The organism is Marinobacterium sp. NO-S09, from assembly GCF_059179545.1.
Genome location: NZ_CP168954.1, coordinates 1670326 through 1726937 on the forward strand (window position 1 = coordinate 1670326; position 56612 = coordinate 1726937).

Annotated in this window: 53 protein-coding genes and 1 other RNA gene (2 of these 54 only partly in view); 28 read left to right on the plus strand and 26 right to left on the minus strand. The window is 55.5% G+C overall.

Annotated elements, in window-relative coordinates; all coding sequences use genetic code 11:
• The 4 genes in view from O3C79_RS07850 to O3C79_RS07865 are tightly spaced (at most 29 nt apart) and all read left to right on the plus strand, a layout consistent with a single transcriptional unit that may run on beyond the window.
• Positions 1-390, plus strand: partial view of an efflux RND transporter periplasmic adaptor subunit gene (locus O3C79_RS07850; RefSeq protein WP_494385480.1) — the end only. The gene continues 942 nt to the left of window position 1, outside the view; 390 of the gene's 1332 nt are visible here — the last part of the coding sequence; its start codon lies beyond the left edge, outside the window; it ends in the stop codon at positions 388-390.
• Between the two features lie 29 nt (positions 391-419).
• Positions 420-2495, plus strand: a complete 2076-nt coding sequence (locus O3C79_RS07855) for a site-2 protease family protein (protein ID WP_494385481.1) — start codon at positions 420-422, stop codon at positions 2493-2495.
• A 2-nt stretch (positions 2496-2497) separates the two neighbouring features.
• On the plus strand, positions 2498-4435 hold the full coding sequence (locus tag O3C79_RS07860; protein WP_494385482.1) for a sensor histidine kinase: 1938 nt from the start codon (positions 2498-2500) through the stop codon (positions 4433-4435).
• Positions 4432-5148 (plus strand): response regulator transcription factor, encoded by a 717-nt coding sequence (locus O3C79_RS07865; protein WP_494385483.1) that lies wholly within the window; start codon positions 4432-4434, stop codon positions 5146-5148. Before O3C79_RS07860 ends, O3C79_RS07865 begins: the two co-directional genes overlap by 4 nt.
• 87 nt (positions 5149-5235) lie before the next feature.
• Here the strand turns inward: O3C79_RS07865 and O3C79_RS07870 are convergent, their stop codons facing one another.
• The 9 genes from O3C79_RS07870 to O3C79_RS07910 all read right to left on the minus strand — a co-directional run bounded on the left by O3C79_RS07870 (position 5236) and on the right by O3C79_RS07910 (position 13284).
• Positions 5236-6741, minus strand: coding sequence for a sensor domain-containing protein (locus O3C79_RS07870; protein WP_494385484.1), 1506 nt, complete (start codon positions 6739-6741; stop codon positions 5236-5238).
• Positions 6725-7348: a hypothetical protein gene (locus O3C79_RS07875; RefSeq protein ID WP_494385485.1), complete on the minus strand. Its 624-nt coding sequence runs from the start codon at positions 7346-7348 to the stop codon at positions 6725-6727. The genes O3C79_RS07870 and O3C79_RS07875 overlap by 17 nt, the downstream gene beginning before the upstream one ends.
• Entirely contained in the window at positions 7349-7720 is a 372-nt protein-coding gene (locus tag O3C79_RS07880) for a response regulator (protein ID WP_494385486.1), read from the minus strand. It abuts the gene before it with no gap.
• A 72-nt stretch (positions 7721-7792) separates the two neighbouring features.
• Positions 7793-8833, minus strand: a complete 1041-nt coding sequence (locus tag O3C79_RS07885; RefSeq protein WP_494385487.1) for a lipid A deacylase LpxR family protein — start codon at positions 8831-8833, stop codon at positions 7793-7795.
• Positions 8834-9172: a YdbL family probable chaperone protein gene (locus tag O3C79_RS07890; RefSeq protein WP_010323343.1), complete on the minus strand. Its 339-nt coding sequence runs from the start codon at positions 9170-9172 to the stop codon at positions 8834-8836.
• Between the two features lie 10 nt (positions 9173-9182).
• Positions 9183-9377: a YnbE family lipoprotein gene (locus tag O3C79_RS07895; protein ID WP_010323344.1), complete on the minus strand. Its 195-nt coding sequence runs from the start codon at positions 9375-9377 to the stop codon at positions 9183-9185.
• Positions 9378-9460: 83 nt separating this feature from the next.
• The gene (locus O3C79_RS07900; protein WP_494385488.1) at positions 9461-11527 is read right to left on the minus strand and encodes an intermembrane phospholipid transport YdbH family protein; all 2067 of its coding nucleotides are present in this window, start codon (positions 11525-11527) and stop codon (positions 9461-9463) included.
• 20 nt (positions 11528-11547) lie between these two features.
• Complete coding sequence (locus O3C79_RS07905) at positions 11548-12189, minus strand: O-methyltransferase (RefSeq protein WP_494385489.1); 642 nt, start codon at positions 12187-12189, stop codon at positions 11548-11550.
• Between the two features lie 39 nt (positions 12190-12228).
• Positions 12229-13284, minus strand: a complete 1056-nt coding sequence (locus O3C79_RS07910) for an ion channel (protein ID WP_494385490.1) — start codon at positions 13282-13284, stop codon at positions 12229-12231.
• 122 nt (positions 13285-13406) lie between these two features.
• On the opposite strand from O3C79_RS07910, the gene O3C79_RS07915 reads away from it, so the two are divergent.
• The 5 genes from O3C79_RS07915 to O3C79_RS07935 all read left to right on the plus strand — a co-directional run bounded on the left by O3C79_RS07915 (position 13407) and on the right by O3C79_RS07935 (position 18474).
• Complete coding sequence (locus O3C79_RS07915) at positions 13407-13760, plus strand: hypothetical protein (RefSeq protein ID WP_010323348.1); 354 nt, start codon at positions 13407-13409, stop codon at positions 13758-13760.
• Between the two features lie 187 nt (positions 13761-13947).
• Positions 13948-15750 carry a methyl-accepting chemotaxis protein gene (locus O3C79_RS07920; RefSeq protein ID WP_494385491.1) on the plus strand — a complete coding sequence of 601 codons (1803 nt, stop codon included), beginning with the start codon at positions 13948-13950 and terminating at the stop codon, positions 15748-15750.
• A 64-nt stretch (positions 15751-15814) separates the two neighbouring features.
• On the plus strand, positions 15815-16528 hold the full coding sequence (locus O3C79_RS07925; RefSeq protein WP_494385492.1) for a phosphatase PAP2 family protein: 714 nt from the start codon (positions 15815-15817) through the stop codon (positions 16526-16528).
• Positions 16529-16558: 30 nt separating this feature from the next.
• On the plus strand, positions 16559-17248 hold the full coding sequence (locus O3C79_RS07930; protein ID WP_494385493.1) for a response regulator transcription factor: 690 nt from the start codon (positions 16559-16561) through the stop codon (positions 17246-17248).
• On the plus strand, positions 17245-18474 hold the full coding sequence (locus O3C79_RS07935; RefSeq protein WP_494385494.1) for a histidine kinase dimerization/phospho-acceptor domain-containing protein: 1230 nt from the start codon (positions 17245-17247) through the stop codon (positions 18472-18474). The genes O3C79_RS07930 and O3C79_RS07935 overlap by 4 nt, the downstream gene beginning before the upstream one ends.
• Here the strand turns inward: O3C79_RS07935 and O3C79_RS07940 are convergent.
• The gene (locus O3C79_RS07940) at positions 18462-20171 is read right to left on the minus strand and encodes a phosphoethanolamine transferase (protein WP_494385495.1); all 1710 of its coding nucleotides are present in this window, start codon (positions 20169-20171) and stop codon (positions 18462-18464) included. The two genes, O3C79_RS07935 and O3C79_RS07940, sit on opposite strands and share 13 nt — an antisense overlap.
• A 456-nt stretch (positions 20172-20627) precedes the next feature.
• Between O3C79_RS07940 and ftsA the strand changes: the two genes are divergently transcribed.
• Both ftsA and ftsZ read left to right on the plus strand, forming a co-directional pair.
• The gene (gene ftsA / locus O3C79_RS07945; RefSeq protein WP_010323354.1) at positions 20628-21887 is read left to right on the plus strand and encodes a cell division protein FtsA; all 1260 of its coding nucleotides are present in this window, start codon (positions 20628-20630) and stop codon (positions 21885-21887) included.
• Between the two features lie 48 nt (positions 21888-21935).
• Positions 21936-23177, plus strand: coding sequence for a cell division protein FtsZ (ftsZ, locus tag O3C79_RS07950; RefSeq protein ID WP_494385496.1), 1242 nt, complete (start codon positions 21936-21938; stop codon positions 23175-23177).
• A gap of 70 nt (positions 23178-23247) precedes the next feature.
• On the opposite strand, the gene O3C79_RS07955 is transcribed toward ftsZ, so the two are convergent.
• The 3 genes from O3C79_RS07955 to folE2 all read right to left on the minus strand — a co-directional run bounded on the left by O3C79_RS07955 (position 23248) and on the right by folE2 (position 26630).
• A complete protein-coding gene (locus O3C79_RS07955; RefSeq protein WP_494385497.1) occupies positions 23248-24777 on the minus strand; it encodes a GNAT family N-acetyltransferase in 1530 nt (509 codons plus the stop codon).
• Positions 24778-24865: 88 nt separating this feature from the next.
• Positions 24866-25624: a TlyA family RNA methyltransferase gene (locus O3C79_RS07960; RefSeq protein ID WP_494385498.1), complete on the minus strand. Its 759-nt coding sequence runs from the start codon at positions 25622-25624 to the stop codon at positions 24866-24868.
• A 61-nt stretch (positions 25625-25685) separates the two neighbouring features.
• Positions 25686-26630 (minus strand): GTP cyclohydrolase FolE2, encoded by a 945-nt coding sequence (gene folE2, locus O3C79_RS07965; protein WP_494385499.1) that lies wholly within the window; start codon positions 26628-26630, stop codon positions 25686-25688.
• Between the two features lie 139 nt (positions 26631-26769).
• Here folE2 and O3C79_RS07970 point away from each other — a divergent pair, with 139 nt between their 5' ends.
• The 3 genes from O3C79_RS07970 (at position 26770) to O3C79_RS07980 (ending at position 29522) form a co-directional block, all read left to right on the plus strand.
• Positions 26770-27357 (plus strand): response regulator, encoded by a 588-nt coding sequence (locus O3C79_RS07970; protein ID WP_494385500.1) that lies wholly within the window; start codon positions 26770-26772, stop codon positions 27355-27357.
• 438 nt (positions 27358-27795) lie between these two features.
• Complete coding sequence (locus tag O3C79_RS07975) at positions 27796-29082, plus strand: D-amino acid dehydrogenase (protein ID WP_494385501.1); 1287 nt, start codon at positions 27796-27798, stop codon at positions 29080-29082.
• Positions 29083-29132: 50 nt separating this feature from the next.
• Positions 29133-29522 carry a RidA family protein gene (locus tag O3C79_RS07980; protein WP_494385502.1) on the plus strand — a complete coding sequence of 130 codons (390 nt, stop codon included), beginning with the start codon at positions 29133-29135 and terminating at the stop codon, positions 29520-29522.
• On the opposite strand, the gene O3C79_RS07985 is transcribed toward O3C79_RS07980, so the two are convergent.
• Both O3C79_RS07985 and O3C79_RS07990 read right to left on the minus strand, forming a co-directional pair.
• Positions 29519-30319: a response regulator gene (locus tag O3C79_RS07985; RefSeq protein WP_494385503.1), complete on the minus strand. Its 801-nt coding sequence runs from the start codon at positions 30317-30319 to the stop codon at positions 29519-29521. The genes O3C79_RS07980 and O3C79_RS07985 overlap by 4 nt on opposite strands.
• A 101-nt stretch (positions 30320-30420) precedes the next feature.
• Positions 30421-30963, minus strand: a complete 543-nt coding sequence (locus tag O3C79_RS07990) for a DUF2058 domain-containing protein (RefSeq protein ID WP_494385504.1) — start codon at positions 30961-30963, stop codon at positions 30421-30423.
• Positions 30964-31065: 102 nt separating this feature from the next.
• On the opposite strand from O3C79_RS07990, the gene O3C79_RS07995 reads away from it, so the two are divergent.
• The 3 genes from O3C79_RS07995 (at position 31066) to O3C79_RS08005 (ending at position 33035) form a co-directional block, all read left to right on the plus strand.
• Positions 31066-31677 carry a LysE family translocator gene (locus O3C79_RS07995; protein WP_494385505.1) on the plus strand — a complete coding sequence of 204 codons (612 nt, stop codon included), beginning with the start codon at positions 31066-31068 and terminating at the stop codon, positions 31675-31677.
• An 84-nt stretch (positions 31678-31761) separates the two neighbouring features.
• Positions 31762-31858: signal recognition particle sRNA small type (gene ffs / locus O3C79_RS08000), an RNA gene on the plus strand.
• A gap of 283 nt (positions 31859-32141) precedes the next feature.
• The gene (locus O3C79_RS08005) at positions 32142-33035 is read left to right on the plus strand and encodes a leishmanolysin-related zinc metalloendopeptidase (protein WP_494385506.1); all 894 of its coding nucleotides are present in this window, start codon (positions 32142-32144) and stop codon (positions 33033-33035) included.
• Positions 33036-33088: 53 nt separating this feature from the next.
• Here O3C79_RS08005 and O3C79_RS08010 read toward each other — a convergent pair whose 3' ends face one another.
• Positions 33089-34042: a GlxA family transcriptional regulator gene (locus O3C79_RS08010; RefSeq protein WP_494385507.1), complete on the minus strand. Its 954-nt coding sequence runs from the start codon at positions 34040-34042 to the stop codon at positions 33089-33091.
• A gap of 128 nt (positions 34043-34170) precedes the next feature.
• On the opposite strand from O3C79_RS08010, the gene O3C79_RS08015 reads away from it, so the two are divergent.
• Positions 34171-34773: a cysteine hydrolase family protein gene (locus O3C79_RS08015; protein WP_494385508.1), complete on the plus strand. Its 603-nt coding sequence runs from the start codon at positions 34171-34173 to the stop codon at positions 34771-34773.
• A gap of 90 nt (positions 34774-34863) precedes the next feature.
• On the opposite strand, the gene O3C79_RS08020 is transcribed toward O3C79_RS08015, so the two are convergent.
• Positions 34864-35766 (minus strand): LysR substrate-binding domain-containing protein, encoded by a 903-nt coding sequence (locus O3C79_RS08020; RefSeq protein ID WP_494385509.1) that lies wholly within the window; start codon positions 35764-35766, stop codon positions 34864-34866.
• Positions 35735-36028, minus strand: coding sequence for a hypothetical protein (locus tag O3C79_RS08025; protein ID WP_494385510.1), 294 nt, complete (start codon positions 36026-36028; stop codon positions 35735-35737). The genes O3C79_RS08020 and O3C79_RS08025 overlap by 32 nt, the downstream gene beginning before the upstream one ends.
• A 28-nt stretch (positions 36029-36056) precedes the next feature.
• Here O3C79_RS08025 and O3C79_RS08030 point away from each other — a divergent pair, with 28 nt between their 5' ends.
• A complete protein-coding gene (locus O3C79_RS08030) occupies positions 36057-37733 on the plus strand; it encodes a BCCT family transporter (RefSeq protein ID WP_494385511.1) in 1677 nt (558 codons plus the stop codon).
• Between the two features lie 31 nt (positions 37734-37764).
• Here the strand turns inward: O3C79_RS08030 and O3C79_RS08035 are convergent, their stop codons facing one another.
• Positions 37765-38790 (minus strand): TIGR01620 family protein, encoded by a 1026-nt coding sequence (locus O3C79_RS08035; RefSeq protein WP_494385512.1) that lies wholly within the window; start codon positions 38788-38790, stop codon positions 37765-37767.
• A complete protein-coding gene (locus tag O3C79_RS08040) occupies positions 38787-40229 on the minus strand; it encodes a YcjX family GTP-binding protein (protein WP_494385513.1) in 1443 nt (480 codons plus the stop codon). The genes O3C79_RS08035 and O3C79_RS08040 overlap by 4 nt, the downstream gene beginning before the upstream one ends.
• 255 nt (positions 40230-40484) lie before the next feature.
• On the opposite strand from O3C79_RS08040, the gene O3C79_RS08045 reads away from it, so the two are divergent.
• Positions 40485-41285: a M48 family metallopeptidase gene (locus O3C79_RS08045; RefSeq protein WP_494385514.1), complete on the plus strand. Its 801-nt coding sequence runs from the start codon at positions 40485-40487 to the stop codon at positions 41283-41285.
• Positions 41286-41364: 79 nt separating this feature from the next.
• Here the strand turns inward: O3C79_RS08045 and O3C79_RS08050 are convergent, their stop codons facing one another.
• Positions 41365-42714 carry an alanine/glycine:cation symporter family protein gene (locus O3C79_RS08050; protein ID WP_494385515.1) on the minus strand — a complete coding sequence of 450 codons (1350 nt, stop codon included), beginning with the start codon at positions 42712-42714 and terminating at the stop codon, positions 41365-41367.
• Positions 42715-43175: 461 nt separating this feature from the next.
• On the minus strand, positions 43176-43667 hold the full coding sequence (locus tag O3C79_RS08055) for an Lrp/AsnC ligand binding domain-containing protein (RefSeq protein WP_494385516.1): 492 nt from the start codon (positions 43665-43667) through the stop codon (positions 43176-43178).
• Positions 43668-43863: 196 nt separating this feature from the next.
• Between O3C79_RS08055 and dnaX the strand changes: the two genes are divergently transcribed.
• The 6 genes from dnaX to O3C79_RS08085 are packed head-to-tail and all read left to right on the plus strand — an operon-like array spanning position 43864 to position 48657.
• The gene (dnaX, locus tag O3C79_RS08060; RefSeq protein WP_494385517.1) at positions 43864-45774 is read left to right on the plus strand and encodes a DNA polymerase III subunit gamma/tau; all 1911 of its coding nucleotides are present in this window, start codon (positions 43864-43866) and stop codon (positions 45772-45774) included.
• Positions 45775-45798: 24 nt separating this feature from the next.
• Entirely contained in the window at positions 45799-46125 is a 327-nt protein-coding gene (locus tag O3C79_RS08065; RefSeq protein ID WP_010323374.1) for a YbaB/EbfC family nucleoid-associated protein, read from the plus strand.
• A gap of 2 nt (positions 46126-46127) precedes the next feature.
• Entirely contained in the window at positions 46128-46742 is a 615-nt protein-coding gene (recR, locus tag O3C79_RS08070) for a recombination mediator RecR (protein ID WP_494385518.1), read from the plus strand.
• Positions 46735-47916, plus strand: a complete 1182-nt coding sequence (gene rnd / locus O3C79_RS08075) for a ribonuclease D (RefSeq protein WP_494385519.1) — start codon at positions 46735-46737, stop codon at positions 47914-47916. Before recR ends, rnd begins: the two co-directional genes overlap by 8 nt.
• Positions 47917-47920: 4 nt before the next feature.
• Complete coding sequence (locus tag O3C79_RS08080) at positions 47921-48211, plus strand: YcgL domain-containing protein (RefSeq protein ID WP_494385520.1); 291 nt, start codon at positions 47921-47923, stop codon at positions 48209-48211.
• Between the two features lie 2 nt (positions 48212-48213).
• A complete protein-coding gene (locus tag O3C79_RS08085) occupies positions 48214-48657 on the plus strand; it encodes a YcgN family cysteine cluster protein (RefSeq protein WP_494385521.1) in 444 nt (147 codons plus the stop codon).
• Positions 48658-48694: 37 nt separating this feature from the next.
• On the opposite strand, the gene O3C79_RS08090 is transcribed toward O3C79_RS08085, so the two are convergent.
• Complete coding sequence (locus O3C79_RS08090; protein WP_494385522.1) at positions 48695-49645, minus strand: LysR family transcriptional regulator; 951 nt, start codon at positions 49643-49645, stop codon at positions 48695-48697.
• Positions 49646-49787: 142 nt separating this feature from the next.
• Between O3C79_RS08090 and O3C79_RS08095 the strand changes: the two genes are divergently transcribed.
• Positions 49788-51203, plus strand: coding sequence for an acetyl-CoA carboxylase biotin carboxylase subunit (locus O3C79_RS08095; protein ID WP_494385523.1), 1416 nt, complete (start codon positions 49788-49790; stop codon positions 51201-51203).
• 24 nt (positions 51204-51227) lie between these two features.
• Positions 51228-53024, plus strand: a complete 1797-nt coding sequence (gene oadA, locus O3C79_RS08100; protein WP_494385524.1) for a sodium-extruding oxaloacetate decarboxylase subunit alpha — start codon at positions 51228-51230, stop codon at positions 53022-53024.
• A 793-nt stretch (positions 53025-53817) separates the two neighbouring features.
• On the opposite strand, the gene rpsA is transcribed toward oadA, so the two are convergent.
• The 3 genes from rpsA to O3C79_RS08115 all read right to left on the minus strand — a co-directional run.
• A complete protein-coding gene (rpsA, locus tag O3C79_RS08105) occupies positions 53818-55500 on the minus strand; it encodes a 30S ribosomal protein S1 (RefSeq protein ID WP_010323382.1) in 1683 nt (560 codons plus the stop codon).
• Positions 55501-55689: 189 nt separating this feature from the next.
• On the minus strand, positions 55690-56484 hold the full coding sequence (locus O3C79_RS08110; RefSeq protein WP_076462732.1) for a hypothetical protein: 795 nt from the start codon (positions 56482-56484) through the stop codon (positions 55690-55692).
• A 3-nt stretch (positions 56485-56487) separates the two neighbouring features.
• On the minus strand, positions 56488-56612 hold the final stretch of the coding sequence (locus O3C79_RS08115) for a carboxy terminal-processing peptidase (RefSeq protein ID WP_494385525.1). Its footprint extends 1963 nt past the window's final position; the window shows 125 of its 2088 coding nt (coding positions 1964-2088); its start codon lies beyond the right edge, outside the window — the gene reads right to left on this strand; its stop codon occupies positions 56488-56490.

Sequence of the window (56612 nt, forward strand, 5' to 3'; positions counted from 1 at the left end):
GATAATCCGGATGACTGGAAGGGTCAACCGGTACGGGTCGGTGAGAGGATTATGCTGGTTGCAAATCCCGAGAAGGTCGAGCTGGAAGTGATGCTGCCGGTAAAGGACTCCATAGCACTAGCTCCGGGGGCTGAGGTCAAGGTATTTCTGGATAATGACCCACTGAATGCCTGGTCAGCCATTCTGAGCCATGCCGGTTATACACCTAAGCCAACCGCAGATCAGCAGTTTGCATATCGTTTGATAGCTCAGTTGGATAAGCAGGCAAATCTCCAAGTTCCGCGTATTGGTCTACGCGGTACCGCTAAAGTCTATGGAGATAAGGTGAGCCTGTTCTTTTATCTATTTCGCCGTCCGATTACCGCCTTTAGGCAGTGGTTGGGATGGTAGAGGTTCGGTTGCCTGCCTTGCGGCAAGACTTGAAACTGTTGCCCGGCTCTCATGACGAGGATGGCGCCCCCCGCTGGTTATTGCATGACAGGGTACGCAATCGCTATTTTACTCTGTCGGAAGATGCTTTGGTGTTGATCCGCAATTGGCAACCTGGGCGCACAATGGAAGAAATGCAGGCCGTGCTATCGGATCGAGGCCTGGACTACGTTGCTGACGAGATCAATGCGTTCAATGATTTTCTGATTGCTAACAACCTGGTCTTGGCACGGACGCCTGGTGCCTGTGATCATTTCCTGCAACAGCGAGAATCACAGCGCAAGGGAATGTGGAGCTGGTTGCTACACAATTATCTATTCATTCGTATCCCCTTGTTGCGTCCTGATCCTTGGCTTAAGCGTATTGGGCCCAAGCTTGATTGGCTGTTCAGCCGAACCACACACTGGCTGATCCTGCTGCTGGGGTTGTTGGGAGTAGGACTGGTTCTGCGTCAGTGGGATGCTTTTAGTGCCACTTTTATATATTTCTTTAGCCTCGAAGGGATGCTCCTCTATGGCTTGACATTGGTGCTGGTTAAAAGCGCTCATGAGCTTGGGCACGCTTTTGCTGCCTGGCGGTTGGGGTGTCGTGTTGCTTCAATGGGGGTGGCCTTTTTGGTGATGTTTCCGGTGCTATACACGGATACAACCGATGCTTGGAAGCTAAGGTCAAGGCGCAGCCGTTTACGCATTGTGACTGCGGGTGTCAGGGCTGAACTTTACTTGGCGCTCTTGGCGACCTTTCTTTGGGGTGTGCTTCCCGATGGGTCTCTGCGCAGTGCGGCATTTTTCGTTGCCACCACCAGCTGGGTAACCTCTGTGCTGGTGAACATCAGTCCCTTTCTGCGATTTGATGGCTATTATGCTTTCTCTGATATTTTGGGTGTGGAAAACCTGCAGCAGCGTGCTTTTGCGTTGGGACGCTGGCGGCTGCGGCGTTGGCTCTGGGGGCTGGACGACCCTCTACCTGAACCCATGCCTCGGCAGCGCGCACGTCTACTGACCTTGTACGCTTGGGGTACCTGGTTGTACCGATTTTTCCTGTTTTTGGGGATTGCCTTGCTGGTCTATCACCTGTTTTTCAAGGTGTTGGGTATTATTCTATTCGTAGTGGAAATACTCTGGTTTATTGTGATGCCGATTTTTAAAGAATTACAGGTGTGGCGTGAACGCCGAGCCGATTTCAACTGGACGCCTGTACGTATCACCGGCTGGTTGATTCCAGTGATTGTGCTGTTGTGGGCGTTACTACCCTTATCGACCCAGGTACACGTTCCAGGTGTGGTACGTAGTGAATTGAATCAAAGCTTATTCGCCACAGAGGCGGCTCAGGTTCAGGTGGTCCATGTGCAAGCAGGTAGCAAGATAACATCAGGCCAGCTTCTGCTGGAACTTGCCTCTCCGGATCTTGAGCAGCAGTTACGCCAGACCCGTGATCAGCTTGAGTTAGTTGAGTTGAAGTTGGCACGCCAAAGCACATCTGTGCAAGACAAGGCAGAGCAAGCGGTTAATCGTGAGCGCCTGAGACAGTTACACGAACAGTTGCAAGGGCTTGAATCCAGAGCCAAGCGCCTGAAGATCAAAGCGCCGTTCAGCGGTGTAATTAGTTCACGGGAGTCGTTGGCAACCGGTCAATGGGTAGGTCGTGATCAAGCACTGCTGACGGTCGTCGACCCAGAGAAAGTAATTGTAGAGGGGTTGGTGCATGAGCGTGATCTTAATCTGTTGGCGCAGAATCAATCAGGCGTATTTATCGCGTCCAGTGGCGAACATGCGGCTTTTCCGGTTCATTTGCAACAGGTTGATCTGACGGCGACACCAGAGCTTCTCTATCCTGAACTTGGATCTGATGCGGGTGGTTCTATTGCTGTAAGGCTTCAAGGTGAACGACTTATCCCTGAAGCGGCCTACTACCGTGTGCAGTTTCAGGCAGATGCAAGTATGCCGTATACGCTCAAGCAGGCACGTTCACCTGGCATGTTGGTCATTGATGGCAAGTCACGCAGTGCCTTGGGATATCAGTTGAAACGTCTGTTAGCACTGTTTATCCGCGAATCGGGCTTTTGAGCATGATGCGAATGATGAGGCTATATATCCTTCGTACACTGACAGTATTGGTTATGCTCTTCAGTGTCACTGAAGTTTCGGCAGCTCCCGTGCCTTTGGCTCAATCGATACTTGCGCTGGATGCAGGGCAGCTTAGCTTGCTTGAAGACCCGCAGCATGAACTGAGCTGGCAGCAAGCACTGTCCTTTCAACGGTCCGGGCATTTTGAACCAATCCCCAATGGCGTGGGGGAGGGCTATACATCATCAGCATTTTGGGTATATGCGGAACTAGAACGGTTGCATGATTCTCCATCGTTCTGGGGATTTCTGAGTAGCCCTGTATATCTTGATAGCGTTGAGTACTATCTTATCCAGGGAGGCCAGTTAATACACTATCTAGCGGCGGGAGACCTGAACGAAGATCCCGAGCATGACATGCACCATCGTTTGCCGATAGTCGGGTCTTACGTCCCTGAAGGGCCGGTTGAACTTCTGGTGCGGTTGGAGACTTCCAGTACTTCGGTTCTACTAATACAAATGGTGCCAGAAAATCGTATTCAGGCGGTAATACAGGGGCGGATACTAAACGAAGGCATCCTCATCGGTATTCTGCTGATGGTATTGCTGATCAATTTGATTAACGGCATCTGGTTGAGGCGTATGCTGTTTGTCTACTTCGTAGTGTATGAGGCCTCAATGCTTGCCACGATCTTGTTGAGCAATGGCTTTATACGTGACTGGACGACAAGTATTAGTGCGGCCGAGCAAAACCTGATAATGCAGTTTAGTGTATTGTGGGCAGGCATAATGGCGTTTATGTTCTTCAGCCGATTATTGAATTTCACTTTTCGAGCGAAGCGCTGGGTCAATAGTCTCTTCAGCATCGGTATATTGATCGCTGTTGTAGGTATGCTATTCACTTACTACGGAAAATACGCATTTGTGATGCAGTTCGTGAATGCTTTTGTAACTTTGTTTCCTGTGGCCGTATCTATTCCGTTGTTGCTTGAATGGCGCTGCATGAACGTCGAGCAACGTTTTCGGGCGGGTGGCTTTTTCATTTTTGGTGTATTTGTAATTGTAAATTGTGCGTATACCGTAGGTTTTTTACCGGTCACGCTTGGAACAACCTATATAGCGCCTATCATGATTCTGTCTTTCCAGCTGTCTCTACATTTTGTCATCATGTTTTCCATTCGCAAGTCAGAATCTTTGCTAAGGAGTGCGCAAAGCCGAGAGCAGCTGGCACGGCAGGATGCCGAGCATGAACGTTCTATACGCCGTTCACATGAGATGTTCATGGATATGTTTGCCCACGAGGTTAGAACGCCACTAGCAGTGATTGATACAACAACTCAGGCACTACAGCGGCTGGAAAGCAAACGAACTGACAGCGATCAGCATCAGCCGCGTTATCAACGGGTGCGTGACTCGGTAACACGAATCAACAGTCTGTTACATATGAGTTTGTTGCGTGATGATAGCTTTATCCCATCCGGGGTTTCTACTAATCAGCAGTACCGGCTTCCTCATGTTATTGGTTCTTTGCTGTTGAACTTTTCGGCCAGAGAGCAATCGCGCATTAATATCGAGATTCCATTCGACAAGGACTACACCGGTAATATTCCGGCCGACGTCTTAAGCATGATTTTGCGTAATTTGATCGATAATGCCCTTAAGTACAGTCCTGCGGAGTATCCGGTTAATGTTAGAGTATTGCTGCAGGGGAATGATCTTGAACTAAGTGTTCGAGATTCGGGAGCAGGGCTGAGCGACCGTGTGCGTTCGCGTATGTTTGAAAGACACTTTAGGGCTAATGAATTTAGTTCCGTGCCTGGGCTGGGGTTAGGGTTGTTTGTAGTTAAGGAGGTTGTGGATCGATTTAAAGGTTATATTGACGTCGATACTGGAAAAGATGGTACAGAAATACGTATTAGGCTGGTTGGAATGGACGCATGACAAAAAATCAACGTATTGCACTGGTGGAAGATAATACTGACTTAAGAGAAGAGCTTTGCTTTTTACTTGATGATGAGGGGGTTTCTATCTTTGGGTTCGGCGAGTCAAAGCCCTTTCTCGCAGCACATAACCTGCATCCTTTTGATGTTGTGATTTTGGATATAGGTCTGCCGGATCGTGACGGTTTCAGTGTGGCTCAGGAGCTAACGAAGCGACGCGACTCTGTAGGAATTATTATGCTTACGTCGCGGGCAAATCTTGATGACCGGATTCAGGGACTGAACCTCGGCGCGGATGCTTATCTAAGCAAACCATTTGAGTTTGCTGAACTCTGGGCTCACCTGCGAGCCTTACTCCGTCGCCTGGAGGGCTATGCACCAGAGGCAAAAAGCTCTTCTGCCACAACTGAAGAGTGGCAGGTAGATATAAAACGTTATCAACTTAGAGCACCTTGTAATCAAGTACACATTGAGCTGACACCTACGGAATGTTCGATATTGCAGCGACTAGCCCAAGATCATCCGGAATCCGCGTCGCGTGCTGATCTGGTACAGAGCCTTGGTGAAGACCATCGGTTATATGATGAGCGCCGCCTTGAACAGATTATGAGTCGGCTTCGAAAAAAAATTCGTGAGCACACGGGCTATAGCCCGATTAAAGCAGTACGTGGCCGTGGATATCGCTTTGGAGAGCTGGTGATCGCATGCGACTGAAAAACCAATGGATATCAAATAATTGCCAATATGTGTCAAATCATTAGCTACAAGAAATTGCTTATCTATACATCTATATCATTTGAATTAATTTGAGCGACTTTTTTCGCATTTACTTGAGTTTGGATCCAAGTCTGATGCACTCTGCCAGCAGTTCTTGCCAGCCGCTTTGGCCTTGTACATGGCATCATCAGCTTGTGTCAGCAGAGCGTCGGTACTCATGCCATCTTCAGGGTAAATGGCGACGCCGATGGACGCGGATACTTTCAGCTGCATCTGGCCACGCTGAACGGGCGTACTCATGGCCGTGAGAATTTTCTGAGCCACCGACTCAATCGCTTGCACGGATTGAACGGTCTCCAGCATCACCACAAACTCATCGCCACCAATACGAGCGCAGGTGTCGGTGCCCCGGAGCTGGTCGGTCATGCGGCCTGACAGAATCGAGAGCAGGTCGTCTCCGGCATCATGGCCATGCTGGTCGTTGATCTCCTTGAACCCGTCCAGATCAATGAACATAAGTGCGAACTTATTGCCTTCGCGGCATGCACGGCGCAGGTTACGACCGAGTAGTTCGTTCAGCAGGCTGCGGTTAGGCAGGCCGGTCAGCGGGTCGTGCATGGCGAGGAAGCGGATGCGCTCGATACGCTTGTGACGCTCCAGAGTAATGGCGGCCAGGTTCGACATGCGCTGCAACAGCAGCTTGTCGGTTTCGTTGGGCTGCGCCGGCTGCTGTGGGTAGCAGGCCACTACCCCCAGCGGTTCTTCATAAGCTGCGATAATCGGCTGTGCCCAGCAGGCACTGATGTTGGTGCGTTTGACCTCTTCGATCAAGGGGCGCCAGGCTTCGTCTTCCATCAGGTTGGGGCTGACCACCAGAGCGCGATGCTGTATCGACTGAATACAGGTGGTGCCGCCTGGGCCTATGGAAAGGCCTCTTTGACGGTGAAGGAACTGTGTTGGCAGGCTGGGAGCAGAGCGCACGGACAGCGATTTGCCATCCTCGTTCAGCAACAGGATGGCGCTGTTGGAGTTGGGAATCAGGCGCTCGATGGTGTAACAGATTTCTGCCAGCACTTCTTCCATGTTATCGCCGGTGGCGATGGACTCCAGCACTTTACGCTCCAGGCGCAATACGCGCTCGCTGGCGCGCAGGTGCTGCTCACGCTTCACCGCGTTGGTGATGTCCTGGACCTGAATCAAGGTCAGTTCGCTTTGGGTCAGTGGGCGCAGCAGGATGGACTGATGCAAGGCACCCAGCTCGCCTTTGGCAGTGCGCTGCTTGAGCGGCAACAGGCGTTTATGCAGCTGGTAGGAGAGCAGCCGGCCCATACGGTTGAGGCAGGCATCTTCAATAGCGCTTTGCAGTGCTGGCGTCAGCATACCGGGGAATAGCTGTGACAGGGTGTGGCCCAGCAGATCTTTCTCCGGCAGCCCAATGTGCTGGGCGATCCATCGGTTACAGAAAACAATACGGCACTGACGGTCCAGCAGCAGCACGCCGCCATCCAGACTGTGCAGCAGTTCGGTACAGTCGATATTGTCCAGAATGTCATCAAGACTGGTGGCAATGGCGTCAGAGGAGTTCAGCAAGGTATTCCCTCAATGCAAGCAGGAAACTGTCGGCCGATTGCAGGTCGATCACGAAGGCGAGGTAGCCGCGCAAGGCGCTGTGCCTGAGACTGAAATCGATTTGTACCAGCATCACAAGGGTGTTGCTGGCATCGTTGCACGGCAGGTTCAAATTGGTGGGTAGCTCGCTGACACTGCTGTTGAAGGCGCGCGGGATATCCGTTTTGACCTGCTGTTTGAGCTGGTTGGCCAGCGTGGCCAGACAGTGGTTGAGCAGAATGTTGCCCAACTCGGCCAGGGTTTCCTGTTCCAGCTCGGTGATCTCATCGGCGCTGAGTTCTTCGCCAATCATGGCGTTGACCAGTTCAAGGCTTCGCGCTTCGGGGAATAGCAGCGCTGCACGACCGTTGATGAAACCTTCGAAGTCTTGCATAACACCGGCCAGAAAGGGCGGCAGGTCCTTGCGGAAGGCATCCTGGGCTTCGGGAACCGAGATAAACTCCAGCCGGGGTACCGACAGTAGAACCTCGTCGCTGACGAGCTGTGAAAGAGCGTGGGCGGCGCGGCCAACCCCCAGGTTCATCAACTCGACAATCAGGTCATGCTCATCCGGGCTGAAGAGATCCATTCAGGTATCCTGTCGAATAAAAGCCTCAAGTTGTTCCACCGAGGCAGGTTTGGGTAGAAACTCCATACCCAGGTCGCGGGCACGCTGTGCCAGGGCATCCTGAATATTGGCAGTTACCAGGGCCATACGAATATCAGGGTAGTGCTCGATAATCACGGCCGCCAGCTCCAGGCCATCACGCCCCGGCATGTTGAAGTCGATCAGAGCAACATCGGCGTGTTCGGTACTCAAGACCGTCTCGGCCTCATCCGCAGAGCCTGCTTCCAGCAGGTTCAGTGACATTTCCAGGGACTGGAGCATGTGTTTCATGGTGAGGCGAGCGATACGGCTATCATCCACCAATAGAATATTAAGCGGCGTGCTGTCGGTCATGGTCACTTTTTTTGTAAGGGTTTATGGGCGCTCAATATAGCAAAGACCCGTAAGCTACGTAAGCGGCGGGCGCTAAAATGTGTAGCTCAGGGCCAACGAACCAAAGTTATGACTACCGGATTGCTTTTCGAACTGGCGGGTACGGTAGACACGTGCATAAGAGAGTTTCCAGCGCTCATAAGTTGCTGCAATGCCGAAGGCAGCATCTGCGACCCATGGCTCGCGCTCTACGCTGTGGCTATCGCGCCAGGTGTTGCCATCCAGGAAAATGTCATGCGCCATGTAGCGTGCATCCATGGAGGCGAAGGCGTGAATGCCCCATTGCTGGATTTTCAGACGTGGGTCACCTTGCCGTGGAACGCTGTTATCCCCGCCGGGGCGGAGGGCCGAGGTGCCGAAGTCATGGGGCAGGTGATAGCCCAGACGATATTCGAAGCCACCGTTGAGGTAGGTCGCGACATTACCCAGACTGCCACCGGCGTGAAGAATCACTTCCTGCTCCCAGTCCGGGGTGATGGCATGGCGAATCCAGCGGTATTTGTGTTCGTAGATCAGCTGAATGCCCGGCTCATTTTCCAGCTGGTTATCCCAGCCTTTGAATTTCTTGAAGTCGCGCAGGTCGTGGATAAAGTCCTGTGCCTCCTGCGCCAGTGAGGCGGGGCCAACCACGCCAAGATTGGCTTCAAAAGAATTCATGCGGTTGCGTGTTTGCGTGTGGAAGCCAAACCCCGCGTAGAGCCAGCCGGCATAAGGGCGATCATCCGGGTCCAGCGTGGTGCGGTCCCGGTCCCTGGGAGTATAGATTTGCTGGCCCAGGGTAAAAATCATGCGTCGGCTGACATCCTCGCCCAGCTTGACCGGTTCCGGGTCCAGAGGACTCAGCCAGCGGTTGGCGCCTCGCATCCAGTCCGGCAGGTTGGGGTCATCAATGAAGTTGTCGATCGCCGGCGAGACCCAGGAGAGACGCACACCGTTGGTGTACTGCTGGTCGGTCTCTCCAAACAGATCATTTTCGAAGTAGAGGTTAGTGGTCCAGTGATCCTCTGCCTGGGCTTGAGCCAGCCCAGGTACGAGCATCAGCGCACTGATGCCCAGCAATTTCCGTGTCGGCATTTATTTACGCTGCCATTGTCCGTTTTGATCCTGAATATATTCCCCGGCCGGGGCGCGTTCCTGCAAGCGTTGCCCGGTGCGCAGCTCCATTATATCGATGGCAACGCCAGCCTTGCTGGCCTTGTCCTGATACAGCGCCTGGCGTTTGCGGTTGATCTCGTCGACCATGCGTTTCAATTCAGCATTGGGCGAGCCGGTGACGATGCCGAGGTAGCCGGTCGCGCGCTCGCCTACCAGGCCTTGCTGCTTGGCATCATCAAGAGACAGGGCGTGTGCCGGCAGGCTGAAGACCAGAGCCAGAAATGCGCTGGCCAGAATGCGCGGGGTGCGAAGTTTCATGATAGCCACCTCAGAAAAGTTCACTGTTTTCGTCGAGCATGTCATCGATTTCACGGTCAACCTTGACCAGAATCTCATGCTTGATTTTGACGTTCAGGTTGATGGTGATCGGCTCTGCCGGTGCCGCAACCTGTACGGTGGGGGTACAACCGGCAAGTACCAGGAGCAGCGCCGGTAGTGTCAGTGGCAACAGGGAACGTGGCATGGGGTACCTTCCAGTGTCAGTGTTGGTTGCAAATGCTTATTAAGTCCATTGGACACAAGAATACCTGAATAATTCACGAACGGTTACCGCTGAAAGCGCCGGTCGATAGTGTCAGTCACCTGGTTACTCAATTGCAGTGTGCGCCAGAGGTCCAGCAGGTTCTCTTCAATGTTCAGGTTCAAGTCGATCGGACGACCCTGTTGCCAGTCAGGGTTATAGCCCTTGAGGCGTGCACGAAAGAACGCGTCGCCGTCAGGGTGGTAATCCAGTCCCAGGTCCAGCAGCTCAAATCTGAGGTCAGTCAGTGCATTCAAGGCCATTTTAACGCCCGGGTTCTGCTGCCCCATCAGGGCTATTTCCGGTGTGGGTTGATACCGGATCACGCCGCCTTCGGCTGAACTCAGCAGCTGGCCGTTGTTGATCTCAACACGGTCGCCTTCAATCCGAATAGGCAACTCGCCACCCAGCATGCCGCTGCCATACAACCCTTCCTGAGGATACAACGCGAGAATGTCCTGCAGGTCCAGTGCCGCTACCGCCACGCGCGTATCAATATTCGGGTGCAGAGGGTTAAATGTCAGGGCCGGCAAGGCAATGATGCCATCCAGTACCGACAGGCTGAACGGTGACAGTGACAGATGGATCTCTTCCGGCAGCTGTCCATTCAATTTGAAATCGACGCGCGGGCCGTAGATACGGATGCCGGAGTCGGTCTGTTGCACATCCAGTGATCCCTGCCCGGTGAGGTTAAGGCTCTGATTGAGCTCCAGATCAGTTGTGAGGCTGACTCCCTGTACCCGGGTGGTTTCATCCCAGCTGAGGCTCAGGTCAGACAGGCGCGGGCTGGCTTTAAGGTGCCAGTCCTGATAGTTGATGGCCAGCCAGCCACTCATCTCGGTACTGCCACTCTGAATCTGCAATGGCTTGAGGTTGGCAGGCAGTAAGGGGGCGTAGAGCGACATTGCCTGCTGCAGGGAAAATGCAGGCAGGTTGAAATTGATGCGGCCGTGCGGTTTGGACAGGTCCACATTGGCCTTCAGATTCAAGGGAACAGGCAGTTGAGCCGATGCAATCACACCGTCGAAGCTCGAATTCAGGTTGCTCAAGTTCAGATCAAGAGAGCCGTTCAGTTGTAGCTCTGGGCTCAGAGGGTAATCCAGCGGCTGCTGAATCTGTAAGCGGGTGTCATTGAACCGGCCTTTCAGCTGCAGCTGGCTCAGTGTTCCCTGAGTGTCCAAGTGCAGCGTTGCGGCTATGAAACTCTCGTGCTGAGCGTGGTTCAACTGGCCCTTGAGGCGGTAATCCAGCTCGACGGCCTGAAGCAGAGTGTCGGGTTGCAGTGGCAGCTGGGCCGGCAGTCGTATACGTGTATCCAGGTCCAGTTTCCCGCTGAGTGGCTGGATGTCGGCAGGCAGGGTTAGGCCTGTCAGCGGTGCCAAGGCTTTGGCCGCGTTGAGGTTGAGCGTTTGTCGAACCTCGAGTTGCCAGTAATCGGAGCTGGGCAGGATTCGGTATTGGCCCTGGGTAACGGTCTTCTGATTGTGGGTCAGGCCCAGCGTCAGGTTAAAGTCAGGGGCCAGGGTCGCATCAAGATAGCCCAAGGATTGCTGCCGATGCTGAAGGGCAAGTCTGGTTTGCAACAGCTCCGGCTCCAGGTCGATGTTGCCGCGGGCGGACCAGTGTTGCTGTTCATCAAGGCGGACGTCCAGCTGCAGCTGGGCGATTACCAGGCGGTTAGAAGGTGCAAAACGGAACAGTTGGTCCAGTTGCAAGCTGCTTAGATCAAAATGGCTGCCTGTTGCTCCGGTTGCCTGGCGGTTGGCGGTGGCGGTGCCTTCGAGCGCAAGGTGGACCTTGTCCACCCGAAGCTCTTTCAGCTGTCCGCGTAAAAGCGCCAGAGGGTCAAAGCTGAGCTGGATATTCTGTGCCTCCAGGCTCAGGGTCTGGCCATCCTGCTGGCGCGAAACGGCAATGTGATCGATGTCGAACGCCTGCCAGGACGGGTGGCCGAAGGTCAGTGCCGGAGCGGAAAACCCCTGTTCCAGCAGCCATTCGCGCAACAGGTATTGGCCGGTCCAGGGCAGGCTGAGCCAGGCCAGCAGAGGCAGCAGGGTGGTGATCAGGAGGAGTCCAAATAACCATTTGCGCATCCTGCGGCCTCCGGTGCGGGTCAGGGGAGTTTGCGAACCACGTTGAGCCCGTCACGGACGGTGAAAAACACATTTTCCACGTCCGGGTCCTGAGCGATACGGCGGTTGGTTTCCACCAGAATATCGTCAATCTCGGACTCGGGCTGAAGGATTTTGCCGGACCAGAGCACATTGTCGAGGATGATCAGGCCGCCGGGGCGGGTCATCTCTTTCACGCGCTCGTAGTAGTTCAGATAGTTGCGCTTGTCGGCATCGATGAAGGTGAAGTCCAGCTCCAGGTCCAGCGATTCAATGGTATCCAGGGCGCGGCCGAAGATGACCTCGATCTTGTGGCCGTGCTCGCTGCGATCGAAAAAGCCCTTGGCAAAGTCGATGGCGCGGGGGTTGGTCTCACAGCAGATCAGGCGACCGTCATCCGGCATGCCTTCTGCGATCGAGAGGGCCGAGTACCCCGTGAACATGCCGATCTCCAGCGCTACCTTGGGCTGGGTCAGAGCGGCCAGCATTTTCAACGAACGCCCGACCAGTCGGCCGGACAGTTTCTGCGGCCAGCCCATGTTGAGGTTGGTCTGGTCAATCAGCTCCTGCAGCAGCTCGGGCTCGGCGCTGGTATGGATAAAGGCGTAGTCTTCAATCACTTCGTCTACGAGAAAATCGGGCATGGTGTTGTCTCGGTACAGCCAAAAGGCACATTTTAACACTTAACCGGCTTTATGCTGACGCAGTTGTGACCAATCGAGGTTGCGGATACGCGTTTCGGCCATATAGAAGATGCGACCGCCCGGTTCCAGAAGGCTGTCCAGTCTGGGGTTGAGCTGTATCTTCTCTTCTCCCGGTGGCTGAATACCCAGCAGTGTAGCCTGATAGACGGACTTGAGTGAGCTGTAGAGGTCGGCGACTGCAACGCTTTCCTGGTTGTCGGGGTAAGTGACCGAGTACTGGGTCATGCCCTCGGTGGCGTTCAGCAACTGTTGGTGCAGGTGGGTCGAGCCCGGGTCCATGGTGGCCTTGGCCATCATTTCGACAGAAACGGAAGGGGTGCATTCGATGGATGGGCAGTGCTCTCTCAGCAGTTCGCCAATGCTTTCATCACGGAAGTAGGCGATGATCTGGGCCTCGGGGTTACGCTTCCAGGCATAGAGGGCGCAGGTGAGCGTCTGGTCATCCTGAGGGGTATCGATCACGATGCTGGACGCTTTGGCAATACAGGCGCGGTCCATATCGCCATCGTCGCTGTAGCCACGGGTGTGTACAAAGCGGATCTCGCCCGGCATGGGGTTTTCCATCTCGTCGCTGACACAGAGACAGAGTTCTCTGCCACGGTGTTGAGCCGCCTCCAAAAGCAGCAGCTTCAACAGTTGCGGCGTGCGTTTACCGTCCCAGCCGATCACCAGAATGTGTTGGTCCAGTTGCAATTGTTTAAGCCCCATGATGCCTTTCCTCCATTGTTGGGCGCTGAAAGCCGCCACGCGGCCGATGGTGATGGCAAACAGGCTAAGACCCACCGGAATAATAAACAGGGTGGTCAGCCAGCGGCCGCTTTGGGTGGCGGGCGAAAGATCGCCATAGCCGACAGTGGAAGCGGTCACCACCAGCCAATAGAAAAAATCCTGGCCGGTCAGTGCCTGCTCGCCGGCAAAGAACAACAGCAGCCAGCTGAGCAGCATGTAGGTGAGCACAAACACCAACAGACCCTGCCAGCTCAGTTCCTTGAAGTGGCGGTATAGCTTGATGCGAATGCGGGTAAAAAGATTCATCTTGCCTCCTGTAAGACTGGCCCAGATTAGCAAGGTTTATCAAAAAGTTGCAGAACCCCTTCCACGGGATACCCCAAAGCGGAGCGATCTTTTACAATCGGCGGCAACCTGAGGAGATGATGATGTACGAAGCCCTTTATCTGTTTCTGGCCACGGGTGTGGTCTCAATGGCCGCCGCGCTCAGTGCTGGTGCCCTGAATAAACTGCCTGAAGAGAAGCGCCCCGCGTTTATGCAGAGCCGTAATGGCCAGGTTGCGGTGATCATGGCCGGTAATCTGGGCGCACTGACTCTGGTGGGTGCCATGGCGTACGGTTTCCGTCAGCTGGACTGGTGGATTCCATTAAGCTGCCTGTTGTTGACCTTCCCGCTGGTTCATCAGGTACTGCTGCAACGCCTGTTGGGGGATGTAAAAACGCTGGTACTGACCATGCCGTTGGTCATCGCGGCTATCTTTGCACTGTATTTTTACTGGTGAGCATTGTGTGCGTGAGCTGAAAGCTGCTCGCGCACTAACATTCTGTTACATTTTGTGACATTTTTAAGCGAATTCTGTATCGCTAGTTGTTGTTTGGAGACGTAATCGGCATTACTCTTTGCTGTTGTTATGCAACTCAGGTCGTAAGACTATAGTTGTTGTCAACTGAATAATAAGAGACAGCCCGATGAGTCTTTATCGCACAATCGAGAAAACCTTCTTTCATACCCTGACCCGAAAGATTCTCGGTAACGTTGTGTTTCTGATCCTGCCCAGCCTGATTATGGTTGGTGTCAGCGTCTGGATTTACCGTTCGTTGCTGGAATTCCACGAGCTGCTGCCGGAGGTGACCGAAGCCGGCACAAGGTTGATGGATCTGGCGGACGTGACGGTCACCCTGGCCGCCATCATGCTGGTGCTGACGCTGGGGGGCGCTGTCTTTGCATTGCTGTTCATGCGTCATCTGTTTCTTCATCCTATTGCCAGCATGACCGAGGTTCTTGGCGCTGTGCGTAATCGCGATGGTGATATCTCGGCCACACTGCCGGCACATACCCACGATGAAATCTCGCAGATGGCGCATAGCTATAATGACTTTTCCTCCACGCTCAAGCAGATGATCGCAGATACCCGTGAGCGCAGCGTCAAGGTTTCGCTCAGTGCGGCCCAGCTGCAGCAGGTGGTAATGGCGGCGGAAAAATCAGCCGCTACCCAGGTCGATAAGGCGCAGGCCGTCTTTCAGGCCAGTCAGGAATCCACCGAAGCAATCGATGGTATTGCTGCAAACACCCTGAGTATTTCCGAGCGCAACAGCCACAACCTTACTGAAGTACGGGACGCCAGCACCGAGTTGAGTCGCGTCAGTGAGCAGGTCAATCGCATCGAGTCCCAGGTGCAATCCTTCCAGCAGGTGGTGGAGCAACTGGCCACCAACTCCGCCAGCATTATCGACATCCTGTCACTGGTGCAGGGCTTTTCCGAACAAACCAACCTGCTTGCACTGAATGCGTCCATTGAAGCGGCGCGGGCCGGTGAAGCCGGGCGAGGTTTCGCCGTAGTCGCCGATGAGGTGCGCACGCTGTCGCAGAAGGTCAATGCGGCGACGGTGGAGATTGATGCCAAGGTCAATGAGATGGTTTCGCTGGTGGACAACACCCGCAGCGGCGCTGAAGTGATTATGCAGGGCGTATCGGAGACCGATTCCTTCATGGCACAGACCAGCGAGCGTTTTGGCCAGATGGTGCAGGACTTTGAGGCACTGAATGGTCAGTTGGGCGAAATAAGCGCCGCAATAGAAGAGCTGTCCTATACCAACAAGCACAGCCACGAACAGGTATCCGAAATTACTCAGCTGGCGGACGAGATTCGCAGCGAGATGGAAGTTTCCGGCGGGCACTCCCGTGACCTCGACTCGGCGACCGAAGAGATGCAGGCCCTGCTGTCTCGCTTCACCATCGGCTATGGTGGTTTTGAAACCATGCTGAAAGGCGCGGAAAAATGGGCGCACCGTGTCGAGCAGGAAATGGAAGCCATGGCCGCAGAAGGCGTGGATCTGTTCGATACCCGCTATGTGCGTACCAACCCTGGTCAGGAGCCGGCCAAGTTTGATACCCGGTATGTCGATACCTTTACCCGCCGTGTGCAGCCTCTGTATGACCAGTGCGTAAGCGAAATTCCGGCCTTTATGATTGCTTCCGGTTTTGATTTGAACAGTTATTGCCCGGCGCATATCACCAAGGTGTCCCAGCCGCTGACCGGCGATTTTGACAAAGACAATGCGCTGAGCCGTCATCGCCGCATGTACGATGGCACCCGTGCCGAGTTGCGCCGTGCCAACCATGATGCACCCTTCCTGCTGCAGACTTTCATCCGCGATACGGGTGAAATTCTCAACTCTCTCTCCATTCCCATGTATGTGAACGGGCGCCGCTGGGGCAGTTTTGCCGTCGCATTTACGCCCGATCACCTGCTGGATGTGAATAAAAACTAGTCGTTTTCACGCAAGACTCACGGGACGCAAAACAGAATGGGGATTTGTGTCCCGGAGTCTCCCCATGCCAGCAACCGTCCATCTATCCCAGGGCGGCGTTCGCGCCGTTTTACCTGTGTTTGCTGCTGCTTGCCTGCTGCAGTTACTGATCAGCCTGTTCGATCTTGATTTGGCCTGGTCCCGCTGGCTTTTCACGTTGCAAGGCGACCAGTGGGTGCTGAAAGATTACTGGCTGTTGTCGGATCTGCTCCATGACGGAGGCCGCCAGCTGAGTGTGCTTATGGCATTGGGGGTTATAGGTCTGTTTCTGCTCAGTTGGCGCTCCCGTCGTTTGCGTCGACAGCGCCGGGTACTGGCTTATCTCGCCTGCGCGCCCTTGCTGGCCAGTATGGCTGTGTCGTTGGGCAAACAACTGACAGGCATTGATTGTCCCTGGAGTCTGCTGCCACTGGGTGGTGATCAGCCCTACCTGCCGCTCATTCAGCAACTGCTTTCTCCAGGAGCCGGGCGCTGTTTTCCTGCCGGACACGCCAGCGCCGGCTATGCCTGGTTCGCTCTCTACTTTGCAGCACCCTTACTCTGGCCCAGTGCACGTACAAGATTATTGGCTGTGGTGCTGATGGTGGGGCTGGTGTTTGGTGTGACTCAGCAGCTGCGCGGGGCGCATTTTCTCTCCCACGACCTCTGGAGTCTGGTCCTGTGCTGGTCGGTTTGTGCTCTGTTGGCACCCCTGATGTTGAATCGCTCGGCTGTGCTCAAACCCGCACCCGCGTTATGATCATGGCGGTGTTGATGGGAGGCATAGACCATGATAGCGATAACGGTTCTGCTGGCAGAAGATGATCCGGGGATACAGGAAAGCATCGCTGATTTTCTGCAATGGCGCGGTATCGAGGTGGATTGCGCACGCGATGGTGTGCAGGCTCTGAGCCTGTGTCAGCAGAATCGTTACGATGTGCTGATTCTGGATATTCGGATGCCGCGTCTGAACGGGCTTGATCTCTGTGAGCGCTTGCGTACCGAGGGCATCACCACACCGACCCTGATGTTAACGGCACTGGATACGCTGGATGACAAAGTGCGCGGCTTTCAGGCCGGCACGGATGACTATCTGGTTAAGCCCTTTGCCATGGATGAGCTGGTGTGCCGGGTTCAGGCATTGAGCCAAAGGATTTCGCGTCAGCGGGTGCGCGTGTTGCGCTATGGTCCCTTGGAGCTGGATGTGGAGCTGCAGCAGGTATGGCGTGATGGCCAGCGTCTGCAGCTGATGCCTCAGGCCTTCCAGCTGCTGCGTTATCTTTTGGCTCGCGCCCCTCGGGTCGTGAGCCGTAGTGAATTGGAGCAGGCCATTTGGCAGGGCGAACCGCCTGACAGCGATGCGCTGCGTTCGCTGCTGTATCAACTGCGTAGCCGACTCGATAAGCCCTTTGCCTATTCGCTGCTGCATACGTTGCGTGGGCGCGGGGTATGTCTGGCTCTGCCTGAGGACATACAGTGAGGTTCTCCACTCGTATTATCCTGACCGTTGGTCTGTCCACCCTGGTGTTAACCAGCCTGTATTGGCTGGTTGGCTGGCACCATATTGAACAGCTGGAAGGCCAGCAAACCGAACACTTGCAGGCATTTATTGGTGAGCGTGCCGACCTGGTGATGGCAGGTGAGTTGCCACGAGAGGCCCTGCAGTTTCTGCCGCAGCTCCGGTTGTATACCCCGGATATGACCTGGCCTTCGTCCTGGCCGGAGATGTCTGAGCCGGGTGTGTATGCGATTGGCACCGACACCCTTGTCTTGGCGCGCGAGGTGCCGGGCACCCGGACGCTGTATGCCCTTCATCTGCCTGAATTACAGCAGCTGTTTGAACAGGAAGAGTCGGAGGCGCTCGAAGCTCTGGTTGCCGTCGGTGGTGTGTTGCTGTTTACCTTGGGTGCGATGGCGCTCACGCTGTGGCTGCTTTGGAAGCAAACCATACCCGTGCGCAGACTTACCCAGGCGATTGCCGATGTAAGCCCTGCTGAACCCAGGCTTGAGCCGCTGGAACGAACCGATGAGCTGGGTGAATTAAGTCGCCAGTTTTCCCGCTTGCTGTCTCGAACCCAGTCTTTCATTGAGCGTGAACAGAACTTCACTCGCTTTGCCAGCCATGAACTGAGAACCCCGTTAATGACACTGGGTAGCTCACTGGCGCTGCTGGAGGAAATGAGCGATCACCCCATGCAGGAAAAAGCGCTGGCGCGCATGCGGTTTGCGCTGACCCGCATGGAGAAACTTACGGACTCTTTTCTTTGGCTGTCTCGAGAAAACAAGGATACCGATGTCAGCGTCAACGCACCGCTGATGCAGTCGCTGTTGGAGCAGCTGCAAGCACTAACACCGGCCATGTCGGAAGTACAGCTGGAACTGTCGGACGGAGACTGGTGTTGGCCAATCCACCCGTTTGTACTCTCCGTCATTTTGGATAACCTGCTGCGCAATGCGTTGGAATACGGTGATGAAGGCGTGCGCATCGAGGCCACCGCCACTGTTCTGAGGGTGTTAAACCCCTGTACCGAAATTCAAAGGCAAACAGCTCGTGAAGCTGCGCCAGCCAGCCCGGAACACTATGGCTATGGACTGCAGATTGTTGAGCAGTTATGTGACAAGGCCAATGCCCGCTTTTACACGATCAGGGAAAACGGGTGGTTTCTGGCGGAGGTTGTCTTTACGGCTGGGCCTCAGCTGCCCTGAGCCGTTTTTGAAACGGTTGCATCTTGGTGTGCCAGCCTTTCCGCGGCTGCTGCACTGCTACGGCAGGTGTCGAACAGGTCAAGGCTGGGGTCATATACCTGAGTGCTGACCTTTACCAGCCCCAGCAATGAGTGCGTCAGGTAGTCATGGCTCAGTGCTCTGCCTTTTTGTGCCTCCAGGCAATCAGTACTAAGGCCGTGCGACTGCTGGTAGGTAGTGGACAACCAGGTAATCAGAGGCACTTTTTTCTGCTCCTCCGGTGCCACCAGCCAGGGCATGCCGTGCAGGTACAGGTTGTTTTCCCCCAATGATTCACCGTGATCGGATATATACAGCATGGCAGTGTTGTACTCTCCATCCTGCTGCTGCAGAAACGTGATCACGCGGTCCAGAAAATAGTCCGTATAGCGGATAGTGTTGTCGTAGGCATTGGTGATGGCCTGCTGTGAGCAATCCTGTAATTGGTTGCTGGTGCAGGTGGGAGCAAAATGCTGAAACTCGTCGGGCACCCGTTTGTAATAGGCGGGGCCATGACTGCCCTTCTGGTGCAGGACAATTACGGTTGATTGCGGGCTTTGCTTCAACCAGTTCTGCAGTCCGTTGAGCATTTGCGGGTCATAGCATTCGCTGCCGTCACAATCAGCGCCTGCGTTAAACTGGCGTGGTGTCTGGTTGGGGACACGATCACAGACACCTTTGCAGCCGGAGTTATTGTCGCGCCAGAGCACACGAATTCCGGCCTGCTGAAGTATATCCAGCGCGTTACTTTGATAGCGGGCTTTACCCTCCTTGTAACCTGACTGGGTCATCAGCGAAAACATGCAGGGCACCGAGACCGCTGTGCTGGTGCCACAGGCACTGACGTTGCTGAAGCTCACCACCGGTCGTTTTGACAGCGCGGGATTGGTGTCTGCAGCGTAGCCGTTGAGGGCAAAGTTCTGGCTGCGGGCGGTTTCGCCCAGCACTACCACCAGCAGGTCTGGCTTGCCGTTTTGAGAAGGCTGCTTGATGGCATCTGTACCCAGCGACGTGAAGGTCTTCTGTTCAGGCTCATATGCGCCTGCGAGGTAGCGGCTGGTGTAGTAGAGATAGTTCGACGGAACTGCCAGGTTGCGAATCTCGCGATGGTTACGAAATAGCGAGGCATATTCTTTATTCAGGGCAGACAGGTTCAGCCCTATCAGCATGCCGGCCACCAGCAGGTTCAAACACTGTGCGACCAGTTGGGACTTTACACTGACACGCTGCAGCGGAATCAGCAATAACAGAGCCGCTGGTACTACACCCTTGAAAAAAAGGTGCAGCAGGAGGTCGGTATTGATCAGGTCGGACGCTTCCGCGACATCGGTTTCGAACAGGTTCTGCACCATGGTCTTGTCGATCAGAATCCCGTAGCTTTCCATGAAGTAATTAATTGCGGCGGCACTGAGCAGCAGGGCAACAGCTACCGGCTTGATCAGCCATGGCCAGGCCAGCAGCCCCATAAACAGCTGGATAACGGCCGCCATGAAGCTCAGGAAGGCTGCGCTGAATAGCCAGCGATTAAGCTCATTGCTGTAGGGCTGGTCCAGAATAAGGCGCCACATTGGGCCGTTGTATACCAGGCACAGTAAGAGGGTAAGCAGAAGACTGAAGGCAACCGGATGCAGTGCCTTGCCTGGCTGCAATCGCGACAGTAGGGAAAAGGTGGGGCGCATGTTCGAGGTCCTGAATGCTGATGTTCATCAGATTCTTTCCTGTGCTGCGTGAGAGTGGCGTGAAAGTGAAATGCCTTGTGGTTGTATCCAGGCTGGTAAAATCAAAATTAAGTTTTGATTTGTTTCTGTATCGTCAAAATAAAAAAATGATTAATCACCGTTATTCAGCATTGATTCTTGTGCTTAAAAAATAACCCATGAAAATAAAACAGGTTGCCGGAGCGGCAATATTTTTCACCTCGGCAATATTTATCTCACTGAAATCCTTGAAAAAATGCTAAATAACGGCAAAAGGTTGCCGATATAGAAGCCAATTAGGTTGTTGCTTTTTTGAACACTATGCGGCGATACTTAACCCATAGCAGGGCTGCAGACATACTCGAAAAAAGTTGGCTCGGTTTTTGCGTTAAATATCAGTAAGTGACTCCGCTGGATACCCGGTACTGAAACAGGCATATGATGACAACAGACAACATGGTTGTAGCCCTCGATATAGGCACGTCCAAAGTAGTGTGCCTGGTAGGCGAGGTTACCCCTGAGGGTACGATCGAAATTGTTGGCGTAGGTGCTCAGCCTTCATCAGGTTTGAAGCGCGGCGTTGTCGTGAATATCGAAGCCACCGTCAATTCTATCCAGCGCGCCATTGAAGAAGCTGAACTCATGGCCGGCTGCAAGATCCGCGGTGTCACCGTCGGCATTGCAGGCAGTCATATCAGTAGCCACAACTCGCATGGCATCGTCGCGGTCCGCGACCGTGAAGTGACCGACCAGGATCTGGAAAGGGTCATCGATGCAGCCCGTGCGGTGGCGATTCCGGCCGATCAACAGATTCTGCATATCCTGCCTCAGGAATACCTCATCGATAACCAGGAAGGCATAAAAGAGCCCCTGGGCATGTCCGGTGTTCGCCTGGAAGCCAAGGTTCACCTTGTCACCGGTGCCACCAATGCTATTCAGAACGTGGAAAAATGCGTGCGTCGCTGTGGCCTGGAAGTGGATGCCGTGGTGCTTGAGCAACTGGCCTCCAGCTATGCGGTATTGACTGACGATGAGAAGGCGCTGGGTGTGTGCATGGTCGATATCGGTGCAGGTACAGCTGATATCGCGGTCTTTACCGGTGGCTCCATTCGCCATACGGCAGTCATTCCGATTGCCGGTGACCAGGTCACCAGCGACATTGCCATGGCGTTGCGTACGCCGACCAAGCAGGCCGAGAAAGTAAAGGTTAAATATGCCTGCGCCCTGGCGCAGTTGGCGGCAGCTGATGAGATGATCAAGGTGGCCAGTGTCGGTGACCGTCCGCCGCGTGATCTGTCTCGCCAGGCACTCGCCGAAGTGGTTGAGCCGCGCTACGACGAACTCTTCACCCTGATTCAGGCCGAGCTGCGCCGCAGTGGCTATGAAGATCTGGCCGCCGCCGGCATTGTCATGACAGGCGGTACCGCCAAGATGGAAGGAGCCGTCGAGCTGGCAGAAGAGATATTTCACATGCCGGTCCGCCTGGCCAAACCTCAGGGTATTCGCGGCATGGAAGAACAATTGGGCAACCCGGTTTACGCCACGGGGATCGGCTTGCTGCATTACGCCAAACTGGATCTGGGGCCGGTCAAGCCCCTGACCGAACTGGAAGATTTCATCGATACCGGCCATGAGCAAGCCGGTAATACGGGTGGCCTGTTTGTCAGATTGAAAGACTGGCTGCAGGGGAATTTCTGATTAATAAGGACTTCGACGCAAGACCGAAGCCGACTGGAGGGTATAACAATGTTTGAACTGGTGGATAGCGTCCCGGAAAACGCTGTAATCAAGGTAGTCGGTGTCGGCGGTGGCGGTGGCAACGCCGTGAACCACATGGTGACAACCGATCTGGAAGGTGTCGAGTTTATCTGTGCCAACACGGATGCTCAGGCGCTGAATAACATGTCGGCCAAAACTGCGCTGCACATTGGCGGTGAGCTGACCAAGGGCCTGGGTGCGGGTGCGAATCCTGAGATCGGTCGTCAAGCCGCGATGGAAGACCGCGAACGTATCGCCAGTGCGCTGTCCGGCGCCGATATGGTGTTCATCACTGCTGGCATGGGCGGTGGTACCGGTACAGGTGCTGCGCCTATCGTTGCCGAGGTAGCACGTGAGCTGGGCATCCTGACCGTTGCCGTTGTGACCAAGCCCTTCCCGTTTGAAGGCCGCCGTCGCAAGAAGGTCGCGGAAGCCGGTATCCGTGAGCTGCAGGAACATGTGGACTCACTGATCATCATCCCGAACGAAAAACTGTTGCCGGTGCTGGGTAAGAATTGCACCCTGGTCAGTGCTTTTGGTACCGCCAACGATGTCCTCAAGGGTGCGGTACAGGGTATTGCCGACCTGATCATCCGTCCGGGCATGATCAACGTGGACTTTGCCGATGTGCGCACCGTTATGTCTGAAATGGGCATGGCGATGATGGGCACCGGCGTGGCCAAGGGTGAAAACCGTGCCCGTGAAGCAGCAGAAGCGGCGATCAACAGCCCGCTGCTGGAAGATATCGACCTGAAAGGGGCGAGCGGCGTACTGGTTAACATCACCGCCGGTCTCGACCTGAGCCTGGGCGAATTCTCCGAAGTGGGTGATCTGGTTGAAGATTACGCCCATGAAGATGCCACGGTTGTGGTCGGTACCGTTATCGATCCTGAGCTGAGCGATGAGCTGAAAGTAACCGTTGTTGCTACCGGCCTGGAACGTGCCCATGCCATGGAAAACCGAGTGGTTAACGGCAGCACAACTGCCAGTGCGGTGTCTTCTTCCAGTGCTCAGAAGCAGGCTCCGACTTCGGGTACATCTGACTACAGTCAGCTGGAATTGCCAACGGTTCTGCGTAACCGCCAGAGTGATGAAGCCGCAGTAACTCCGCGCAACATGGCTGAAAAAGCCGCTGAAACAGCGCCAGAAAGCCAGCCGATGAAAAAGACCGGCACTGACGATATGGATTTCCTGGATATCCCGGCTTTCCTGCGCCGTCAGGCGGACTGAGTTGCTCAGCCCTTAAGGGGCACCCCTCCAGATTGACCCGCCCGGCCGAATGGCCCGGCGGGTTTTCTGTTTACATCTCGTGTCGCCATTTCAGGCGATAGAGATCCTTGCGCCGGTCCTTGAGGTTGGTGACTGAACCCTCATTGCGAATAACGCGAATCTGGTCCAGGTCCAGGTCCGAGAACATGATCATCTCGGTGTTTGGTGTTGTTTCCGACATGACGGCGTCGTGGGGGAAGGCAAAGTCCGACGGTGAAAAGACCGCTGACTGGGCATATTGCACATCCAGGCTTTCGACCGACGGCAGGTTGCCGACACTGCCGCAGATGACGGTGTAGCATTCATTCTCAATGGCCCGGGCCTGGGCGCAGTGACGCACCCTCAAGTAGCCGTTCTTGGTGTCGGTCCAGAAGGGGATGAAGAGAATATCCATATCCTGATCGGACAGCAGGCGCGCAAGTTCCGGGAACTCCACGTCATAGCAGATGAGTATACCCACGCGACCGGCATCGGTCTCAAACACCCTCAGCTCATTGCCGCCGCGGATGACCCAGTCCTTGCGCTCGTGCGGTGTAATGTGCAATTTGCGCTGCTCTTCAACAGTACCGTCGCGGCGGCAGAGATAACTTACGTTGTAGAGATGGTCGCCTTCCAGCAGGGGCATGGAGCCGGTGATTACGTTGATGTTGTAACTTACCGCCAGGTGCGACATTTCGTTGCGGAAACGTTCGGTAAAGCCGGCCAGGAAGCGGATCGCCTTGGTTTGGCTGGTCTGGTCGGTCAGCCCCATCAGCGGTGCGTTGAAAAACTCGGGGAAGAGGGCGAAGTCGCTCTGGTATTCGGACAGGGTGTCGACGAAGTACTCGACCTGCTGCAGCAATTCTTCAACCGACTCAACCGCACGCATCTGCCATTGAATGGCACCGATTCGCACGCGGGAAGGGCGGCTGCTGATCACCGTGTCTTCGGGTTCAAACAGAATGTTGTTCCATTCCAGCAGCGTAGCGTAGCCCTGTGATTTGGTGTCCTCGGGCAGGTAGCTGCCCAGCAGGCGCTTCACCTGGAAGTTGTTGGACAGCTGGAAGCTGAGAATCGGGTCGTACAGCTCGCGCTGGCGTACCTTGCCGATGTACTCGCTGGCCGTCATCTCCTTGGCGTGCTTGTAGTAGTTGGGGATACGTCCCCCGGCCAGAATGGCCTTGAGATTGTACTGGCGGCACAATTCCTTGCGTGCATCATAGAGACGGCGGCCCAGACGAAAGCCGCGGTAGTCAGGATGGATCAATACATCCAGGCCGTATAGCGCATCACCCTCGGGGTCATTGAGGATGGTCATGCGCTTGCCGATCAGGTCGTCATAGGAATGGGGGTTGCTGAAACGGTCATAACGGACCTGGACGGTCAGGGCGATGCCGATCAGTTCGTCGCCGTCAAAAACACAGATCTGGCCTTCGGGGAAGTCGTTACTGAGTTTGCTGATTGTGTGTTCGGGCCAGGCCCCGCCGATGTCGTCATAGACCCGGTCCATAAGGGCCTGCAACCTGGGGTAGTCATTGTCTTCCAGGTTGCGGGTTATCAGGTGCATCTCTTCGATACGCATGCTCACTCCTCTCGTGAAGGTCACCCAGAGCCCTCAGTGTGCGGCAGGCCGCGAGAGCGCGCAAGCATGGCGAAAGCTGATGGAGGGCTCAATTATTCAGCTTGGCCCCTAGCAGGAATTCACGATTGCCATCACCGCCTTTGATCGGGCTTTCGTCCCAGTAGAGCGGTTGCAACCCCTGTTCCAGACAGCAGTGTTCAATGCGGTCTCGTACCGAGCGATACAGGGCTTCATCCTTCACCAGTCCGCCCTTGCCGATATGCTGTGGGCCAACCTCAAACTGGGGCTTAACAAGCGTCAGCAGCCAGCCGCCGGGCCGGAGCAGTTTGGCCAGGCCCGGGAGAATCAGGGTCTGCGAGATAAAGGATACATCCATGACGGCCAGGTCGAACCCCTGATGCTCGGGTGTGTATTCGCGCAAGTTTTCGCCAAGGGCGCGGGCGTTGTAACCTTCCAGGCAGGTTATGCGTTCATCCTCACGCAAGCGAGGGTGCAACTGGTCGTGGCCAACTTCGATGCCGACCACCTGTGCGGTGCCGGCCTGCAGCAGGCAGTCGGTAAAGCCACCTGTGGATTGGCCCACATCAATGGCTGTGAGGCCGGTCGGATCAAGCTGGAGCGCTTCCATAATGTGCAGCAGTTTGAGGGCGCCACGTGACACGTAGCGGTCTTCTATATCTGCTTCGACCTGCAACGGTGTATCAGGTTCGAGTTTGAGGCCGGGCTTGGTCACGACCTGCCAGCGACCGAGCTCGGCACTGACACGGCCTTGCTTGATCAGGCGTTGAGCCCGGCTGCGGCTATCGGTAAGCCCGCGCTCCACCAGAAGTATATCCAGACGTTGCATAATCCACCTCAATTTGAGAGGTGAAGAGTATACCTCAGAGGAGCCGGGTCAAGGGGGGGGGTTAGCGTTGCAGCAAGGGGGAGTATCCATTGGGGATGCCCTTGACCGCTACCGCCGTCGCGTCATGGGCATGCAGACTTTCGTGATGCTCGATGCGGACCCAAAAATCCTGCCATTGAGACTCCTGATCCAGCGCATGCGCCGTGCGTCGAGCAGCATCCTCGCAGAACATCTGATTGCGACCATTCAGTTCGGCAAAAGCCTGCTCGTCTTCACGCTTCACGGCCGTCTGGACGGCTGTTTGGACAGCGCCTTCAATCTGGTCGATCAGTGTTTCCAGAGGCAGGCTTTGGCTGTTGTCGGTAAGCAGGACGCGTACATGTGCGGTGCTGCGTTGGCTGTGCGGCGTGGCCAGGCTGCCATTCTCCTGCAGCCACTGGCCTACGACTTCGGGATCAACAGCGGTTTGTCCTGCAAATGCTGACTGAAAGGCTTGTTCCAGCAGCTGTCGGGAAAGAGCGGATGAGCAGGGGCAGGTGGAGGAATACTTAACTGCCGCGCTCAGTTCAAGTCGAGTGCCCTCTGGTGTGAGCTGGGCATGAATTCGGACAGGATAGGCGTGCCAGCCACTGTTGGCACTGAGCAGCGCCGAGCGTTTCAGGGGCAGGTCAAATGCCAGTTCCAGAGACGCATTCTGACTGACGCCAGCGTGGTGTCCAAGGCAGGCATCCAGGAGCTTGTTGAGGCTTTCCACACAGAGCAGTCGTTCCTTAAACGCATGCTGTAGTTCCAGATACAGGCGCGACATATGAATGCCGCGCTGGTCTTCTTTGGCGATATCGACATGCAGACTGGCTTTACATAAAACCTGTTGCGGTAGTGCGCCGGGCAGTAGCAGGGTGCAGGGCAGGTCGATGCCACTCATGCCGACCCAGCTTAGGGGGCGAAGCCGCTCCGGTGTACTTTCGTTGGCGATGTCGGGCATGTGTTGAGAAGTAAGGGGCATGGGAATGTCCTTGTGTTACTTTATAACATAATTATAAGCATCTTGGACTTCTGCTGTCATGCATGATTGATCCTTTGGCAAAATTTGTTGCGAAGGATTACCATTAGTAGTTGATCCAACTGATCGTAGAGTGTTTTCCGTGACCGACCAGGATATATGTACAAGCAGTACGGCAGCGAAGTTGCTGGGGGTGACCCCGAGGACCGTTCAACTCTGGGCCGATTCGGGCATTATTCCGAGCTGGAAAACCCCGGGGGGGCACCGTCGCTATAACCTCAGGGATGTTCAGCTGTTGGCTGATGAGGTGCAAAAGGAACTGGCGCTGCCGACCAAGGCTGATGCCAAGCGCCCCTTGCGTATCCAGGTCATAGAAGATGAGCAATCACTGCAGCGTTTGTACGCCCGTGCCATTGGCAGCTGGCAGTTACCAATTGAGCTGCGCCAGTCAATGGATGGTTACCGGGGCCTGTTGGAGCTGGGGCGTTTTGAGCCTGATTTGCTGGTGCTGGATTTGAACCTGCCCAATATCGATGGGTTTGAGGTTATAGAGGCGATTCAGAGCCAGGGGATGCTGGACCAGTTGCAGCTGCTGGTTGTAACAGCACTGGACGTTCAGCCTGTTCAGGCCCGCATTGATGCGATCGTACCCGGTGTTGAGGTGCTGCCCAAGCCGATTCCATTTGATCGTATTCAGCAAGCCGCCGAACAATTGTTAGAAAAAAATTAGAAAAGGCTTGATCTCGAAAGGGGACTTGCCTATATTCGGAAAAAGCAGAAGCGAATTCGGAAACTCTGATTTCCAGCTTGTGCAAATATGGCCTGAAAGGTTGTATCAGTAAGGTGGGGGCCATCTGATGCAGCTGACTAGGGCCTCCCTATTTCCCTCCCGTGTTTCCTGTTTCCTGTTTCCTGTCCTGAAACCATTGTTGACCTTGTATTCGTGCTCTCTTGGGCTTGATGTCCGAGCCTATGCTGTCGTGTACTTCTGCCTGAAACCTTTTATCCAAGTCTTGATTGCTGCATTGCGAAAATTATAAAAAACTATAAAAGAAAATTTTTGTAAAAAAATACTCCGATTAAATGTAAAAAATAATGAAAAAAAATCGGTAAATATGATCAAGAATAGTGGCATCTCTTGTTGAATATAATAATAGCGAGGTGTCCCATGCGGGTGGTTGTTCTTGGTAGTGGTGTGATCGGGGTTACGTCGGCCTGGTATCTGGCGCAGGCGGGCCATAGTGTCGTCGTTGTCGACCGTCAGCCGGAGCCGGCGCTGGAAACCAGCTTTGCCAATGCCGGACAGATTTCCCCCGGTTATTCTGCCCCCTGGGCAGCGCCCGGGGTGCCCTTGAAGGCCATGAAGTGGCTGGTACAGGACCTCGCGCCGCTCCGTATAGCGCCACGTCTGGATCCAGTGATGCTGGGCTGGCTGAGCAAAATGTTGGCTAACTGCACCCAATCTGCATATGCCCGCAACAAGGCAAGAATGCTTCGTGTTGCCGAGTACAGCCGGGATTGCCTGGTTGAGCTGCGCAATGAAATCGGTATCGAATACGACAACCGAGCCCAGGGGCTGATTCAGCTGTTCCGCAGCGAGAAGCAACAGGCCGGTTCCGTGAATGACATCCGTATTCTTGAGTCTTGCGGCGTTGCCTATGAGCCACTGGAGAGGGATCAATTATTCCAGTATGAGCCGGCACTGAAGCATGTGGCCGATAAGCTGGTTGGCGGCTTGCGTCTGCCGGGGGATGAAACCGGTGACTGTTTCAAGTTTACACAAACGCTGGCTCAGCGCTGCCGGGAGCAGGGTGTCGAATTTCGCTTTAATACCGAGATTGAATCCCTGCAGGCAGAGGCAGGCGAGATTGTCGGCGTTAAAACGGCGCAGGGCGATATCAAGGGGGATGCCTATTTGGTGGCGCTTGGCAGCTACAGCCCGTCACTGCTGGCGCCTCTGGGGATCAAGCTGCCAATCTATCCGGTGAAGGGATTCTCGCTGACAATCCCGATTACGGACCCTGAGCGTGCGCCCGAATCGACCGTTATGGATGAAACCTACAAGGTTGCCGTCAGCCGTCTGGGCGATCGAATTCGCGTCGGCGGTACCGCAGAGCTGACCGGATTTGATCTGTCCACACCAGAAAGCAGACGTGCCAATGTAGAGTTTGTAGTGAACGACCTGTTTGGCGGCAGCGGTGACCCTTCTGGTGCAGAGCTCTGGACCGGACTGCGTCCCATGACACCGGATGGCACCCCCATTTTGGGTGAAACCCAGTACCGCGGGCTGTTCCTGAATACCGGGCATGGCACACTGGGCTGGACCATGTCGTTGGGCTCGGCACGCTACGTCAGTGATCTGATTAATAATCGCAAACCTGCGATCAGTACCGAAGGTTTGTCGGTTACGCGCTATAATCGTGCCCAACCCAGTGGGCAGGTGGCTCGGGCCTGATGCCGGGCCAGCCGAAAAATTTTCTACAAAGTCGTTAACAGGAAGTAAAAATGTCTAATCGCAGTATCATCAATACGGACCAGGCACCCGCCGCGATCGGAACCTACTCACAGGCCGTCAAGGCTGGCAACACCGTTTACATTTCGGGTCAGATTCCGCTGAATCCGGCGACCATGGAAATGGTCACCGAATCTTTTGAAGCTCAGGCCGTGCGTGTATTTGAAAACCTCAAGGCAATTGCTGAAGAAGCCGGTGGTTCTCTGAATGAGTGCGCCAAACTGACCATTCTGCTGTCGGATATGGACTTCTTTGCACAGGTGAATGAAGTCATGTCCCGTTACTTCCAGGAGCCTTACCCGGCGCGTGCAGCCTTCGCTGTCAAAGCGCTGCCGAAAGCGGCTGACATTGAGGTAGATGCAGTAATGGTGGTTCAGGACTAATCCTGATTCAGAAGCTGTACCAGAAGCCGTTTGACTGTTTCGGGTTCAAACGGCTTGTCGGTCAGGGCGTTCACGCCAGAGTGGGCGACCTGGCTCAGGTGAGCTTCATTGGCTTCCGACGTCACCATCATCACCGGCAAGTGTGCCAGCAGTTCCGAGTGACGGATGTGCTCGGTCAGCTCAACCCCGTTCACTTCAGGCATGTTGTAGTCGGTAACCACCAGATCAACGGTTTCCCGTTTCAGCAAATCAATGGCTTCGCTGCCGTCACAGGCTTCGAAGAAATTCTCGATGCCCAGATTGCTCAGGACCCGACGAATCAGCTTGCGCGCCATGCGGCTGTCGTCCACAACGAGTACGCGCAGGTTCTCCACATCGTAAAACTCCAGGTCCACTTCATCCTGACCCAGAATATCCAGGGTGGCGTTCAGGGCTGAGCCCAGGTGCTGGCGGGTGAAAGGTTTGGGCAGAATTGCAACGACGCCGGACTGTTTGAATACTTCCAGCTGCTCCTTGCGCGTTTCGCTTGATACCAGCATGAAGGGCAGTTCAGACAGGGCGGGGATACGACGTATAGCGCCCAGCAGGGCTGCAGCGGAACCATCTTCAAAGTGAAGTGCACTGATCACCAGATCGGGTGGGCGACGAATGATCTTTTCCAGGGCTTCATGCACGTTGGCGACCGTGTCGATGGCCATCACTTTCTCGTCCTGCAGCTGCTGAATCATTATCTTGCGCTGCATGGCCGAGGGCTCAACCAGAAGAATATCAAGCTCACTGACGCATAGACTGCTCATGGGTTTTTTACCTGCCCCGGGCCTTTTTCAGCTCAGAATAGCATAGTGGCCATTTGATGACAGTCTTTGGGATGCCGGAGGTGTTGACCTCCGGCAAGGGCTTACCACATCAAGTCGTCCGGAATGACATAATCCGCATAGGGATCGTCTTCTTCCGGGGTGTCGTCCTTGGGGCGGGGAAGAATAATATCCGGCTGGCGTTGCTCTACACGCTCGGCGATCTCGGCCGGAATCACGGTGTAGGTTTCCTCGTGACAGGCGATACGCAGTTGTCCTCGTGCCAGCTGCTCCAGCTGACGTGCATCGACAAACAGGTAGCGGATGGTAGTGCCGTGGGCGAAGTTATAGCGCAGGTCGCTCTCTTCCGGCAGTTGAACCTTATGTGCCTCAATCAGTTGCAGGGCTTCTGCGCGGGAGGCTTTTTCCGCCTGTTCCTGCTGACGCTTGAGGTTCAGCTCACGATCACGCGCCGCTTTTTCCTTACGCGCGGCTTCCAGCTGTTCGCGTTGTTGCTGTTGCTCATCAACAGCCTGGCCCGCCTTTTTCTGCTTGGCCTTTTTGCGCTTCTGCTGTTTTGCCTGCTTGGCCTGCTGTTTGGAGGCCAGGCCGGCATTCAATAACTGGTCCTGCAGGGAGCCTGCCATGGTCGTCGACCTCATTGCTTGACGGTTGGATGCAGGGCGCGGACTATAGCATATTGTCATGGATCTGGCAGCGTCAGCGGCGTTGCGGAAAAGGAGAAAACGATGTCATTGATGCTCTGGTTGTCACTCTTGCTGATCTGCGTTCTGGGCGCCATGTCTCCGGGGCCCAGCCTGGCTGTTGTATTGCGCCAAACGGTCAGTAACAGCCGTGGCCACGGCATTGCTGCAGGCTGTGCCCATGCACTGGGGGTAGGGCTATGGGCGGCCATGACGGTTTGGGGGCTGGCACTGCTGGTGAGTCGGCACGAGCTGGCATATCAGCTGATCACCTGGGCTGGCGCGGCCTATCTTGTCTGGTTGGGCATAGGTGCGTTTCGCCATGCGGCGACACCTGACATTCAGGCGCAAAGGGCGGGGCATGAATCCCTGCTGTCGGCAGCACGCTCCGGACTGCTGATTTCATTGCTGAACCCCAAACTGGCGGTCTTTTTTACTGCGCTGTTTTCCCAGTTCGTCAGTGCGGACCAGATCTGGCAGGATCAGGTGCTGATGGTCCTGACCGCAACGATTGTGGATGGCGCCTGGTACAGTCTGGTCGCGGTGCTGTTCTCACAGCCGCGTCTATTGGCCTGGCTGCGTCGCCATCTCAAGCGCGTCGAACAGCTCACCGGTGTGGTGCTGATCGGTTTGGCGGTACGCGTCGCAATCCCCTGATTCTGTTTGCATTTACCCAATAGGGTGCTTATACTGCGCCCCTGTCTTGAGAGAGGCAGGGCGTTCTGCCCGTTATGGTAGCCCTGTTGGTCCTCCCGCAACGATAAACCGTGAACCTGGTCAGGCCCGGAAGGGAGCAGCCACAGCGGTGGATTCGTGTGCCGGGATGTGGCTGGCAGGTGCTGCCACCCAATATCTCTTAGTCTTCTAAAGTTACTATCGCTTGATACCTACTGCGTTGATGCTATCGCATGTCATAAGCATATTATTTCTGCCTCGATAATTGCAGTGATGCTAACCCTCGTCTGTTTTACTCCATCTAGATAAACCTTGCCTCGTATATCTCTGCGCCACCCCATTTCCGGTTTTTCCGCTAAACTGGTTCTCAGGCGGTCATGCTTAACAGCAACAGGATGTCAGCTTGAGCGGGCCATCGCTGTTGTAACAGATGTATAGGCGCTGACATGAACTCCAAAAAGCTACTCAACTCAGAATTCGGTCTGTCCCATCAGGGGACAGGTTTGAACCAACAACTTGATGAGCAAACCTGGCTGTTTGATTCTTTTCTGGATGCCAAGGGCGGCAAGAAAGGAAAGCCCACCGATGAAAATACAGATCCCGGCACCACAGACCCTTCCAGCCCTGAGGTAACTGACGTATATATCAGTGGCGATCTCGGAGTGGATGACAGTGCAGAGTTCAATATTCACCTCGATTTTTATGGTGACCTTTGGACCGATGCCTTGAAGGAAGACTTTATTGCTGCTGCGGACTTCCTCAGTGATTTGATTACGGCCGATATCGCTCCCGATGGGTACGATGACATCACCATTGATGCCTCTCTCATTGATATCGATGGACCTGGCGGTGTTTTGGGTCGGGCAGGGCCAACCACTGTATGGACTGAAAATAATTTGTCTGCTTCGGCCATTATGGAATTTGATGTTGCTGATGCTGAGGTGTTCGACAGCTACGGGCTGTGGGACGACATAGTGCTACACGAAATGATCCACAGCCTGGGGTTGGGAACGTTATGGGAATACCAAGGGTTGCTGACAACTCAGGTAGACGACAATGGAACCAAGAAGCCGGTTGATGACACGATTAGTTATGTTTATAACGGCGCCCAGGCAAACTACTACTCAGGTGTTTTATACAATGAGCCTGCCGCGATCATTGAAGATGAAGGCGGCTCGGGAACAGCGGGTGGTCACTGGGATGAAGATACTTACTTCAACGAATTGATGACAGGCTATATCAATAGTCTCAATGAATTGTCCGAGATGAGTTACGGGGCTCTGGAGGATCTGGGATATCAAATAGATTACACGGTTTCTCCCGACTTCTTGTTGGGCTAAGCGTACTCGAAAAGCCGTTACACCTCTTGCCAGGGAGGGTAACGGCTACCCCCTCAGCTCGGCAGGCTGCGAACAAACCGCTTTTTAAACTCCTTCGGCGTCTCGCCCATGATCTTGATGAAGGTCTTGCGAAAGGCGCTCAGATCTTCATATCCCACTTCAAGGGCAACCCCTTCAACTGTCAGGCAGCTGGTTTCGATCAGTTCGCAGGCCTTGTGTATACGCAAACGTTGAAGGTATTGAGCAGGCTTGAATCCGGTGGCATTCACGAAGCGCCTGAGAAATGTTCGTTCGGTCAGGTGGGCCAGGCTGGCCAGCTCCTTGATCATAATGGTTTCGCTGTAGTGACGCTGCAGGTGGTGCTGGGTTTGCAGGATTGCCTTGTCACCGTGGTCCAGTGGCGGGTTGAAGCTCTGATAATAGCGCTGCTCGCGATGACCGGTATCTACGATCAAATATTTGCCCAGCTGGCGCATAATCTGGGTATTGGTAAATTGCGCCACCAGCTCAAGCCCCAAATCGACCCAACTCATCAGTCCACCGGCGGTAATGATATCCGAGTCGTTAATCAGCAGCTTGTTGGTATCCACCTGAACACAGGGGAAGCGGCGAGAAAACTCATCGGCCAGTGCCCAGTGGGTGGTGACCTGACGCCCGTCGAGCAGCCCGGTCTGTGCCAGTACAAAGGCACCGGCACAAATGGAGCAGATAATTGCGCCTTGCTGGTGGTGCTGCTGCAGCCATTGCAGCAACAGACTCTGAGGAGCGCCGTAATACTCATCATCCAGGCAAGGCGGGAGAATCACCACATGAAGGGGTGGGCCTGAGTGAAGTTGTTCTTCGTTCAGTTGCTGGCTATCGCAGAAGTTGATTTTGAAGGCTTCGTCCATGCTGCTTTGAGCGCATATCTTGTTGGCAAGATGAAATTGCTCTGCCAGTCCCTGAATAGCGGAGAGCATAGCGCCAGGGTAATGAACGATACCGATTTGAATGGCTGATTCTGTCATTTTTGACTTCTTTTATGCCTTTTTTGACATCAGTATAGAGAGCGGGTGCCGCTGATAATAGTCCTCTAATGCAACGACGGCTGTTCCTGCCGGGGGCAGGGCGATGTCATAGACAACATGAGGAAGTCATGAGTAACCCAACTACATTGAGAACACTGGTGGGGCTTGGCAATCAGTCCACTGCAATCAGCACATCTGCACTGATTATCATCGATGCCCAAAACACCTACCGCGAAGGCATCATGCAGCTGGAAGACGTCGAGCCAGCTCTGGTGGAGTGCCAAAAGTTGCTGCAGCGTTTCCGAGCAGCCGGTCGTCCCGTGATTCATATTCAGCACGATGCCGGGCCGGGGTCTCCCTATGATGCGAACGAGCCTATTGGACAGATTGCTGAGCCGGTTGCCCCCATTGAAGGTGAAGCGGTGGTGGTTAAAAACTACCCCAACTCCTTTGTACAGACCAACCTGGATGAAATGTTGAAAGAAGCGGGTATCACGGACCTGATTCTGACCGGCTTTATGAGTCACATGTGCGTGAATGCCACTGCCCGTAGCGCTTTTTCACTTGGCTACACGCCGACCGTCGTAGCGTCCTGCACCGCAACCCGTGCCTTGCCTTCACCGGTAACGGGCCAGCCCATCCCTGCTGCTCAGGTACACGACGCGGCCCTGGCTGCGCTTTGTGATCTGCCGTCAGCGGTGGTTGCATCAATCGCAGATGTGCCGGACTGATGACCTGATCAAAGCATTTGATCGAACAAGGCCACCTCTGGGTGGTCTTTGCTGCTGCATAAGGCTGGACCGGTGCTTGAACTGGCTTGTTCACTGATCAGCCTTGATCGCGATGGACCCGCTTGGCAGTTGCTCAATGTGGGTCTTCAGCTGAGCGGCCAATTGTTGAGCAGCCTCTGAAGGTTGAGGGCCCAGGTGCAGTGCTATATCGATATGAGATAAATCGGGAAGGCCGTCGCGACTGTCGAGTACATGCATTGCGGAACCCAGCATAGACGGGGTGAGCACGGTAACAGCCAGGCCGGCTCGAACGGCGGCCGACAACCCTGACAGGCTGGCACTTGTGTACGCAATGCGCCAGGGGATATCTGCGGCATCCAGGCTGGCGATGGCCCTATCCCGAAAAATGCACACGCCCCGTCTGGAAACGGCCAGGGGCAGGGGAGAGCGGGCTTGGGTGTCGTAGCCGACCGCACCGACCCACAACATGGGCTCCCGGCGCAGTACTTCACCGCCCGGACTGCGTGGCTGGCGTGTGGTTATGGCCAGGTCCAGTACACCGGACTCAACGTCCTGCACCTGGTCAATGCTCAGACCGCAGTAAACTTCCAGTTCCACTGCGGGAAATCGAGCCTCAAAACCGGCCAGTACCTCCTGCAAGTAGCCGAAATAATCCTCGGGAATACCCAGACGAACGGTTCCCGCCAGGCGCTGGTCGTTCACGTCCTGCCATGCCAAGCTGTTTTGCCGCAGCATCTGGCGCGCATGCATCAGCAGTTTTTCGCCGGCTGCCGTCGGTGTTGCCTGCCTGGGACCACGGCGCAACAGAGGCCGCTCCAGCGTGTCTTCCAGTCGTTTAATGTGCGCGCTCACCGTCGGCTGTGCCAGATGCAGGTGTTTTGCTGCCGCGGTAAACCCACCCTTGTCGATAACGCATACAAAGGTATTCAGCAGGACCAGATCAAGCGGGCGGTGCATGCGGGGCAACGTCATTATGTTTCATGATGGGTGTATCCGAAATCTTCATTTCCTTGATGGTCTTGAGTCTTCCAGAATAGCCGCGCCAGAGCAAATTGGCGGTCAGTTCAGTTGGCGCAAGCCCTGTCTCTGAGCTGTCCAGGCAGTATGTCGCTCCTCGTCCGGCGAGGCTTTCAAACAACTCGGTCACCTCTCCACTGCAATGCACATTGGGATTCACACAGTCGAGGCTGTGGGGAAAAGGTGTCGTATTGCGTGTGATGCACTGCTTCGCCATAGCCGATCCACCCAATTACAGGAACTGTATGAACACCGAGTATTGCCCGCCTGATTCAACCTTGTCACTCAACGCCCCTGAGCACCCGGTGCCCGAAGGGGATTCCAATGTTATCGATACCGACTATGTTATTGGCCAGGACAACATGACTGCGGGCTGGATGGGGCTGAAGGTCGACCTGCACAGTCAGGTGTTTGTCTGGTCGTCGGTTGTCATCCTGTTTTTTGTCGCCGTTACGCTGGGCTTTCCCGATGCAATGGGGCAGTTCTTTAACGATACGCGGAGCCTGCTGACCAACAGCCTCAGCTGGGCATTCATGCTGTCGACCAATCTCTTTGTCATTCTGGCAATTGCCTTGATCTTTTCACCGCTGAGCCGTGTGCGCCTTGGGGGTACCGAAGCGCGCCCCGACTTCGGCTATCTGGGCTGGTTTGCCATGCTGTTCTCTGCCGGTATGGGCGTTGGTTTGATGTTTTACTGTGTCGCAGAGCCCTTGACCTATTTTGGCGATCTGCGCAGTGGCACTGCCGGCCCTCTGGGACAACAGCTGGCCAATGCGGATGAAGCTCGCTCACTGAGTATGGCGACGTCGATTTTTCATTGGGGCCTGCACCCCTGGGCGACCTATGCCATCGTGGCTCTGGCTCTGGCTCTGGCTCTGGCTCTGGCTCTGGCTCTGGCTCTGGCGCTGGCGCTTTTTGCGTTCAACAAGGGGCTTCCCCTGACCATGCGCTCCATCTTCTATCCGGTGTTGGGTGAGAAAATCTGGGGGTGGCCCGGCCATATCATCGATGTACTGGCGGTATTCGCGACCTTGTTTGGCTTGGCGACCTCCCTGGGGCTGGGAGCCTCTCAAGCCTCTGCAGGGCTGCATTCGCTGTTTGGCTTGCCGAACAATAACACCACGATGGTGCTGCTGGTGGTGGGGATTACCGCCGTGACACTGGTGTCAGTGATTGCAGGTGTTGAAAAAGGGGTGCGTCTTGTGTCCCAGGCCAATATGACGCTGGCCTTCCTGCTCATGTTTTTTGTCATTATCTTTGGTCCGACGCTGTTGATAGCATCCGGGACGCTGAACAACCTGGGTGCTTACTTGAATGAGCTGCCACTGTTATCCAATCCTTTTGGCCGTGATGATCAGGCGTTTATCAATGGCTGGACGGCCTTTTACTGGGCCTGGTGGGTCAGCTGGTCACCCTTTGTCGGCATGTTCATTGCGCGCGTATCCCGTGGCCGCACCGTACGTGAATTCCTGATCGCGGTACTGCTGGTTCCAACACTGGTATCGGTTGTCTGGATGAGCTCCTTCGGTGAAACCGCTCTGCATCAGCTGGCGCAGGGATATCAGGGCGCACGGGACGCAGCACTGGAGCTGCAGCTGTTTGCCATGCTGGAGCAGCTGCCCCTGTCATCGCTCACCTCTCTGGCTGGCATTGTGCTGGTCATGGTGTTCTTTATTACTTCATCCGACTCAGGGTCACTGGTGATTGACTCCATTACATCCGGTGGCAAGGTGTCATCACCCAAAACTCAGAGGATTTTCTGGGTTGTGATCGAAGGCGCCATTGCCGTGGCCTTACTACTGGGCGGTGGTTTGACGGCACTGCAGGCGGCGGTGCTGATCACGGGTGTTCCCTTCATGTTTGTTGTCTTGATTTCAGGCTACTCGGCCTATCAGGGGCTACGCAGCGAGCCCCGGATTTAGGCAATCGACAGCCTTGGCCTGTGGTGTATGTTCAAGAACCGGACCTGGTCAGGTTCTTGAGCAGGTCCCCGGATATCTGCTTCATCAGCGTCTGTTTCTTGCCTGCGGCAGGCAGAGGGCGGCACAGCTCCATCGCCATCAAGCCGGTGCGGGCGGTGAATAGCCCAGCGCCCAGGCCCTGACCGGCACGGGCGGAAAGCCCGGAGGTCAGGCTGGTGCCCAGCAGGGTTGAGCCTGCATCCATGGCCAGGTCGCTCAAGCCGGCAAAGGCGATGTTGTGCAGGACACTGCGAACCAGTTTGATTTGCGCGCTGGCGCCGGGGGCAATGCCGTAAATCGACATGATCTCGTTGAGCATGCGCAGGTTGCGCCAACCGGCCAGCAGCATGTCGAAACTGGCCCAGGGGCTTACCGCAACCAGCATGCCGGCTTCGACGCTGTGGCGCTGAATGCAGCGCCTGGCCTGGGCGTCCTGCTTGCCCAGTGCGTGTCTGGACAGGAAGTGCACCACTTCGGCATCGCTGTAACTGGAATCCACCTCGTGGGTCTGTTGCAGAATCTGTTCAGCGTCCGGGTGGCTGCGGTAATGCTGCTGCAACCGGTTCAGAAAGCGGGCCGCTTGTCCCTGACCGGTGCTGGCGGCCAGCTGCTCCGCTTCCTGCTTCAGATCAGCACTGGCCTTGAGTTGTTTCAGCCCCTTGAAGCTGCGTCTGATTTGTAGTGCCAGGCCGCCACCTGCAACAGCCAATAGTGCGGATACCAGGCCGCCTGCCACGGGGTGAAGGGCAAAACTCCACTCCAGTAAACGGTAGAGTTCACTACCCACGATGGTGGCCAGGAGCAATGCCAGACTGACACCAAACAGCTTACGGCCCCAGCGCCGCCTGGGCGGACGAGCAGGGGCAGAAACCAGCGGTTCCGCCAGGGGCTCGGGCTCCGTTTCTTCCGGTGCAAACTCCTGGGCTGGTGTGAACGTCGCGTCAGATGAGGTTTGAGTATCCAGCTGCTCAGGTGTGATAAAGCGTGGGGCCGTCCACTCGTGTTCAGTGGGCTTCATTTCAACAAATCTCCTGTCAGATACTCCAGCGCCTGATCCAGTCGAATATGATGCTCCGGTTTCAGCCCTGTCCGTGGTAAGGCGCGGGGAGCAAAGTCGATAAAGCGGAAGCGTGCATCATTCCAGTCCTCGGGCCTTGGCAGCTCCGTCGGGATTTCGCCTGGAAACAGGGCGACTTCTTCGTCACTTTCTTTACGGTAGCCGCGCAGACAGGACAGTACTTGGCCATCCAGTTTTGCCTGCACCGCCTCGGTAGAACGAACGGATGCCAGCGCCATGCAACTGGTGGAGACGCCGTCAAAGCGCATCTCGCGTCGGGCATCCTGAATCATCAGTTCCAGGAATCGGTCCAGGTTGTGGTGCTGGTTGGCAGTCACGTGGTCCGCTTTGGTTGCGGCAAACAGCACGCGGTTGATACGCGGGCGGAACAGGCGCCGCAGCAGGCTGTTACGACCGTATTGGAAGCTTTGCAGCAGCCCGTTCAGGGCCTGCTGCATATCGTTGAAGCAGGCCTCGCCCTGATTCAGGGTTTTCAGGCAGTCGACGAGTACGATCTGTCGATCAAAGTGACGGAAGTGGTTCTCGTAAAAGGGGCGAATAACTTCGTCCTTGTAGCGCTCAAAGGCATCCTTGAGGCGCGCGTAGAGGCTGTCCGGAGCGGCTTGTTCAGCATTCTCAGGCAAAGACACAAGCATCGGGAATAGATGCAGCAGAGGGCTTCCTTCCAAGTCGCCCGGCATCAGCAGGCGCCCGGGCTGCAGCAGGCTGAGGCTGTGGGGAGACTCTCGCAACTGTTGCAGCAGGTCGTGAAACAGCCGACTAAAACGGGCCTGCTCCTCATCGCTGCTTGGCGTCATCCAGTCGATCGAGCGCTGCAGCTCCAGAAATTCCCTGGCCACTTGAGCGCGAGGGGCATCCGCAAACAGCGCTTGTTGCTGCTGGCACCACTGCTCAAAGCTTAAGTTGAGAAGGGGGAGGTCCAGCAACCATTCACCCGGATAGTCGATCAGGTCTATATACAGTGTGGAGTGTTCACCCAATGCGCGGCCAAGCCCCGGTGGGCGGCGATATTTGACCGCCAGCCGCACCTCTGAAAGCTGTTCAGTGGAAACGGGCCAGTGGGGTGGCGAAGCCTGGAGCCCTGCCAGTGTTGATTGCAGTGGGAAAGGTGTCTCCGCTTCGGTACTCAGGTCGCGTACGCTGAGGATGCGTCCTTCCGCCGAGGGCGTGAAAAACGGCAAGGATGTACCCTGGTCTGCATGGAGCAGATGATGGGCCAGAGTGCTGATGAAAACGGTTTTACCGCTGCGGCTCAAGCCCGTAATCGCGAGCTTGACCCTCTGTTCCAGGCCGCGTTCGACGCGGGAGCGAACCTGCTCGGGAAGTTCTTTCAGCCCGCTTTTGTGTGCCAGTGTCTGCAGTCGTTTGGTCAGGTTCATCCATTACTCCTTGAGGCTTCCCTACAGTGTGACAGGATTTTGCTGAAATGGAGCTGAAATCAGGCCGTCGGGATTTTAATCGATCGTGTGAAGGTCATATTCCACTTATTGCCAAAGCTGTATATAGTCGCGCCTGCAATGGAAAAGGACTTCCATACCAGCGGGCATCTATTGCCTGTAAACCCCTGCGTGCCTGTCGCTGTGGGGTCCTCTCTCCTCTGCTGCTTCGTTTACCCATCTGATAAAGGAATAGTGATGATTTCCGTAAATGAACTGCGTCATCCGAAAGAAAAGCTCTATCGTTTGATCTGCATGGTGATAGGCGGCCTGATTTGGGCCAGTTTGCTGTTGGGCACCATGTTCTCGATTCTGGTTGTGTTGTTGCCGCTGGCTCTGGCGTTGTGGCTTGCGGGGCGTTTTTTCAGAGCGGCCCTGTTTGGTAACTCTGTACTGGTTGATGAGCAACAGTATGCGGGTCTGAACGCCATGGTTAAGGATGTTGGCCAGCAGCTGGGCATGAGCCGCGTGCCTGAAACCTTCGTTGTGAACTCGGGTGGTATGACCAACGCCCTCGCAATCAAGTTCCTGTCTACCAGCTATGTGCTGTTGTTTTCCAGTCTGGTAGACCTGCTGTGGGAAGAAAAAAACCATGACCGTGTCCGCATGATTGTTGCCCACGAATTGGCACATCACGCCGCCGGGCATGTGAACTTCTGGATTGACCTGCTGATGAAGCCGGCCATGTTCGTTCCTTTCCTGGGTTCCGCCTATAGCCGTGCCTGTGAGCTGACGGCCGACCGGGTTGCGGCTGCTTGCATTCCGGCTAATCGTGAAGCGGCCGTTACCGCCATGATCACACTGGCGTCAGGTAGCCAGGTGCTGACACCGCATACCAGTGTGGAAGCGTTCAAACGACAGGAACAGAAGATTCCGTCCGGTTTCGGTTTTCTGCAGGAGATTCTGTCTTCCCATCCGCGTATGACCAAGCGCATTCTGGCGATTGAAGCTTTCTACGATAGTCGCACCGTGCAGCCGGTCGCTGCTCAGGCTGCTTAAGCCAGGGGACAGGTACCATAAAAAAGCCCCGGCAGAGCGATCTGCCGGGGCTTTTTAGTACTGAGGAGCGCAGGCTCTATCAGTGTTTTTCGAAGTACTCGCGTGTCAGCTTGAACACCACCGGGCTCAACAGTGCCAGTGCGATCAGGTTGGGGATCGCCATCATGGCATTGAGGGTATCAGCCACCAGCCAGACGAAGTCCAGGCTCAGCGTGGCGCCCAGCGGAATCGCGATGATCCATGCGATGCGGTAAGGCGTTACGGCCTTGAGGCCAAACAGGAACTCGATGCAGCGCTCGCCATAGAAGGACCAGCCAATGATGGTGGTGAAGGCAAATACCGCCAGAGAGATTGCGACCAGGTAGTTACCGAACGACGGCAGTGCGGTGGCAAAAGCCTGACTGGTCAGGGCTGCGCCGGACTCACCGCCGGTCCAGGCACCGGAACTGACAATAACCAGGCCGGTAATGGTGCAAATCACCAGCGTATCCAGGAAGGTGCCCAGCATGGCGACCAGACCCTGGCGAACCGGGCTATGTGTCTGCGCTGCTGCGTGTGCAATCGGCGCTGAACCCAGGCCGGCTTCGTTGGAGAACACGCCACGTGCCACACCAAAGCGCAGGGCCGCCCAAACAGCAGCACCGGCAAAACCGCCCTGAGCCGCGATGGGAGAGAAGGCGTGGGTGATGATCAGGTCAAGCGCCTGCGGCAACAGGTGGGAATTGATCGCCAACACCACCAGGCCCGCAATCAGGTAGGAAATGGCCATCAGCGGTACCAGCGCGCCAGCTACATGGCCGATACGTTTGATACCGCCAATCAGTACCGCACCGACCAGCACGGCCATAACGACACCACTAACCCATGTGGGAATGCTGAAGTTGGCATGTAGTACGTCTGCCACAGAGTTGGATTGCACTGTGTTGCCGATACCAAAGCCCGCGCAGGCACCGAAAATGGCAAAGAGTACGCCCAACCAGCTCCATTTCTTGCCCAGACCGTTTTTGATGTAGTACATGGGACCACCCACGTGCTGACCATTTTCGTCAGTCTCTCGGTAACGCACCGCCAGAACCGCTTCAGAGTACTTGGTCGCCATGCCGATCAGGGCCGTAATCCACATCCAGAACAGTGCGCCAGGGCCGCCCAGGAAGATAGCGGTGGCAACGCCGGCAATATTACCGGTACCCACGGTTGCGGACATGGCGGTCATCAGTGCCTGGAAAGGTGGAATTTCACCTTCTTTCTCGTCACCCGTTTCCGTGGTGCGTCCGCCCCACATCAGTTTGAAGCCCGTACCGAGCTTGAGAATGGGCAGGAGTTTCAGCCCGATGGAAAGGAATAGGCCAACGCCGAGAATCAGCACCAGCATGAGAGGGCCCCAAACGACCCCGTTGATTGCGGAAATTATGGATTCAATCGCTTCCATTTTGTCTGTGCCTCCGTCAGCGAAAAGGAGCAATAGCACGCTCCTCAGACATGTAGATCTGTTAATTGAGCAGGCCCAAGGCAGGTCCGAGGGTACGAGCGCCCGTAAGGCAGTTAATATGCCAGAATTGAAAATAACTGGCTATTTCAGCTTTTATCAGCTCAATTCGATATTTTTTTTGCTAGCAAAGCCTGTTTTGGGCTTTTTTTCTGTTACGCAGATGCAGCTGCTTCAGGTTTGAAGAGCCCGTGCGCAATGGTGGGGCAGAAGTCCAGGGTCAAGACCTGAAAATGCACTGGTGTGGTGCAGTATAGGGGGTGAGCATGGGCTGCTTAATAAAGGAGTCCGCATAGCTAGTATCTTCTTTTTTATTATGGTGATGTAGATGCGCGGCTAATACTAGCGATGTGGCTCAATCCGTCAAAGCTAAAGTTATGGAAAATGCCACTAAAACAGAAAATTTAACTATTGGCATCAACCGGCAGTATATGCCGCTCTTTGACCTCTTCCATCACGATATAGGACTTGGAATTTTTGACGCCAGGAAGCGTCAGTAGCATGTCGCCCAGCAGTTCGCGGTACTGGGACATATCGTGAAGGCGCGCCTTGAGCAGATAATCGGCATCGCCGGAGACAAGGTGGCATTCAAGGATATAGGGGAGAGTGCTGACCGCACGGTTGAAACGCTCGAACGCATCCGGTGACTGATAGGACAGTGCAATCTCGACGAATACCAGCATATGGTAATCGAGCATTTCAGGATCCACGGTAGCGCGGTAGCCGGTAATGACGCCATCACGCTCCAGGCGCTTGACCCTTTCCATGCAGGGGGTTGTGGACAACCCGACACGCTCGGCCAGGTCGGTGTAGGAGATACGCCCTTCCTGCTGCAGGATGGTCAGAATATTGCGATCAATACGGTCGAGCTTACGTTGTCTGGGTGATTTGGCCACGGAAAAGCCTGCCTTTCTACTGTACCTGCAACAAGTTTTAATCCTTTTGCCCGATAAAGCAAAGTTGGATTGCCTTTGGCCAACGGACACAGGGGCACCGTCGGGCAAAGCATGTTACTATCTGCGACCGGATTTATCGGCAAAATGTCGGCAAATAATTTCGGCAAAACCTATCGGTACAGTTGAACGAGGCAGCATGAGCTATCAGGTTCTGGCCCGCAAATGGCGGCCAAAACGCTTCTCTGAAATGGTCGGGCAGGAGCATGTGCTCAAGGCGCTGGTGAATGCACTGGACGATGACCGCTTGCATCATGCCTATCTGTTCACCGGTACGCGCGGGGTGGGCAAGACGTCTATCGCACGTCTGTTTGCCAAATCACTCAACTGTGAACAGGGGGTCTCCTCTGAGCCCTGTGGCCAGTGCAGCGCCTGTGTGGAAATCGCGGAAGGCCGTTTTGTAGACCTGATCGAGGTGGACGCGGCGTCCAGAACCAAGGTGGAAGACACCCGCGAGCTGCTGGAAAACGTGCAGTACGCCCCCACCCACGGTCGTTTCAAGGTATACCTCATAGATGAGGTGCACATGCTGTCGACCAGCTCTTTCAACGCTCTGTTGAAGACGCTGGAAGAGCCGCCCCCCCACGTTAAATTCCTGCTTGCCACCACGGATCCGCAAAAACTGCCCATGACCGTGCTGTCGCGCTGTCTGCAGTTCAACCTGAAGAACATGACCGCCGAGCGCATCCAGCGCCACCTCAGCTTTGTGCTGAGTGAGGAGCAGGTCGAGGCCGAAGAAGCGGCGCTCTGGTTGCTGGCTCGCGCTGCCGACGGCTCCATGCGCGATGGGCTCAGTCTCACCGACCAGGCCATTGCATTTGGTGCCGGCGCCGTGCGCGAAGCCGAAGTGCGCGCCATGCTGGGGACCATTGATCAGCATCTGGTCTACACGATCATGCAGCAGTTGGCTGCTCGTGACCCGGCGCAGGTATTGGCAGCGGTTCAGTCCCTGTCCGAGTTTGCGCCGGATTATCACAGCGTGCTCGGCGACATTCTCAGTCTGTTGCATCGAGTGGCATTGGCGCAGGTACACCCGGCAGCGGTCGATAACAGCCTGGGGGACCGCGATCAGGTGATGGCGCTGGCGCAGCAGATGCGGCCTGAAGAAGTCCAGCTGTATTATCAGGTTGCCCTGATGGGGCGCAAAGACCTGCCCATGGTGCCCGAGCCACGTGAAGGTCTGGAAATGGCGCTGCTGCGCATGCTGGCATTCCGCCCGGCAGACTCGGCGCCGTTGGCCAATGAGCAAGCGGTTGCAGAGACGGCAAGCCCGACTCCTGTGGCACCACAGGCTGCTTCTGCAGCACAGCCTGCCGCACCGACACCGACACCGACACCGCCACCTGCACCTGAGCCGCGTCCTGCACCTCCTCAGCCGGCGGCCCCCGTACAGCCGGCACCCGCTTCCTCGCAGCCGTCGCCGCCACCGATGGATGAGCCACCGCCCTGGGAGGATCTGCCGCCGGACCTGGATGAGGGCACGGCAAAAAAGCCTGACCCGGCTGGCGTTTCCAATGTGCAGCCGGTGGCGGGCAACACCCGGACAACGACCGGTGCACCCGAGTCGGTTTCGGCACCTGTTGTTACGGACGCTGCTGCCAAGCCATCGGCTCCCGCACCGGCGACGTTGTCCAGGCCGGTTTCCCTGCCCGAGTCGGATGAAGATCTGAGCGGTGATCGCTGGGCGGCCATTTTGCCGGAACTTGGTCTAAGCGGCATGGTCGAGAGTATCGCCCGTAACCTGTCGCTGGAAGTGGATACGCCCGAGCGTCTTTGCTTTCATTACACTCGGGAACAGGAGGCGATGCTCAGTAGCGAGCGTCGGGAGCGGATCAGCGCTGCCATTGTCCAATGTCTGGGAGAGCAGCCCAGTATCGAGTTTCAGCAGGGCAAGCAGACGAAAGAAACCCCGGCACAGCTGGCGCAGCGCCGACGTATTGCGCGTCAGGCCGAGGCGGTTCGCTCCATTGAGAACGATGACAAGGTTAAAGAATTGGCGCAGCAGTTTGGCGCGCGTATTGAATATGAGTCGGTTCGACCGATTGATTAATCTATCTAGTTGGAGATTATCACCATGATGAAAGGTGGCATGGGGAACCTGATGAAACAGGCCCAGAAAATGCAGGAAGACATGCAGAAGGCGCAGGAAGAAGTCCAGCGCGCTGAAGTCGAGGGTGAATCCGGTGCCGGTCTGGTGAAGATCACCATGAATGGCCGTCATGACGTCAAGGCTGTGGAAATTGATGCCAGCCTGATGGAAGAAGAGAAAGAGATCCTGGAAGACCTGATTGCGGCTGCGGTTAACGATGCCGTGCGCAAGGTTGAACAGAACACTCAGGAAAAAATGTCCAAAATCACCAGTGGCATGGGTATGCCGCCGGGCTTCAAGATGCCGTTCTAATCATGAGCTTGAGTCCTCTACTGCAGGAACTGATTACCAGCCTCCGTGTACTGCCGGGCGTGGGGCCAAAGTCGGCTCAGCGCATGGCCTTGCATCTGCTTGAGCGTGACCGCCAGGGGGCTGTCAATCTGGCCGGTGCGCTGGAGGCGGCTGTCGAGCATATTGGTGAGTGCGAGCGCTGCCGTAACCTGTCCGAGCAGCCCGTCTGCGGGATTTGTGAAGACAGTAGCCGGGACCGTCACGTGGTCTGTGTGCTGGAATCGCCCGTTGACCTGATGGCAGTGGAGCAGACCGGTGGCTTTAATGGCCTCTACTTCGTGCTCAAGGGCCACCTGTCGCCAATTGACGGTGTCGGTCCTGACGAGCTGGGGCTGGACCGGTTGTTTGCACTGGTCGAAGCAGGTGATGTGACTGAGCTGATCCTGGCCACCAACCCAACGGTGGAAGGCGAAGCCACGGCGCATTACATTGCCGAGCAGCTGGACGAAAATGCGGTCAACATCACCCGTATCGCTCATGGCGTACCGGTGGGGGGAGAACTGGAATTTGTCGACGGTGGTACCCTGGCGCACGCCTTTGCCGGTCGTCGATCCTTGCGTCGGGGGCGCGATGACTGATCTGCTGCAACGCTACGACTGGAAACGCCTGGAGCAGGCGGCGTCCAGCCCAGTGCATATCCGAGACAATGCCCAGCTTAAGGCCTGTGCCGAGCGTTGGCTGACACAGCCGGTACTGGCATTGGATACGGAGTTCATGCGCACCGAAACTTTCTATCCGATTCCCGGCTTGATCCAGGTGGCGGACGACGAAGCCTGCTACCTGGTGGATCCGCTGGAAGTGGATGATTTTGCGCCTCTGGCGCAGGTGCTCTCCCATCCGGATGTGCTCAAGGTTGTACATGCCGGCAGTGAAGATATGGAGCTCTTCCGCCATAGCTATGGTGTATTGCCCAGTCCGCTGTATGACACCCAGGTTGGTGCGGCGTTTGCCGGCTGGGGCTTCAGCATGGGGCTGCGTCGCCTGGTTGCCCATGCTCTGGACGTTGAGCTGGACAAGGAAGAGACCACTTCCGACTGGCTGCAACGCCCGCTCACGCCCGAGCAGGAGCGCTATGCTGCCCTGGATGTGGCGTATCTGCCGACATTGGCACTGATGCAGCGCCATGAGCTTGAGCAGAAGGGCCGTTTGTCCTGGGCTGAAGAAGCCTGCGCTGAAGTGGGGCAGAATGTAGCCGAGCAGGACGAAGCAGATCCGGATACTTACTTCCAGCGCTTCAGTCAGGCCTGGCATTTCGATGATGTCCGACGCGCTGCCTTGCGTGATCTTTCGGCCTGGCGTGAGCGAACCTGTCGCAAGCGGGATCTGTCGCGTAATCGACTGCTGCGCAATCAGGTATTGCTGGAAGTGGCCGAGCGCCTGCCGCAAACCATCAACCAGCTGGACAAGATTGTGCAGCGCGGGCGCGTCATACGCGAGTATGGCGAAGAGATTCTGGCGCTGGTGAAAGCGGCACCCGAGTCGGCGAGTCAGCGGCCTCCGGCACAAATCGACCGTCCCTTGCACTATGTCTGGAACAAGCGCCTCAAGCAGATGCGAGCCACGGGTCGCAAGGCGGCTGAAAAGCACCAGGTGCTGCCGGAGGTTCTGCTGCGTAAGCGTGACCTGGATGCGCTGATTCGCTCCTGCGATGATCAGGGACACTACCACCTGCCACCCAGTCTATCCGGCTGGCGCAAGGCTCTGGTGGGGGATGCGTTGCTGCAACAGATTGAACAGTTTGATAAGAGTTGAATGAATGAAAATTGTCAGTGTTTTCAGAAGTAGCCGTAAGGACGAGATGTACCTGTACGTGGATAAGCGTGATCAGCTGGAGCGAGTCCCCGAAGCGCTGCTGGAGATGTTCGGTAATGCCGAGCATGTGATGGATATGCCGCTTAAAGCAGATCGTAAGCTGGCGCGGGTGCAGGATACCCAGAAGCTGCTCGATGAGGTGGGAGAAAAGGGTTATTACCTGCAGATGCCGCCACAGAAGGAAGAGTACATGCTGGACCTGTTCAGGAATCGTCCTGAAACCGGAGTGCGTTAAGCATGGCTCAGGAAGTATTCTGGCGGCGTAAAACGCTGAGCGAAATGACGCGCACCGAGTGGGAGTCACTCTGTGATGGCTGTGCGCTTTGCTGCCTGCATAAGGTGGAGGATGAGGACACTCAGGAGGTGTTTTACACCACGGTGGTCTGTCATCTGCTGGACACTGACAACTGCCAGTGTACCGAGTATGAAAACCGCTGTGAGCTGGTGCCCACCTGTATCCGCCTGCAGCCTGAAGATGTGGAGAACTTCGACTGGTTGCCGGTGACCTGCAGCTACCGTTTGATTCACGAAGGCAAGGACCTGCCCGAGTGGCATCCGCTGTTGACCGGCAAGCGCAGTTCCGTGATCGAAGCCAACGCCTCGGTACTCAGCGTCTATGAAGTGATGGACAACGAGATCAGTGAAGACCAGCTGATTGACTTCGTTCTCGACGAAGACTGATCCGTGCCGCAGGCGCTGGTCACGCCTGTGCTGCTTTCTAGGTTAAGGGCTCCCCGTAGACCTGCTCCTCCAGGCCGCACATGGCGGTCTGTACATACTCCAGAAAGGCCCGCATAACCGGTGTCGGGTGTTTGGCCGCCGGGTGTACCGTGCACCAGGAGCGGCGTAACGGAAAGCCCTCAATATCTAGACAGGCCAGCTGGCCCAGCTTCAACTCCGCCTGGATGCTGAGCCTGGGCAGCACCGCAACCCCCAACCCCGCCAGTACCCCGTGTTTAATCGCCGCATTCGAGCCCAGTTCCATGTGTGGCTTGAGCATCAAGCGCTTCTGGTGGCACAGCTGCTCCAGTGCCTTGCGTGTGCCGGAACCCGGCTCACGAATCAGCAGGTTCGCATCGAGAAAGGTTTGCGGCTCAACCGAGTCCAGGTTGAGTAGCGGAGTATCGGTGCGCACCACTGGCACCAGAAGGTTATCCAGAAACGGAATGCTGTGCAGGGCACCGGACTCGGGTGGCATCCCCATGATGACCAGATCATCCCGGTTTTCGGTCAGGCGTTGGGTCGCACGGGCGCGGTTAACGATCTCCAGGCGCACATCAATATGGGGATATTGCTGCAGGAAACCCTTAAGCAGATAGGGAACTACATACTGGGCGGTGCTGACCGCTGCCAGCCGCAACTCTCCGCGTACCTGACCCTCCATCTCGGCCAGTTCCATCTGTAACCGTTCAAGATCGGCGAAGATCGTGCGCGTTACCCCTTCCAGTCGTTCACCGGCAGCGGTGATGTAGAGCTGCTTGCCGACATATTCAAATACCGGCTGCCCCAGCGCCTGTTCCAACTGACGAATCTGGGAACTCACGGCAGGCTGGGTCAGGCCCAATTGTTCAGCGGCACGGCTATAGCTCAGGTGCTGATAGACACTTCTGAACACCTGTAACTGGCGAAATGAAAGGCGTGGCAGCAGGCGCGAAAGTGAGTAAGGCATAGGTGATAAGTGTCTAATTTTGATGTGAAAAGAGCTATTTATAAGTAATAGGTTATGCTCTATAGAAAAAATATCAATTTTTTCTTTTGTTTTCCCTGTACTAACTTCGGATGCATTGAAGCATTCAGCAGGGAGACGATCCATGCTCAAAAAAATTCTGATAGCCAACCGTGGCGAGATCGCCGTCCGCATTGTGCGGGCCTGTGCGGAAATGAATATTCGCTCGGTGGCGGTGTATACCGAGCCTGATCGCCATGCATTGCATGTGAAGCGTGCCGATGAGGCCTATTCATTGGGCGAGGATCCGCTGTCCGGCTATCTGGACCCGCGCCGTCTGGTCAACCTGGCTGTGCAGGCAGGGTGTGATGCCATTCATCCGGGCTATGGCTTTCTTTCAGAGAACAGTGAGTTCGCCAGTATCTGTGCCGAGCGTGGCATTACCTTCATTGGCCCCAAGGCTGACGTCATTGCCGGGATGGGGGACAAAACCCAGGCGCGAGCCAGCATGATTGCCGCGGGCGTACCTGTGACGCCAGGGTCTGATGGCAATTTGTCCGGCCTGGATGAGGCGCTTAAAGTGGCAGGCGAGATCGGGTATCCGGTGATGTTAAAGGCAACCTCCGGTGGTGGTGGTCGCGGTATTCGCCGCTGTGACTCGGCCGATGAGCTGCGCGCCCAGTACCCGCGTGTGATTTCCGAGGCCACCAAGGCGTTCGGTTCTGCTGAGGTGTTTCTGGAGAAGTGTATCGTCGACCCGAAGCACATCGAAGTGCAGGTGTTGGCTGACTCCCGGGGTGAAGCGATTCATCTCTATGAGCGTGATTGCTCCATCCAGCGCAGAAATCAGAAATTGATCGAGATTGCCCCCAGCCCCCAGTTGACCCCGGAGCAGCGCAACTATGTCGGTGAGCTGGCGGTGCGTGCGGCCAAGGCGGTGGGCTATGAAAATGCCGGCACGGTGGAGTTTCTGGTGACTGGCCATAAAGTCTACTTCATGGAGATGAATACCCGGGTCCAGGTCGAGCACACCATCACAGAGCAGATCACCGGGGTGGATATTGTTCGTGAGCAGATCCGTATTGCTTCAGGTTTGCCTCTAAGCTATCGCCAGGAAGATATCAGCTACCGCGGTTATGCTCTGCAGTTTCGTATCAATGCGGAAGATCCCAAGAACAACTTTCTGCCCAGCTTTGGCCGTATTACCCGTTATTACGCGCCGGGCGGCCCGGGTGTGCGGACAGATACCGCAATCTATACCGGGTACACCATTCCACCCTATTTCGATTCCATGTGCCTGAAGCTGGTGGTCTGGGCGCTGAACTGGGAAGACGCCCTGGATCGTGGCGCCCGTGCTCTGTCGGATATGCGTCTGCAGGGTGTGAAGACCACTGCCGCCTATTACCAGGAAATTCTGCAGAACCCTGATTTCCGCAGTGGCCAATTCAACACCAGCTTCGTGCCCAGCCATCCCGAGCTGTTGAACTACTCGGAGAAAAGGGACCCCAGTGAAGTCGCGCTGGCGATTGCGACTGCGATTGCAGCTTATGCCGGCCTTTGATCGGCGGCAACGAGGAGAAATTTGATGAGCAAGATTCAAGTTACCGATGTCATTTTGCGTGATGCCCACCAGTCGTTGATCGCTACGCGCATGCGCACAGAAGACATGCTGCCGATCTGTGACAAGCTGGACCAGGTTGGTTTCTGGTCGCTCGAGTGCTGGGGCGGCGCCACCTTTGATGCCTGTGTACGCTTCCTTAAGGAAGATCCCTGGGAGCGTCTGCGTGCGCTGAAAAAGGCCCTGCCCAATACGCGTCTGCAGATGCTGCTGCGCGGTCAGAACCTGCTGGGCTACCGCCATTACGCGGATGATGTGGTGGAGGCCTTTGTGGCCAAGGCGGCCGAGAACGGCATCGATGTGTTCCGCTGCTTTGATGCCTTGAATGACCTGCGCAACCTTGAGACCGCAATCAAGGCAGTGAAGCATGCAGGCAAGCATGCCCAGGGTACCATCTGCTATACCACCAGCCCGGTACATACCGTGGAAACCTTCGTCGAGCAGGCGCGGGCGCTGCACCGCATGGGCGCTGATTCTATTGCAATCAAGGATATGGCGGGGCTGCTCACACCTTATGCCACCTATGATCTGGTCAAGGCGATCAAGGAAGCGGTGGTGCTGCCGGTGTTCATCCACACACACGCTACTGCTGGGCTTGCTGCCCAATGTCAGCTCAAGGCGATTGAAGCGGGTGCCGAGCATATTGATACTGCTATTTCAGCTTTTGCCTGGGGCACCAGCCATCCTGCGACCGAATCCCAAGTGGCGGCCCTCAAGGGAACCGAGTGGGATACCGAGCTGGACCTGGAGCTACTGAACGAGATTTCCGACTACTTCCGTGAAGTGCGCAAGAAGTATCACCAGTTCGAGTCCGAGTTTACGCGCGAGGATGTGTCGGTTCAGATCAACCAGGTGCCGGGTGGCATGATGTCCAACCTGGCGAACCAGCTCAAGGAGCAGAATGCGCTGAGTCGTATTCGGGAGGTGTTTGCCGAAATTCCTCGTGTTCGCAAGGACTTGGGCTATCCGCCACTGGTGACGCCCACATCACAGATTGTCGGTACTCAGGCGGTGCTGAATGTGTTGACTGGTGAGCGTTACAAGTCGATCACCAACGAGGTGAAGCGTTATTTGCAGGGCGGCTATGGCCATCCGCCGGCAGAAATCAACGAGGCGCTGCGGACGCAGGCAATCGGTCATGAAGCCGTTATTGAAGGGCGTCCTGCTGATCTGCTTTCCCCCGAGATGGCGCGTCTGCGCAAGGATATTGGCGAGCTGGCGACCAGCGATGAAGATGTGCTGACCTATGCCATGTTCCAGGATGTAGGGCGTCAGTTCCTGCAGGAGCGTGCTGACGGAACCCTGTCGCCCGAGCCGCTGTTGCCGATTGAGTCGGCAGGCCGTCAGACGGATGAGGGTGTTGCCACCGAGTTCAAAATTGATGTCCACGGGGAAACCTATCAGGTCGCCATCACTGGTGTGGGTGGACCGGATGCGGGTAAGCGTCATGTCTACCTGACACTGGATGGCATGCCGGAAGAGGTCCTGTTTGAACCGCTGAATGCCTATGTGGAAGCCGGTGCCAGTGGTCGCCGTCAGGCAAGCGCACCGGGTCATGTTACCACCAGCATGCCCGGCAATATCGTGGAAGTGCTTGTTACTGAAGGTGATCAGGTGAAAGCGGGGCAGCCCGTGATGATTACCGAGGCGATGAAAATGGAAACCGAGATACAAGCTCCTGTGGGTGGTCGGGTAGCTGCGGTATATGTCGCTAAAGGCGATCGTGTGACGCCGGGTGAAGTGCTGATTGAGATCTCTGAGTAACTGAACTGTGCTGCTCAGTCAGGCAGTTTTAAGCGGCCTGGCTGAGAGAGATTAACTATAAGTAATTACTTATGCCAGATAGAAAAAATATCAATTTTTGATTTTTCAGTGTCTGGTTTAAATTTAACGTGTTAAGCAATTTTGTAGCTGCCCGAATACCAGTAGCGGGGTACTAAGGCAGGTTTGATACAGGCGTTTTGCGCGGGAGGTGTCTAGAGACGGCAGTGTTTTTAACAGAGTTTGTAAGCAAAGACGGTTGAGGTCGCTCATGAAAATGAGCGGCCTCTTTGCGTTTTGGGCGGTTGTATAGGAATGTTCTGGCAGGGAGATCTTCCCGCGCGGAGCGCGGCCCCACAGGTGATGGGGCGTTGGCTATAGGCTGCTAGGTATTGTGGAAGTTCGCTCTGTTAGCGAATGGGCAGAGTGGTTGTCGGTGGCGGAATAGGGATGTTCTGGCAGGGAACTCTTCTCGCGCGGAGCGTGGTCCCACAGGTGGTGGGGTGTTGGCTACAGGCTGCTAGGTATTGTGGAAGTTCACTTTGTTAGCGAATGGGCAAAGTGGTGTCGGTGGCGGAATAGGGATGTTCTGGCAGGGAGCTCTTCCCGCGCGGAGCGTGGTCCCACAGGTGGTGGTGCATTGGCTACAGAGCCGCTAAATATTGTGGGAGCTCGCTCTGCGAGCGAAGACCCGGTCTGGCATGCTGGCCAGGCAGTGTTGCCTGGGTGCAGTGTTTGAGGCACAAAAAAGGGGGCGCCCTTAGGCGTCCCCTGGAAGATCAACTGAAGAGGAAAATCAGTTGTTCTGGTTGGCCATCTGCTGCTTGATCAGATCACCGATAGTGGTCGGACCCGGAACGTCAACTTCCTGGTTGCGAACAGCGCTAATGGCAGCTTTTTCGTCAGCCTGGTCTTTCGCACGGATAGACAGGTTGATAACGCGGTTGCGACGGTCAGCGCCAGTGATCTTGGCTTCGACAGAGTCACCAACGTTCAGAACGGTGGTAGCGTCGTCAACGCGCTCAGCTGCGATTTCGGAAGCTTTCAGAGTCGCTTCGATGCCTTCAGCCAGCTCAACGATAGCGGCTTTCGGCTCAACGCTCTTAACAGTACCGGTTACGATGCTGCCCTTGTCGTTAGCGGCCAGGTATTCTGCGAACGGATCGCTTTCCAGCTGCTTGATGCCCAGGGAAATACGCTCTTTCTCGGCGTCGATAGACAGGATGACGGCTTCAACTTCGTCACCTTTCTTGAACTGACGCAGAGCAGTTTCCGGATCGGCTTCCCAAGAGATGTCGGACATGTGAACCAGACCGTCGAGGTCGTTGTCCAGACCAACGAAGATACCGAAGTCAGTGATGGTCTTGATAGTACCGCTGACTTTGTCGTTGGCAGCATTCTGCTCGGAGAAGGATACCCACGGGTTAGCAGTGCACTGCTTGATACCCAGGGAGATACGACGACGCTCTTCGTCGACGTCCAGGATCATCACTTCCACTTCGTCGCCGATGTTTACAATCTTGGACGGGTGGATGTTCTTGTTGGTCCAGGACATTTCGGACACGTGTACCAGACCTTCAACGCCGTCTTCGATAGATGCGAAGCAGCCGTAGTCAGTCAGGTTAGTGACGCGAGCAGCAACCTTGGTACCGGCCGGGTAACGATCTTTGATGTCGTCCCACGGATCTTCGCTCAGCTGTTTCAGGCCGAGGGAGATACGGTTGGTCTCTTTGTCGAACTTGATGATCTTGACGGAGATCTCATCGCCCGGGTTCAGCATTTCGCTCGGGTGAGAGATACGCTTCCACGCCATGTCGGTGATGTGCAGCAGGCCGTCAACGCCACCCAGATCGATGAACGCACCGTAGTTGGTCAGGTTCTTAACGTAACCCTTAACGATCTGACCTTCTTCCAGAGTAGCCAGCAGCTCTTCACGCTGAGCGCTGTTAGCTTCTTGCAGAACGGCACGACGAGACACAACGATGTTGTTGCGCTTCGGATCCAGCTTGATCAGTTTGAATTCAAGCTCTTTGCCTTCCAGGTGATCAACGTCACGTACCGGACGAACATCAACCAGGGAGCCCGGCAGGAAGCCCTGAATGTTGTTGATGCTGACGGTGAAACCGCCTTTGACCTTGCCAGAAATGTAACCTTTAACGGTTTCTTCTGCGTCGAATTTCGCCTGCAGAACTTCCCAGGCTTCAGCACGCTTGGCTTTTTCACGGGACAGACGAGTTTCACCGAAACCGTCTTCAACTGCTTCCAGTGCGACCTTGACAGAATCACCGACCTGGATTTCCAGTTCGTTGTTGTCGTTCAGGAACTGAGCGCGGGGGATAACCGCTTCAGATTTCAGGCCAGCATTGACAGTAACCCAGTCGCTGTCGATGTCGACAACTTCACCCATTACCAGGGTGCCCGGAGTCATGGCAATGTCTTGTAGGGATTCTTCAAACAGATCAGCAAAGCTTTCGCTCATGAAAGTATCCTATATTGTCGCTGCCCGTAGACAATGAGGCAGCTTCCAGCCTGTATGCCAGCTATACAGGGTCGGTTGTCGATATCCGCACTGTGGAGCACTGGGCTGGCTATGTGCACCCGGCGCGGGAAATGTAAAGTTGCAAAATTATACAGGTGTATGGCCAGTCACGCCAGTAAATGGATAAATTTATCCGGCAGTGTCAAGCGCAGGAAGGGTTGTATCCAGAGCCTGGCGAAGGGGTTGCTGGCAGGCGGGCAGCAGTTTGTCCAGATCGGCGGCCAGCATGCCGGGCAAGCGGACAGCGTCGGGGTCGTTGAACCAGTTTATCAGCAGGCGCAACTCATCCAGGTTGTTGGCGGCCAGTTCCACGGCATTGCCGATACAGAAGGCGTAGCCCGGCAGGTGGTCCTTGATGATTTCACCGCGCTGTTCCTGGTCCAGCATCAGGCGGTTGGCGCGCACGAAGCGCTGATATTCCTGCATACCGGCTGCGGCCATGATCTCCACCTGGATGTTGGAGTAGCGCTCGGTTTCAGGCAGGCGCAGGAGGGTCGCTTTCAACTGAGCCTTGGTACGCTTGAGCTCCTGCTCAAAGGTTTCCGGGGCAAAGTGCTGATTGAGCTCCTTGTACTGCTTGAGTTCGTCAATTTGATCATGCAAGGCGCTAATCTGATCCTTGAGCGCCTGCTGTTCGGCCAGCAGGTTTTCCTTGTCCTGCATCAGGCCACGAATGACACGTTCGGTGGGCGTCAGTTTTTTCTCTGCAAAGGTGGCAGGCAGCTGCTGGGCGCCCAGTTCACCGGTACTTTCAGTATAGGTTTGGCTGGGCACCATCTCGTAACCGAACTTTTCAAGGTCAGCCAGGTTGACCTGATGCTGATCCTGCATCCGCTCGTACACGAAAAAGGTCGCAACACTGCCAATGGCCAGTGCCAGCGGAATCAGGATCAGTAACAGCAGGCTGACCTTGCCCAGTTTCATCCGTTAGTCCCTGTCAGATGTCTGCGTTTGCGCTTCATTGGCCGCCGTATGGCTCAGCGTCAGGTCGATCAGGTCGACCAGAATTTCACCGCTTTCCGCCAGAATGGCTTCGGCTTCCGGATTGATCG

Excerpts from the sequence above, each read along its gene's own strand:
- O3C79_RS07975 (WP_494385501.1), top strand. The coding sequence starts at position 27,796 with ATGCGGGTGGTTGTTCTTGGTAGTGGTGTGATCGGGGTTACGTCGGCC.
- O3C79_RS07925 (WP_494385492.1), top strand. The coding sequence starts at position 15,815 with ATGCCAGCAACCGTCCATCTATCCCAGGGCGGCGTTCGCGCCGTTTTA.
- O3C79_RS08010 (WP_494385507.1), bottom strand. The coding sequence starts at position 34,042 with ATGACAGAATCAGCCATTCAAATCGGTATCGTTCATTACCCTGGCGCT.
- O3C79_RS07955 (WP_494385497.1), bottom strand. The coding sequence starts at position 24,777 with ATGCGTATCGAAGAGATGCACCTGATAACCCGCAACCTGGAAGACAAT.
- O3C79_RS07895 (WP_010323344.1), bottom strand. The coding sequence starts at position 9,377 with ATGCCACGTTCCCTGTTGCCACTGACACTACCGGCGCTGCTCCTGGTA.
- O3C79_RS08090 (WP_494385522.1), bottom strand. The coding sequence starts at position 49,645 with ATGCCTTACTCACTTTCGCGCCTGCTGCCACGCCTTTCATTTCGCCAG.
- O3C79_RS07930 (WP_494385493.1), top strand. The coding sequence starts at position 16,559 with ATGATAGCGATAACGGTTCTGCTGGCAGAAGATGATCCGGGGATACAG.
- O3C79_RS07940 (WP_494385495.1), bottom strand. The coding sequence starts at position 20,171 with ATGCGCCCCACCTTTTCCCTACTGTCGCGATTGCAGCCAGGCAAGGCA.
- O3C79_RS07885 (WP_494385487.1), bottom strand. The coding sequence starts at position 8,833 with ATGCCGACACGGAAATTGCTGGGCATCAGTGCGCTGATGCTCGTACCT.
- O3C79_RS08045 (WP_494385514.1), top strand. The coding sequence starts at position 40,485 with ATGATTTCCGTAAATGAACTGCGTCATCCGAAAGAAAAGCTCTATCGT.
- O3C79_RS07865 (WP_494385483.1), top strand. The coding sequence starts at position 4,432 with ATGACAAAAAATCAACGTATTGCACTGGTGGAAGATAATACTGACTTA.
- O3C79_RS08050 (WP_494385515.1), bottom strand. The coding sequence starts at position 42,714 with ATGGAAGCGATTGAATCCATAATTTCCGCAATCAACGGGGTCGTTTGG.
- O3C79_RS07960 (WP_494385498.1), bottom strand. The coding sequence starts at position 25,624 with ATGCAACGTCTGGATATACTTCTGGTGGAGCGCGGGCTTACCGATAGC.
- O3C79_RS07860 (WP_494385482.1), top strand. The coding sequence starts at position 2,498 with ATGATGCGAATGATGAGGCTATATATCCTTCGTACACTGACAGTATTG.
- rnd (WP_494385519.1), top strand. The coding sequence starts at position 46,735 with ATGACTGATCTGCTGCAACGCTACGACTGGAAACGCCTGGAGCAGGCG.
- rpsA (WP_010323382.1), bottom strand. The coding sequence starts at position 55,500 with ATGAGCGAAAGCTTTGCTGATCTGTTTGAAGAATCCCTACAAGACATT.
- ftsZ (WP_494385496.1), top strand. The coding sequence starts at position 21,936 with ATGTTTGAACTGGTGGATAGCGTCCCGGAAAACGCTGTAATCAAGGTA.
- O3C79_RS07910 (WP_494385490.1), bottom strand. The coding sequence starts at position 13,284 with ATGAATCTTTTTACCCGCATTCGCATCAAGCTATACCGCCACTTCAAG.
- O3C79_RS08085 (WP_494385521.1), top strand. The coding sequence starts at position 48,214 with ATGGCTCAGGAAGTATTCTGGCGGCGTAAAACGCTGAGCGAAATGACG.
- O3C79_RS07905 (WP_494385489.1), bottom strand. The coding sequence starts at position 12,189 with ATGCCCGATTTTCTCGTAGACGAAGTGATTGAAGACTACGCCTTTATC.
- O3C79_RS08095 (WP_494385523.1), top strand. The coding sequence starts at position 49,788 with ATGCTCAAAAAAATTCTGATAGCCAACCGTGGCGAGATCGCCGTCCGC.
- O3C79_RS07915 (WP_010323348.1), top strand. The coding sequence starts at position 13,407 with ATGTACGAAGCCCTTTATCTGTTTCTGGCCACGGGTGTGGTCTCAATG.
- O3C79_RS07995 (WP_494385505.1), top strand. The coding sequence starts at position 31,066 with ATGTCATTGATGCTCTGGTTGTCACTCTTGCTGATCTGCGTTCTGGGC.
- O3C79_RS08110 (WP_076462732.1), bottom strand. The coding sequence starts at position 56,484 with ATGAAACTGGGCAAGGTCAGCCTGCTGTTACTGATCCTGATTCCGCTG.
- O3C79_RS08040 (WP_494385513.1), bottom strand. The coding sequence starts at position 40,229 with ATGAACCTGACCAAACGACTGCAGACACTGGCACACAAAAGCGGGCTG.
- folE2 (WP_494385499.1), bottom strand. The coding sequence starts at position 26,630 with ATGCCCCTTACTTCTCAACACATGCCCGACATCGCCAACGAAAGTACA.
- O3C79_RS08030 (WP_494385511.1), top strand. The coding sequence starts at position 36,057 with ATGAACACCGAGTATTGCCCGCCTGATTCAACCTTGTCACTCAACGCC.
- O3C79_RS08035 (WP_494385512.1), bottom strand. The coding sequence starts at position 38,790 with ATGAAGCCCACTGAACACGAGTGGACGGCCCCACGCTTTATCACACCT.
- oadA (WP_494385524.1), top strand. The coding sequence starts at position 51,228 with ATGAGCAAGATTCAAGTTACCGATGTCATTTTGCGTGATGCCCACCAG.
- O3C79_RS07920 (WP_494385491.1), top strand. The coding sequence starts at position 13,948 with ATGAGTCTTTATCGCACAATCGAGAAAACCTTCTTTCATACCCTGACC.
- O3C79_RS08080 (WP_494385520.1), top strand. The coding sequence starts at position 47,921 with ATGAAAATTGTCAGTGTTTTCAGAAGTAGCCGTAAGGACGAGATGTAC.
- O3C79_RS08020 (WP_494385509.1), bottom strand. The coding sequence starts at position 35,766 with ATGACGTTGCCCCGCATGCACCGCCCGCTTGATCTGGTCCTGCTGAAT.
- O3C79_RS07875 (WP_494385485.1), bottom strand. The coding sequence starts at position 7,348 with ATGGATCTCTTCAGCCCGGATGAGCATGACCTGATTGTCGAGTTGATG.
- ftsA (WP_010323354.1), top strand. The coding sequence starts at position 20,628 with ATGATGACAACAGACAACATGGTTGTAGCCCTCGATATAGGCACGTCC.
- O3C79_RS08065 (WP_010323374.1), top strand. The coding sequence starts at position 45,799 with ATGATGAAAGGTGGCATGGGGAACCTGATGAAACAGGCCCAGAAAATG.
- O3C79_RS07985 (WP_494385503.1), bottom strand. The coding sequence starts at position 30,319 with ATGAGCAGTCTATGCGTCAGTGAGCTTGATATTCTTCTGGTTGAGCCC.
- recR (WP_494385518.1), top strand. The coding sequence starts at position 46,128 with ATGAGCTTGAGTCCTCTACTGCAGGAACTGATTACCAGCCTCCGTGTA.
- O3C79_RS07990 (WP_494385504.1), bottom strand. The coding sequence starts at position 30,963 with ATGGCAGGCTCCCTGCAGGACCAGTTATTGAATGCCGGCCTGGCCTCC.
- O3C79_RS07980 (WP_494385502.1), top strand. The coding sequence starts at position 29,133 with ATGTCTAATCGCAGTATCATCAATACGGACCAGGCACCCGCCGCGATC.
- O3C79_RS07900 (WP_494385488.1), bottom strand. The coding sequence starts at position 11,527 with ATGCGCAAATGGTTATTTGGACTCCTCCTGATCACCACCCTGCTGCCT.
- O3C79_RS07890 (WP_010323343.1), bottom strand. The coding sequence starts at position 9,172 with ATGAAACTTCGCACCCCGCGCATTCTGGCCAGCGCATTTCTGGCTCTG.
- O3C79_RS08025 (WP_494385510.1), bottom strand. The coding sequence starts at position 36,028 with ATGGCGAAGCAGTGCATCACACGCAATACGACACCTTTTCCCCACAGC.
- O3C79_RS08005 (WP_494385506.1), top strand. The coding sequence starts at position 32,142 with ATGAACTCCAAAAAGCTACTCAACTCAGAATTCGGTCTGTCCCATCAG.
- O3C79_RS07880 (WP_494385486.1), bottom strand. The coding sequence starts at position 7,720 with ATGACCGACAGCACGCCGCTTAATATTCTATTGGTGGATGATAGCCGT.
- dnaX (WP_494385517.1), top strand. The coding sequence starts at position 43,864 with ATGAGCTATCAGGTTCTGGCCCGCAAATGGCGGCCAAAACGCTTCTCT.
- O3C79_RS08015 (WP_494385508.1), top strand. The coding sequence starts at position 34,171 with ATGAGTAACCCAACTACATTGAGAACACTGGTGGGGCTTGGCAATCAG.